This is a genomic window from Nonlabens sp. Ci31 (assembly GCF_012974865.1).
GTDB lineage: Bacteria > Bacteroidota > Bacteroidia > Flavobacteriales > Flavobacteriaceae > Nonlabens.
Genome location: NZ_CP043633.1, coordinates 807,401 through 865,071, shown reverse-complemented (window position 1 = coordinate 865,071; position 57,671 = coordinate 807,401). Strand labels below are relative to the sequence as shown.

The window sequence follows — 57,671 nt, the reverse complement described above, 5'->3', positions numbered from 1 at the left end:
CACCCCAAGAATCAAAAACTTGAACAGCATTCACCCCGTGATTTACTTTTTCTTTTAGATAAGCAATCGTGGTATCTGTTATTCTTTGCAATAAGATATGTGCCGCTTCAGGCTGTGTAAAACAAAATTCTTTTGCCTTATCAAAGTTCTTACTTCCTTGACCTTGTACGCAATAACATAGAATAGTCCATGGAGACCCGGCAAAGCCTATTAAAGGCACACGGTTATCCAGTACTTTTTTAGTCATATCTATAGCTTCATACACATAACTTAAGGAGTCTTTTACATCGGGAACGATTACTCGATCCAGATCTTTAACCGTTCTAATAGGGTCAGGTAACCAGGGACCTACACCATTCTTCATTTCTACTTCAATATTCATCGCTTGCGGTATCACAAGAATGTCAGAGAAAAGTATGGCTGCATCTGGACCTATCTGATCTATAGGCATCACGGTGATTTCTGTAGCTAGTTCTGGAGTCTGACACCTCGTAAAGAAGTCATATTTTGCCTTGAGCTTCATGAAATCTGGTAAATACCTTCCTGCCTGTCTCATCATCCATACTGGTGGACGTGCTACTTCTTCACCTCTTAAGGCTCTTAAAAAAAGATCATTTTTAATCATTGCGTAACGCTTTTATTGCGGTTATCAGTGTGTTTTCTACGGTTTGCTTTGTTGCTATTTTTACGTTTTTGTAGTAGGAAGTAGCAGTGCTAGCGGTGGTCTTTCCTATACAAATTGCGGTAAGAGGTTTGTTGTGGGGATTCGCTTTCGCGAAAGCGTGCACACCTCTAGGACTATAGAAAATTACCGCAGCAAAAATACGATCAAAGCTTTTCATGACGGCAATAGATCGGTAAACAAAAAGTTCTTTTAAAGGTATTTTTTCCTTGAGAAATAACGCTGGAAGTTCATCTCTACGTTGCTCACTACATAAATATAGAAAGTTTTCTCCTGGATAGTTATTGATTAATATTTTTGCAAGACCTCTAGCGTTAGGAGCAATGTGTATAGGTTGGACACCATTTTTTTTTAAAGAAGCTGCAGTAACTTCACCTACACAATAAACATTTTTAATGAAGTTATGATGGGCTAATAACGCTGGGATGGCATTCTGGCTCGTAATAATAACTTGGTTCCAATTTTCAGTAGAATCAATGTTAATAGGTTGAATTTTTAGTAAATCATAATGCGTAAGGCTTATTCCAGTGTTTAGAACGAGTTCTACTTGTGACTCTGTTAAAGTCTTTGTGGAAAGAATGCTGTCCTTCATAAGAAGAGCAAGATATTATTTTGGAGTTTAAAAGAAGGTGTTTGCCGTATTAAATTGATGTGAAACTCTTTTTTCACGTCAGGACCAACCATGTTAGATAGGAGCACTTAAGTTCTATTTTCAAAGGCTACTATTTATGAATGAAGTTGCCTTTTATGGAGGCTATATGGTGCTATATGAATCGTATATCTATGATAATAAGTGTTAAAGGCATTTGAGGTTTAAAAAATATTTGTAAGTATACTGCTTATTTGGGGTTAGATTTATGATAAATGCTTATACTTAGTTCAATAAGGCAATTTTTTGTTTAAATTTGTTTAAAAGTTCTGGGAAAAATTTATTTAGAGAAAGAGATCAGTAATTAAATTTAATCTTATGGAGTTACCATCGTTTTTACATGATTTAACAGGAGAAGGAGATAAACCATCACTAGAGTATGCTAATGAGATTTTTAGTATGCTAGAGGTTACAAAGGTGCGTAAAAAACAGGTTTTGTTACATATAGGTGATGTGGCTGATAATATTTATATTGTTAAATCAGGAATACTGAAAGGCAGTATAATGGATGAAAACGGAAAAATGCACACCGTACGATTTGTTGCAGATGGTAGTGTAATGACGGCGATGTATAGCTTTATAGATCAAAAACCTTCAGACTTACAAATAGAATGTATTGAAACAGGTGAGGTTTTATGTTTCAGACATCAAGATTTTGAATACATGAGTAAATTATATTCTGGGCTTTCTCCTGCATTTCATAAACTCATGTTGAAGCGCTATCACAACATGCTCGACGAGAAATCTCGCATGATAAGTCATGATGCTACCACTCGTTATATTAAATTTATCGAGCGTTACGCGCGCGTATTGTAGATCGACTCCCACTCAAAGAGATAGCCTCTTTTTTAGGGATCAGACAACAATCTCTAAGCAGATTACGTGGTAAAATGGATGAGATAAAGAGTTGATCAAATCTGCTAACTATTCTTAATCATTATCTTTGCACTAAAAGTGTAGAGAATGATTACTTCTATGACGGGTTACGGTAAAGCCGTCCACCAATTATCAGATAAAAAAATAACTGTTGAGATAAGAACGCTCAACAGTAAAAACCTAGATCTTAATATAAGACTCTCGTCGCTATACAGGCAGGAAGAGTTGCCTTTGAGACAACTTGTCGCAAAATCTTTATTGCGCGGTAAAGTAGACTTTTCTGTCCATATAGAACAAACAGGCGTCACAGCAAATTCTCAGTTAAATTTGGAATTGGTAGAAGACTATATGAAACAAATGGCACAACTAGAGGGAGTGCTATTTGAAAATTCCGGGCACAAAATGAAATTATTAGAAATGGCCACTCGATTTCCAGATGTCTTTTCGCAAGAAAGTACTGAGGTTCCAAAAGAGGATATTGCAGCTATTCAAAAAACTGCTGAGAAGGCCCTACTTGCCGTTCAGGAATATAGAGACGAAGAAGGTAATGTTCTTGAGTTAGAGTTCAATAAACGCATTACCAATATCAAAAAACTTCTAGAAAAAGTTATCGAAGAAGATAAGGGGAGACTTGCAGGGGTAAGAACCAGGCTGGAAAAGGCTGTGTCTGATTTAAAGGAAAAAGTAGATCAAAATAGATTTGAGCAAGAGCTTATCTATTATCTAGAAAAATATGATATCACTGAAGAAAAAGTGCGTTTAGAAAATCATTTGAATTATTTTAATGAGACTATGGCTATTCCAGAATCTCAAGGTAAAAAACTTGCTTTTATATCTCAGGAAATAGGACGTGAAGTAAATACCATAGGAAGCAAAGCAAATCACGCTAGCATGCAACAAATGGTCGTACAGATGAAGGACGAATTAGAGAAAATTAAAGAACAGCTACTTAACGTATTGTAATGGAAGTATTGCCTAAACTGATTGTTTTTAGCGCGCCTTCAGGTGCAGGAAAAACCACTTTAGTAAGACACTTATTAACTAAAGAAGAATTAAACCTAGCCTTTTCCATAAGTGCTGCCTCTAGAGAAGCACGCGAAGGTGAAGTGGAGGGAAAAGATTATTATTTCTTAGGGACTAAGGAATTCAAGAATCGTATTAGAGCAAATGAGTTCTTAGAATTTGAAGAAGTATATCAAGATCAATTTTACGGTACTTTGACAGAAGAAGTTGAAAGACTCTGGAGGCAAGGTAAAAATGTCATTTTTGATATAGACGTAGTAGGTGGATTGCGTTTGAAGAAAAAATTCCCTAATCGGACAATTTCTATTTTTGTAAAACCGCCTTCCATAAATGAGCTACAAATACGGTTAAAAAAGCGCAAGACAGAAACGGCCGAAAAGATTGCTATGCGCGTAGCAAAAGCCAGTACAGAAATGGCAACAGCACCTCAATTTGATGTCATCATTAAAAATGGCGACTTATCTGCAGCAAAAGCTTTGGCATATCAGACGGTTTATGAATTTATAAATAAAAAAGTCAGTGATAACGAAGAGAAATAACATAGGTTTATACTTCGGCACCTTTAATCCAGTGCATATAGGTCATCTTGCGATTGCAAATTATTTAGTGGAGTGCAGTAATCTAGACGAAATCTGGATGGTCGTCACACCACACAATCCTCATAAGAAGAAAAAGACGCTCTTAGATGATTACCAAAGGCTTCATATGGTACATTTAGCTACTGATAATTATGACAAAATTAAAGCTAGTAATATTGAATTCGGCCTTCCACAGCCCAATTATACCGTAAATACCCTAGCGCACCTTTCTGAAAAATATCCAGAAAAGGAATTTACCCTTATTATGGGAGCAGATAATCTGAAAAGTCTCCATAAATGGAAGAATTACGAAGTGATTTTGGAAGATTATAACATTATTGCCTACCCAAGAGTTTCAACAGGGGATATTCCTAAAGAATTTGAAAATCACACCAAGATAAAAACCATTATGGCTCCTATCATGGAAATATCTTCAACCATGATACGCAACGCCATTGCAGACGGGAAGGACCTGCGATACTTTATGCATCATCAAGTGCAGGAATACGTAGAAGAAATGCATTTCTATAAATAAACAGGTTAAAAAATAAGTTACAGTTATTTTCTTAGGTTTATTTTTTTAGACACAACTAAAAATTAGTTTACCTTTGTATAATAAATTATTTACCTTCACCAAATGCATTCGATTTCCGAAGAAAATTATATCAAAGCTATTTACCACCTTCAAGAAGGTCAAGCGCTGGTTTCTACAAATGATATTGCTGGACGTATGCATACCAAAGCATCGTCGGTTACGGATATGCTTAAAAAGCTTGCCGATAAAAACCTTGCAGAATATATTCCCTATAAAGGTGCGAGGTTAACAGAAAATGGTGTTCAATGTGCAAATCAGATTATTAGAAAACACCGTCTTTGGGAAGTTTTTCTAGTAGAGAAACTAGATTTTTCTTGGGATGAGGTTCATGAAATCGCTGAGCAATTAGAGCATATTCAGTCCCCTAAATTAACTAATGAGCTAGATAAATTTTTGAATTACCCTAAGCATGACCCACATGGAGATCCCATTCCAGATTCCAACGGTAATTATGTGAAACATACTCAAGTTGAGCTTTCTAATGTAGAGTTAGGTCAAGAGGGTATTCTATCAGGAGTGGTGAACACTTCAAGAGGTTTTTTACAATATCTAGACAAACACGAGATCAAACTAGGTTCTAAAATTAAGTTGTTAGAAATAGAAGAATTCGACGGTTCGTGCCGCATTAAGTCAGATACTCGAGAATTATATATATCAAAGCTAACAGCAGATAGTTTATTTGTTAAAATTAAATAGTAAAATGGATTTAAATATGAAGAAGATTTTTTTTATGGTGCTTTGTTTACCATTCATAATGTACAGTCAAGAAAACCAGTCTCAAAAAACACCTGAAACCTTTGTAATTGAAGGTATTGTCAAGAGTGCTCTGGAGACCGTACCCTTTGCTAATGTATACGCGCCAGAATTAAGAAAAGGAATTTCTGCCGATAAAAATGGGGTTTTTAAATTAGAAAATTTACCGAAAGGGCTTATCAAAATTAGTGTGAGTGCCGTTGGTTATAAAAGCGCTGTGGTAGAGGTGAATTTAACAGACGACAAAAATCCATATGTGCTTCAAATAAATTTAAAAGAAGACTTAGGCGCTTTAGATCAAATAGTTATTACGGGTACTCTCAAGCCAGTTAGTAAGTTAGAGAGTCCTGTGCCAGTTGAGGTGTATACTCAAAGTTTTTTTAAGAAAAACCCAACACCTTCCATTTTTGAATCTTTACAAAATGTAAACGGTGTACGGCCACAACTTAATTGTAGTGTTTGTAATACGGGAGATATACACATAAATGGTCTAGAAGGTCCTTATACCATGGTGTTGATTGATGGATTACCTATAGTAAGTGGTCTATCTACCGTATATGGTCTTACCGGTATTCCCCAAGCACTTATAGAAAGAGTGGAGATTGTAAAAGGGCCAGCATCTACATTATACGGTTCTGAAGCAGTAGGCGGAGTGATCAATGTAATAACTAAAAAACCAACAGGAGCAAATAAGCTAAGCTTTGATAATTTCACTACATCATGGGGTGAAGTAAGTACAGATGTTGGAACAGGTTATCAATTGTCAGATAAGACCTCTGGTATTTTAGGGGTTAGTTATTTTAATTATCAAAACCCCATTGATAATAACGGTGACGGATTTACAGACATGACTTTGCAGAATAGAATTTCTATTTTTAATAAAATAAACTTTGATAGAGAAGACGGTAAGGTATTCTCCATTGCAGGAAGGTATGTTTATGAAGATAGATGGGGCGGCGAGATGGATTGGACGAGTGCAGACCGTGGTGGAGATGAGGTTTATGGGGAAAGTATTTATACCAGTAGATGGGAAGCCTTTGGAAGATATGATTTGCCTACTGATGAGGATTTGAGCTTTCAATTTAGTGGGAATGGACATTCACAAGATTCATTTTATGGAACCACTTCTTATGATGCAGATCAATACATAGGATTTGGTCAGCTTACTTGGAGTAAGAAGTTAGGTTCTTCACATGATTTACTTGCAGGTGCAGCTTATAGGTATACCTATTATAACGACAATACCTTTGCGACCTCAACCGCTGATGGTTTGGGAGACCTACCATCTGTAATTCATTTACCAGGAGTATTTGTACAAGATGAAATAGCTATTACAGATCGTAAAAAGTTATTGTTAGGTGTGCGATATGATTACAATAGTATTCATGGAAATGTGTTTTCACCACGTGTAAATTACAAGTGGTCTTCTAGAGATAAATCTAACGTCCTAAGGCTAAGTGTTGGTAACGGGTTTAGAGTGGCAAATGTATTTACAGAAGATCATGCGGCACTCACTGGTGCTAGAGAAGTAGTTTTTGAAGGAGAACTAGAGCCAGAAACTTCATGGAATGCAAATGTGAATTATGTAAAAACCTTTAGAACTAAAAATAATACATTTTTTAATCTAGATGCTAGTGCATTTTATACCTATTTCACCAATAGAATACTGCCAGATTACGAGACTGATTTTAACAGGATTATCTATAGCAATCTTGATGGATTTGCTGTATCACAAGGAGTATCAATCAACGCAGATGTTGTTTTTAGAAACGGTTTAAAAATTCTTGCTGGCGCAACCTTAATGGATGTATCTATAACAGAAGATGGCGAGCGCACGAGACAACTATTAACCGAAGGATATAGTGGTGTATGGAGCATCAGTTACAAGATAAAAGCTTGGGATTTAAATATTGATTATACAGGAAACGTTTATGGACCTATGAGATTACCTCTTATAAGTGATACCGATCCTAGAGATGAATTTTCACCAGTATTTAGCGTTCAAAACATCCAGCTCTCTAAAACTTTTGGGACCCAATGGGAAGTTTATGGCGGTGTTAAAAACCTTTTGAACTTTACGCCGGCATCTAATAGTATTGCAAGAGCATTTGACCCATTTGATGAAGGTGTACAATTTGATCAAAGTGGACAGGCTGTTGCCACACCTGATAACCCAAATGCACTTACCTTTGATCCTAGTTATGTATATGCCAGTAATCAAGGAATAAGAGGTTTCTTAGGGTTTAGATACAGTATTTTTTAAAACGAAGTTTATGAAAACTGTTTTACTTATTTTATTAGTTTGGTTGCTACCATTACTTGCAGTTGCCCAAAAAGACAGTGATTTGAAAAACTACAGTTTTGAAGAGTTGGACATAGCATTGGAGCAAGAAGATAAACCAGTTATCGTTTTTTTATACACGCAGTGGTGTAAATATTGTAAAGCGATGGACGAAGATACTTTTAGCGATAAGCCACTCGTAGAATTAATAAATAAGGATTTCTATTTTGTACCGTTTGATGCAGAAAGTAAGAAAGATGTCATTTTTAGAAATGTAAAATTTAGTTTTAAAGCTACTGGACACCATACTGGAATTCATCAATTAGCTCAAGAGTTGTTAAGGCAAAGTGAAGATAAATCTTATCCTGTATTATTAATTATAAATAAAGATCTTGAGATACTTTATCAGTATTCTGGATTTTTGGATGAGGTAGAAGTGACTAAAATATTGACTCCATTTAATTAATGGTAGTTTCGGAAAAAGCTTATAACGCTTAGTTGATCTAGATATGGAATTCTAGGTTATTACAAAAAACTATGATTTTAAAATGCTCCGCTTTCGCGAAAGCGGAATTATAACAAACATATAATTATGAAAAGAATCTTATTTCTCTTAATAGCCATATTTTTAATAAGCTGCGGCGATAAAAAAGAAGAAAATGGCAAGCTGCGAGTAGTCACTACCACCACGATGATTACAGATCTCGTGGAGAATATAGGTGGCGATTTGATTGAAGTAAATGGCCTGATGGGCAGCGGTATAGATCCACATTTGTACAAAGCCAGTCAGGGCGATTTTAGAAAGTTAGATCGCGCTGATGTGATTTTTTACAATGGTTTGCACTTAGAAGGCAAGCTGGTCGAGGTTTTTGAAAAGATGAACGAACTAGCAAAAACTACGATTGCGATAAGCGATGGTGTAGAGGAGAACACACTAATAGGCAGTGAGTATTTTGCAAGCAATTACGACCCACATATATGGTTTGACTTATCTTACTGGAATGATATTACTATTTATATAACTAAAAGACTTTCAGAATTAGATCCAGAAAATGCAGCAGCTTTTGAAGTAAATCGGGATGTGTATTTAAAGAAATTGAAGGAGCTCAAAATAGGTCTTGATAAGAAGGTGGAAGAGTTGCCTAAAGAGAAAAGAATTCTCGTTACAGCTCATGATGCTTTTAATTATTACGGGAGAACTTTTGACTTTGAAGTAGTAGGTCTCCAAGGAATTTCTACAGCAACAGAAGCTGGAGTAAAAGATGTTCAGCGCATTACCCAGTTCATTATAGACAATAAAATAAAAGCTATTTTTATAGAAAGCAGTGTTCCGAGACGTACGGTAGAAGCCTTGCAAGCCGCTGTGAACGCACAAGACCATGATGTTATTATAGGCGGCGAGTTATTCAGCGATGCATTAGGAAGTGCAGGAACAGAAGAAGGAACCTATATAGGAATGTATAAGCACAACGTGAACACGATTGTAAACGCACTTAAATAATGGAACAAAAAATAGCTGTTGCAGTAGATGACCTTACCGTAGCCTATAATTACAAACCGGTGCTTTGGGATATAGACCTTTCTATTCCAGAAGGTGTATTGATGGCTATTGTAGGACCTAACGGTGCAGGAAAATCGACTTTAATCAAGGCTATTCTTGGGATTATTAGTCCGATAGCTGGATCTGTTTCTATCTATGGAAAACCTTATAAAAAACAACGGGATAAGGTGGCGTATGTACCTCAAAAAGGAAGTGTAGATTGGGATTTTCCCACGACAGCCCTAGATGTTGTGATGATGGGAACTTACGGAGCATTGGGATGGATTAAAAGACCGGGTGCTAAGCAAAAAAAACAAGCGCTAGAAGCATTAGAAAAGGTAGGGATGTTAGCCTTTAAAGGAAGGCAAATCTCACAACTTTCTGGTGGCCAGCAGCAACGTATTTTTCTCGCAAGAGCATTGGTGCAAAATGCAGCTATCTACTTTATGGATGAGCCCTTTCAAGGAGTAGACGCAACTACTGAAATTGCGATTATCAATATTTTAAAGGAATTACGTAAAGCTGGAAAAACGGTCATCGTTGTGCATCACGATTTACAAACGGTACCTGAATATTTTGATTGGGTCACTTTCTTAAATGTAAAACGCATCGCAACAGGCCCAGTAAAAGACATTTTTAATGATGATAACTTGACGAAAACCTATGGGATCAATTATAAGGTTGCGGTGCAAAAATAGAATGAACTTGAACTCAAACTCGAACTCGAATTTGAAACAGATGCCAATTCGTGCGAGAGTTGAGAACGTTTAGAAATTGAGATTTTTAAAAAGGTTTCGACTACCGCTCAACCAGACATTTTTAATAATCTCGCTTTTGCTCTGAATCAAGTTCGGCATAAACTTCTGTTTTCTTTAGAAAATATGAAGTGGAACTGATATAAATAATATAAATAAATGGAAAGCTAAACTTGATTTTAGTTTTTTTTGATTTTGAATTTAAAATGGAATTAACAGATTTCTTTACCGATTATACCTTACGCACCATAACACTGGGAACAGCTATCTTAGGGGCGATTTGTGGAATGTTGGGAAGTTTTGCGGTATTGAGAAAACAAAGTCTTCTAGGAGATGCTATTTCTCATGCAGCCTTACCTGGAATTGCGCTGGCATTTTTGTTTACGGGTCTTAAAGATTCTAACGTGTTGCTTTTAGGAGCACTTATCAGCGGATTAATAGGTACCGTTTGGATACACGGAATCGTCACTAAAACACATTTAAAAACGGATACGGCTTTGGGATTGATCTTGAGTTTGTTCTTTGGGTTTGGGGAGTTGGTATTGAGTTATTTAAAAAAACAGCCAGATGCAAATCAGGCAGGACTGGATAAATATTTGTTTGGTCAGGCAGCGACTTTAGTAGAAAGTGATGTGATGCTAATGGTCATTGTAACCGGAATTAGTCTTGCGGTTATGTTGTTGTTTTGGAAAGAATTTAAGTTGCTATTGTTTGATAAAAACTATGCGTCTACTTTGGGCTTTAACACCCGTTTTATAGATGGATTGATCAGCTTTTTTATTGTTCTTGCGATAGTGATAGGCTTACAAACGGTAGGTGTCGTATTGATGAGTGCCATGCTGCTCGCTCCTGCTGCCGCCGCAAGACAATGGACCAATAGCCTTGGTATGATGGTGCTACTAGCAGCTGTATTTGGTATGTTTTCAGGAGTTTTTGGAACAGCGATAAGTGCGTCTTATAACAACCTCTCTACAGGGCCTGTCATCGTTCTAGTCGCAGCGGTTTTTGTAGCTATTTCTTTTATTTTTTCTCCTGGTCGTGGAATTTTATTCAAACAGATTCGATTGATTAGAAATCGCAGAGACCTAGAATTAAAGAAAACATTGTATTTTATGTATGGAATTGTGGAAAAGCATGAAGATATTTCCAGACCTCATGCTATTAGAATCTTAAACGGTTTTCAAGGGTATACTAAAGGGACTTTAAGTGCTCTAGCAGATAAACATTGGATTACCATCCAGGGTCAGGACTGGTCCCTTACAGAAGAAGGTTTTGAAACAGCTCAAAACTTATATACTACTAATATTCCAGAATCATGAATTCAGAGGTAGCTATCATACTAATTGCTTGTCTTACATCAGTTGCTTGTGCGATACCAGGGGTGTTTTTGGTATTGCGTAAAATGGCATTAATTAGTGATGCGATCAGCCATTCTATTCTTCCCGGGATCGTCATTGGCTTTTTTATTACCGAAGACCTCGCTTCCCCTTGGTTGATTTTATTAGCTGCCTTTAGCGGCATTATAACCGTTGTTCTTGTAGAAGCCATTCAGAAAACAGGATTGGTAAAAGAAGATACCGCTATTGGGCTTGTTTTTCCAGCCTTGTTTAGTATTGGAGTGTTGTTGATCGCTATTTATGCAAGTGATATACATCTGGATGCAGACGCTGTTCTTGTAGGTAGGCTAGAATACGCTGCCTTTGATCAATTGATGATTGACAATGTGAGCTATGGACCCAAAAGCATGTGGACCATTTCTACTACTTTATTGATCACCTTAGCATTGCTTCTAGCTTTTTATAAAGAATTAAAACTAAGTACGTTTGATGTAGGATTATCCTCTGCTTTAGGTTTTTCTCCTGTTTTGATGCATTATGGATTGATGAGTATAGCTTCGGTAACTACCGTGGTTTCTTTTGATGCTGTAGGAGCTATTCTAGTAGTTGCTTTGATGATCGCGCCAGCTGCCACAGCATATTTGCTGACTACCGATTTAAATAAAATGATCCTACTGTCTGTACTGTTTGGAATTATGAGCGCTGTAGGTGGTTATTATTTTGCAGTATGGCTAGACGCCTCCATCAGCGGATCGATCACTACCGTTTTAGGATTGATATTTTTATTGGTCTATCTTTTTGCCCCTTCTAAAGGATTGATCGCAGTACTCTTCCGACAGAAGAGGCAGCGTATTGAAGTTTCCCTGCTGACGTTTTTACTTCACTTGAATAATCATGATAGTGAAGAAGAAAGACGAGTAGGTCATTTACAAGAACATATCAATTGGGGAAAAGTACGTTCTAAAACTGTTCTGAACCTAGCTGAAAACAACAACATGATTACCATTCAGAATCAGGCAGTGTCTCTAACTAAAAAAGGATTAGAATTCACAGAAAAAGCACTGGATTACATCATTACCAATAAGGATGAAAAAATCGAAGATATGAAAAATGATTTCTTTTTGTTTAGAGGATAGTTATAGAGATAGATAAATGGAGATGGTTCCCACAAGTTTTGATCATCACAAATGGTGGAATTAATTCCACCATTTTTGATAGATAACTTATCTTTAAAATATGTCTCGCAATAACATACATGCTTATTTTCATATTGTTTTTGGTACTAAGAATCGAGAACTATTACTTTCAGTTCATTTACAACCAGAATTATATACAATGATTTGGTATAAATGTGAAGAAATAGGTTGTGATCCAATTATGATTAATGGTATGGAAGATCATGTTCATATATTATTACATGCAAATCCGCAACTCGATATTTCAAAGATGTTGAAAGATATCAAAGGCTCAAGCTCAAGATGGCTCAATGAAAATCACAAATTTTTAGATAGTTTTAGTTGGCAGCGTGGTTATGGTTTATTTACTGTAAGTCCTAAAGACGTTAAAATGATAGCCAGATATATTCAAAATCAGAAAGAGCATCACAAAGCAGGTTCTGTAAATGTAGATTTTGAGATTTGATCATCACAAAGGGTGGAATTAATTCCACCCTTTGTGAAATATGCATACTATAAATCTAACTCAACAATTAAATTTACTATTTGATCTTCAATTATATAGGGACTTTTCATCCTAAAATAGACTCCATTTTCTATTTCATATAGCCTACTTAAGTATAACGCAAAGAAGTTAGCATTTAAGTGACCTAGATCATGAACAACTTTAAATTCCGGATAGAATTCTCTTTTTATCCCTTCATTATTGGAATGATGAACAACTAGGGCTGGTGTTCTGCTTATACTATCTCCATAAGTTTTTTTTGTCTGGATATTCATAATCGTCTAGATACCATGCTATTTTATCCATATTTACATCATCTATGGAATCCATTCTATGAAACATAGCTCATTGTTTTGCTTCGTCAGCTTGCTTCAAATCTAAATCATTACTTTCTTTTCTAATAGCCTGATCAGTATCAAATACTTCTTTAAAAAATATTTTTTTTTCTTCCTTAGTTGTAAGCTCTTTAAAATCTAAATTAGCTATAGTTTTGTCAGAATCAGATAGTCTTTGTCGACAAGCCACCATAAAAATCAAAAAGCAGAATAAGGATCGTTTCATATTATGTAGCTGTACATCACGTATCATAAAGGGTGGAATTAATTCCGCCCTTTATGATAACAAGATATACATTGTATTACTAAAACTCCGCCTTGCGTTTTTCTAAAAATGCTGTTGTTCCCTCTACTTAGTTGTAAGCTCTTTAAAATCTAAATTAGCTATAGTTTTGTCAGAATCAGATGGTCTTTGTTGACAAGCCACCATAAAAATCAAAAAGCAGAATAAGGATCGTTTCATATTATGTAGCTGTACATCACGTATCATAAAGGGTGGAATTAATTCCACCTTTTATGATAACAAGATATATATTGTATTACTAAAACCCCGCCTTGCGTTTTTCTAAAAAGGCCTTTGTTCCCTCTACTTAGTTGTAAGCTCTTTAAAATCTAAATTAGCTATAGTTTTGTCAGAATCAGATGGTCTTTGTCGACAAGAAACCATAAAAATCAAAAAGCAGAATAAGGATCGTTTCATATTATGTAGCTGTACATCACGTATCATAAAGGGTGGAATTAATTCCACCTTTTATGATAACAAGATATATATTGTATTACTAAAACCCCGCCTTGCGTTTTTCTAAAAAGGCCTTTGTTCCCTCTACTTAGTTGTAAGCTCTTTAAAATCTAAATTAGCTATAGTTTTGTCAGAATCAGATGGTCTTTGTCGACAAGAAACCATAAAAATCAAAAAGCAGAATAAGGATCGTTTCATATTATGTAGCTGTACATCACGTATCATAAAGGGTGGAATTAATTCCACCTTTTATGATAACAAGATATATATTGTATTACTAAAACTCCGCCTTGCGTTTTTCTAAAAATGCTGTTGTTCCCTCTACTTAGTTGTAAGCTCTTTAAAATCTAAATTAGCTATAGTTTTGTCAGAATCAGATAGTCTTTGTCGACAAGCCACCATAAAAATCAAAAAGCAGAATAAGGATCGTTTCATATTATGTAGCTGTACATCACGTATCATAAAGGGTGGAATTAATTCCACCTTTTATGAAAACAAGATATATATTGTATTACTAAAACTCCGCCTTGCGTTTTTCTAAAAATGCTGTTGTTCCCTCTACTTAGTTGTAAGCTCTTTAAAATCTAAATTAGCTATAGTTTTGTCAGAATCAGATAGTCTTTGTCGACAAGAAACCATAAAAATCAAAAAGCAGAATAAGGATCGTTTCATATTATGTAGCTGTACATCACGTATCATAAAGGGTGGAATTAATTCCACCTTTTATGATAACAAGATATATATTGTATTACTAAAACTCCGCCTTGCGTTTTTCTAAAAAGGCCGTTGTTCCTTCCACAAATTGATCGGTACCAAAACAAGAGCCAAAGTTATCGATCTCTACTTGATAGCCATCTGTTCCATCTATAAATCCAGCGTTTACCGCATCTATTGCTGCACTTATGGCCATTGGACTATTTCTCATGATCTTAGAGGCTAATTTTTCACAAGTTGGTATCAGCTCTTCTAGCGTTACCACATGATTCACGAGTCCGTAAGAATGTGCCGTTGCAGCATCTATCATTCCTGCGGTCATGATCATTTCCATAGCGCGACCTTTGCCCACCAGTTGCGGTAAACGTTGTGTACCACCATAACCAGGAATCACACCTAAAGAAACTTCAGGAAGTCCTAGTTTTGCATTGTCGCTTGCCACTCTAAAATGTGCTGCCATAGCAAGCTCAAGACCACCGCCTAATGCAAAACCATTAATGGCTGCAATCACCGGAGTAGAGCAATTTTCTATTGCATCAAAAAGCGATTCTTGTCCTTTTCCAGCCAGTCTTTTTCCTTCTTCTGGAGAGAAATCAGCAAATTCTGAGATGTCTGCTCCAGCTACAAATGCTTTTTCTCCACTTCCTGTTAGAATAATCACTCTGGTATCTGCATCTTCTTCGGCAGTAGATATCGCCTCGCTCAATTCCTCAATCGTCGCTTTGTTGAGTGCGTTGAGCTTATTAGGGCGGTTGATAGTGATGGTAGTGATGTTATTTTCGGTAGTAACTAGAATAGTATTCATGAATTGATTTTTGTAGTTGACACTTACAAAAATAGAGCAAAATTAATCGGCTAGCCAATAGTTGAGTTGAAACAGGATTAAAAATCATAAGTAAAGCCAAGAGGAAAGAAAATCAGAAGCTTCAAGTTATATCATCTACAGAGACTGCTTACTGGATTCCAGATAAATTTAGCACTTACATTTGGCTTTTTTTGGGAACTTTGAAGCCAAGTTTTCTGGAATGACAAATTAAAACTTCACATCGTTAATCTTTAACCGTTACTTAAATAGCTGTATTTTAAATCTCTGCTTTAAACAGATATCGCCATGGTGGCAATGGATAGTTGAATACCTGGGTTTTTGTGCAACTCTTTAGCGCAAAGTGCGAGAGTCGTCCCAGTAGTAATTACATCATCCACGAGAAGAATGTGCGTTCCTCGAGGGATTTGTTCCATGAGTTCATAAGGCGATTGGGTTTCATCACTGCGTTTTACTTGTCCCAATTGAGCTTGATTAATGGTGTTGCGGCTTTTGATGAGCACGCTTTCGCGAAAGCGAGCCCCCAGAGCAACTGCCAGTTCTTTTCCAAAACCATCTACCTGGTTATAGCCTCTTTTTGCACGTCGTTTAGGATGAACGGGCACAGGAATTACCAAGTCGATGTCTTGAAAAGCAGGATCGTTTTGAAGTGCCGCAGCTAGCCATTTACCTAAAAAGGGGCTGACTTCTTCCCGGCCTTGGTATTTTAATTGATGGATCAATTGCTGTACGACACCTATTTTTTCATAATAAAACAAGCTGGTGGCCGTTTGTACATCAGCGCGAGCAAAGAAGAGTTCTTTCACTTTATCGTCTTTTTCCAAATGATTAAGAGCTATGGGGATTTCAGACCTGCAAACAGTGCATATCACTTGCTCTCCTGTTGTTAAGCTACGAGTGCAACCCATGCAAACTACAGGAAAGAATAAGTTAATAAAGTCAGAAAACCACGTCAGAACAAATTATTTTTTAGATTCGTACGTTATAAAGATAAACAACCCCACATGGCACAGCAAAAAGACAACCGTATTCTTAAGGTTTTATTAGGAATTTTTATTCTATCTCTTTTAGGATTAGGAGTGTGGTCGTACAACACTTACAAAGAAAACGAAGGTATTAAGATCGCATTAAACGATGAGAAAGCACAGATTCAAGAGGAATTGGACAACATCTCATCAGAATACAGCATCGAGATTGAAAAAGGAAATGCACTAAGTGCCGACCTTACCGATGCGAGGGATCGCATTACACGATTGGTTGATAGTGTAAGTAAATTAAAAACTGATGTCAAAGTACTTTCTTTATTACGCAAGGAACTGAGCAATATTAAAAGAGACCGCGATTTACTTCAAGACCGTATCAATACCCTAGAAGTAGTGAATCAAAACCTTGCTTTAGAAAATGAAAACACCTTAGCGGCTTTAAACACCGAGATCCTTAAAGGTCAAGATCAAAATTCGACTATTGCTAATTTGAATTCGAACATGGCTCGAGCATCGGCATTGATTCCTGTTAATTTCACTCCGGTAGGGGTTATTCTTAGAAGTTCTGGTAAGCAAATAGAAAATGACCGCGCACGTCGTGTGGACGACATCAAAGTTTGTTTTACGCTTCCAGAAAATCCAATAGCTACTATGGGTGTGACTACCTATTATCTTCAGGTGATCAATCCAGACAACAATGTGTTGGGAGAAAATAAAACGAAAGAGTTTGATGGGCAAAAGTTGACCTATTCCAAAGTCATCCAGTTCAATTATAAAGGAAAAGAATTAGATCTCTGCGAACTCGTTAATGCAAATGAGGATGCCATCATTAAAGGTCGTTATAGAATCAATTTATATAATGGACCTATACGCGTGAGCAGTAATGAGATGACATTGAGATAGTTTTTCAATATTATAATTTTAAAGCACGCTTTTAAGCGTGCTTTTTTGTTGCTTTAAAAAAGGAGGGCTCCTATAAAAGTAGTAGTATTGTTTTTATTAAAATTAGGAGTTGTGAAAAATAAAGAAGCATTCAGGAACTTTTGGTATCAGTTGTCTCCTGATAGCCGATTCTTACTGCGTAAAATATTTTTTTTACCTCTCGATATAATAGAGAAAATAAAAGGTAGAAACAAATATGTACCTTCTAGAGGTGCTGTTTTTACTGGAGGAACCGCTGGACCTAAAAAATTTCTTGAAGAAGGAAAACTGCAATTACAGTTGTTAAGAAAATATACTGATGTGCAACCAGATCATAAACTCTTAGATATAGGATGTGGAATGGGCAGAACGGCTATTGCGTTTACTCCATATCTAAAAAGCAATAGTACTTATCACGGTTTTGATCCAGTAAAAAAAGGAATAGATTGGTGCAAGAGAGGGATAGGAGCAGATTTTTCAAACTTTCATTTTACTTATGTTGATCTTTTTAATGATCTCTATAAATCAAAAGGTGGTGATGCAGCTATGTTTAAGTTTCCATATTCTGATAATCAGTTCAATGTTTGTTTCACCTTTTCAGTTTTTACACATATGGCGATAAGTGAAATACAGAATTACCTAAATGAAATGTATAGAGTTTCTCATAAAGATGCCTGTTGTCTTTCGACTTTTTTCTTGTATAACTCACATAATGAGACCTATATTTCTACCAGAAGTGGATTTAGCTTCCCAATCGCGCATGACGGATATCGATTAATGCATGCTGATGTTACTGCTGGTAATATAGCAATACAAGAGGATGTTTTGCGATCGATGATTTCAACAGCTGGATTTAGAGAGATTGAAATTATAGATGGTTTCTGGAAGGATGAGAGGTATACAGGCGACAAACTGGAATATCAAGACATCGTCATCTTTAAGAAGTAAAACGAGCTGGATATAGTTATCGCATTCTATTTCTTAAAGAAAATAAAAGTTTCTGTTGAACGTGATTCCCTAGGACAACGAAATACACAAATTCACAAGGTGATCAACCTCCTTTTTTTTTACATTTGCAGCTATGGCAAACAACAACGACGATCAGTTTAAAAAAGTACTCTCTCATGCAAAAGAGTACGGATATGTATTTCAATCTAGTGAAATTTATGACGGTTTAAGTGCTGTTTATGATTACGGACAGAATGGAGTCGAATTAAAGAAAAATATCAGAGAATACTGGTGGCAAGCAATGACTCAGCTCAACCAAGATATAGTAGGAATAGATACGGCTATTTTTATGCATCCTACGGTATGGAAAGCTTCGGGTCACGTAGATGCATTTAACGATCCATTGATAGATAATAAGGATTCTAAAAAACGCTACCGTGCTGATGTTCTTGTAGAAGATTATTGCGAGAAAAACCTACAAAAAGCCAATAAAGAAATAGAGAAAGCAGCAAAACGCTTCGGTGAAGACTTTGATGCAAAAATGTATGCAGAGACCAATCCGCGTGTGATGGGTTACATGAAGAAGGCTACCGAACCTACAGCAAGACTTGCTGAGTTGCTGCAGGTGGAAGATCTTGCTGGTGTAAAAGCTCTAATAGAAGAACTAGAAATAGCAGATCCTGATACAGGTTCTAAAAACTGGACCGATGTACGTCAGTTCAACTTAATGTTCGGTACTAAAATAGGCGCCAGTGCAGATACGGCAACCGATTTATTCTTAAGGCCAGAAACGGCTCAAGGGATTTTTGTCAATTTTGCAAACGTTCAAAAATCAGGTCGTATGAAGATTCCTTTTGGAATCGCTCAGACAGGTAAAGCCTTTAGAAATGAGATTGTGGCGCGTCAGTTTATTTTCCGCCAGAGGGAATTTGAACAAATGGAGATGCAATATTTTGTAAAGCCAGGAACAGAATTAGAATGGTTTGAAATATGGAAAGAAAGGCGCATGGCATGGCACAGATCTTTAGGAATGGGCGATGAGAACTACCGTTTTCACGATCATGAGAAAATGGCTCATTATGCAAACGCAGCGACCGATATTGAATTTGACTTCCCATTTGGTTTTAAAGAACTCGAAGGAATTCATTCCCGTACAGATTTTGACTTGAAAGCACACGAAGAACACAGTGGTAAGAAATTACAGTTCTTTGATCATGAGGAGAATAAAAACTATGTTCCTTATGTATTAGAAACATCTATAGGCTTAGATAGAATGTTTTTGGCCGTTTTTTCTAATTCGTTGGTAGATGAAACTCTAGAAGATGGAAGTGAACGTACAGTGCTTAAATTACCAGCAGTTCTTGCTCCTGTAAAAGCAGCGATTCTACCTTTATTAAAAAAAGACGGACTTCCAGAAATTGCAAACGAAATCATAGACGAATTAAAATGGTCTATAAAAGTGCAGTACGATGAAAAAGACGCGATAGGAAGACGTTACAGAAGACAAGATGCTAACGGAACTCCTTATTGTGTGACGATAGATCACGAAACCAAAGAAGATCATGCAGTAACGGTAAGAGATCGCGACACGATGACACAAGAACGTATAGCGATTAAAGACTTGAAGAACTATTTAGAATCTCGTGTAAGCATGAGTACTTGGTTGAGAAAGATTTAGGAACTCGAACTCGAATTTGAACTCGAACTCGAATTTAAAAAGCGGACTACCGACTGATAGATAATAAATTACATACCGAACCTCACGAGTTTTATACTTGTGGGGTTTTATTTTTTTTATCGACCTTTTGTTTCCGCACTCTTTAGGCGATGTACTGATTTGATCGAAGTAGTTGGGGAATGGAAACGAACTTGAACTTGAATTCGAATTGGAACTTGAAAACCTTTCCCTAACCTTAAAGGGTAGGTTTTCTAAGTGGAGTTTTTTGTTTCCGCACTCTTTAGGCGATGTACTGATTTGATCGAAGTAGCTTGGTGACGGAGTCTATGCAAGCAACAGATCTGAAATAACTAAAAAGCCTCGCAAGTATATACTTGTGAGGCTTTTGTTTTTATAAATTATTTTCAAAACACCCTTGTTGTTTTAATACTAAGGTTTGATTATGGTACAACTGCATCAATAACCACGCATAATTCACCTTCAAAACCGCCAGACACGGTAACGATATCAAATCTAAATTCATCACCAACTGCAGTTCCTGCGCGCTGGCAAGTAACTGTCACTGGATAATTAGTTCCGTTTATACCAAGGTTTCCAGGTCCTATAGCGTTTAAGGTCACAGCTCCAGTAGTTAAATAGATGTTTCCTGGATTAGTTGTTTCATATACTTCTACAGCAGCAACGCCAGGGCCATTATTATTGGGAAAGAGTTCTGTTTGCAACTGTGCTTCTGCTAATAGTGTTTGTGTAGTGCCATCAAAAAAGGTGAGGCCTTGATAAGTACAAAGATTTTGATTGTCAGCCATTCCATCGTCATTATCACAACTAAATAAAAGAACAGAAAGAAAAAAGTAGACGGGTAGTTTAAATAGGTATTTCATTTGTTTGATGATTAAATTTAACTGCTGATTGAGAAGGGAATTTAATTATAATTTAAAATATAATCTAAGATCAATGCTCGTACTGGCGTTTTCACTCCATGAAACTAGGAGTTCATTATTTTAACAAGATGAGATTTGATTTTATCACCTCTTCTCTAACCAGCATTTTTCCCTAACTTAGCCCGATGAATTGGTTGGACATAATTATTTGTATTGTTTTATTAATAGGCCTTTATAAAGGATACTTGAATGGTTTTTTTGTTGAGTTGACTTCGCTAATTGCTCTTATAGCCGCTATTTACGGCTCTATTTATTTTTCAAATTTTGCAGGTGATTGGTTGCGAGTACAGGTAGCGTGGGAGGATGTTTATATTACTATCGCCAGCTTTATAGTTACTTTTTTGGTGATTATTTTTGTCATTACCTATGTGGGTAAGCTGATTACCAAAGTGATAAAAACCGTTAACCTTAGCTTTATCAATAAAATTGCAGGAGCAGCTTTTGGCCTTGTTAAAATGGGCTTTTTAGCTAGTGTGATATTGATGTTTATCAATTCGGCCAGTGGAGAGTTTCATATTATCGGAAAAGACATTAAGGAGAACAGCATTGTTTATGGGCACATAGCGCCTTTAGCTCCGTTCTTACTTCCTAAAATCCTAGAAGAGGCAGATCGGGTGGACAGACAGTTGCGCGGTGATGGTCTTGAAGATATAGATGGAGATCAAGAAGACCTCGAGCAACCTCAGGACTCTACAGGTTTTAGCTTTTTCTAGATTTCTAACTTTTAGGAACTTATTTTTATTATTCCGCTTTCGCGAAAGCGGAAGTTCAAAACACGCTCAATTATTGGTTTAAAAACGGGTACTATTTTTGAAATCTCGCTGGTAACTTTTCAATACAACTATTAGGAAAGCAATGACTACTTTTTTAGTAGCTGCACTTCTTGTTTTAACTTCAACGAGTTGTCACACAGAAATGCAGATAGGAGATGGATATAATGCTCCTACATCGAATGAGGTACTTGTTTCTAACGAAGTGTGGTGCGTAGAATTAAATAGCAAACAAGAGAATCCTAATCTGCCTTTTATGACCCGAGCGTTCACTTTAAGTTTTGACTTGGGTACGCTGTATGCAAATAAAAGTCTTGAAGGTATATATAGCGCTGTAGCTGGACTAGGAATCGATGTTGGTTCTTACCAAACGATATATAACCAACTAGCTATCGATCGCGATATTGATGGGTTACACGATTTTGAAGTGAGGGTGGGGGAATTGGACCGACTGAATTAAGAGATCTATATGCGCATAACAGATGCTCTCTCGATGGTTATAGCAGAAATACGTTCGATTATGATCAGTTGTTTTGCGGTAATATCCGGTACTTCTATCAATAATATCAAGCTTGGGAAAAAGTACATACAAGTCAAGTCGGAGCTGTCGATTATTTTGATCAAACCAACTGCTTGAGATTTTTACAAGAAAATAACGCCCCTATTTTTGAAAGGTCTAAAGATATAAACGGACTGAATATATAGTTCTGTTTTGGGATTTCACGGGAGTTTATTCTACACAAGATCAGATATATGGAAGTATTAACAAGCAATTAACGTTGGATTATGATTTTATAGGGAATGATTTTTTAGATCTTTACATTACCGATAAAAACAGCATAGAACTGCATCAATTATAAGGTGGAACTACCTACATATTTAAAGGTCGCGGATTCATACAATTAAAGAACAGTAGCGACGTTGATAGTACAAAGAATAGAATGCTCGATTTTAATAGAGTTAAGAAAAATAAAAAATAATGCGGTTGATACCGCACAAGAATTTGGTTGGTTGGAAACCGTCTGTGGAGCGTCTTAGCTTGCAGGCGGTTTTTTTGTTGAATTGGTTTTCGTTCCCAATCCTAAAGGGTGCAAAAACATAAGATATATGTAATAGTTCTGATAATGGAGAGATCTTAAACCTAAGATCATTTGAGAATTTTATTTTTCTAATTCTAATTCTAATTCTAATTCTAATTCAAGTTCAAATTCATACCTACTTCCCAGAAATATACTTTTTAGGAGTTGTTCCATATTTCTTTTTAAAGGCACTTATAAAATGACTTCCAGTGCTGTAGCCTACTTTTAAACCTACCTCGTTGACATTGTGCTGGCCGCCGTCGAGCAACTGGCGCGCATAATCCATTTTATGATCTAAAGCAAAACCATAAACAGTGTCACCATACACTTCTTTAAAACCCTCTTTGAGTTTTTTAAGTGATAAACCTATTTCTCTCGAGAGGTCGTTGAGTGAAGGTGGGTCCGTCATGCGCTCGATGATAATTTCTTTAGCTCGTTTGATCTTGCGCATGTTTTCTTCGTCGGCTAGAAATGGGCAGGCATCTATATTTGCTTCTTCCTCGGTATTAAAATAGAGGGAGAGCAATTCATAAGACTTTCCTTTAAAGTACAATTGCTTGATGGTATCGTTGAGGTTGTAATTCATGAGTTGGTGCAATGCTACCGCCATGGAAGGTGATATTTTACCGTCGACATAGTATTTTTTATCCTTATTCTCAGGACTTAGAAAGCTAACATGCTGTGCGTCTGGAGAAAAAAGAGAGTGAAATTTCTTAATAGAAATTAGAACAGAAATAAACCAAGTTTGTGGACCGATATTCAGATTCATAGGTAAATCTCTTGAAGGATTGTATAGTAAATACGAGTTTTGCTCCTTTAAATCCAGTTGGTAGCTACCTTCATTAAAAGCAAGTTGTATATTTCCTTTAAGACAATAGTGAAATTGTAAAAAACTACTGTCTACATGATGTAAAAAGGAAGCTTTTTCATCACTGTCATTTTTTAATCTAATGATGTGAAACCCATCTTCTATAATTGTGATTTCAGCGGCACCTTTAGCGATATTTTCCATGCGTATTCTTATTTAAAACGACTCTAAATAGCGGTTATTTTGCTTTCGTAAAAGCGAGTCATACACCACCAATAGGCTATCATACAGTTTAATAATGCAAATGTAACTCATAGCGACGAAAAAGGAACCTATAGCGTTATTTTTATACTAAAAGCTCGACTAATTTTGTCGACTACTACTAAAAGTAATTTATGGCCGCGGCAGCAGCAATTTATCATACATTTTACGCAATAGGAATCAGTTACCGTAAGGCAGATGCTGAGATGCGCGGTGCGTTCTCTTTAAGCGCAGAAGCGATAGATAATTTGTTGGTACAAGCCAAAGCAGAAGGGATTCCATCGCTTGCTGTGATCTCTACTTGCAACCGTACAGAGTTGTACGGATTTGCCCAGCATCCATTTCAGTTGATTAAATTGTTGTGTGAGCATTCTAATGGAACGGTTGAGGAATTTGAAAAGGTCGCTTATGTTCATAAAAATGAAAAAGCAAACGATCATCTTTTTAATGTTGGTACTGGATTGGATAGTCAGATCTTAGGAGATTTTGAAATTATTGGCCAGTTGAAATTGGCTTTTAGGAAATCAAAAGCCCAGCAACTGATCAATCCGTATATGGAGCGATTGATTAATGCAGTGATTCAAGCCAGCAAACGTATCAAAACGGAGACTGATTTAAGCAGTGGAGCAACCTCAGTGAGTTTTGCTAGTGTGCAATATATCTTAGAAAATTTTGAAAGAAATTCGAGTCAGCGCATCACCTTGTTTGGTACTGGTAAAATAGGCCGCAATACTTGTGAAAATCTCATCAAGCATACGGATAATAAAGAAATTACGTTGATCAACCGTACCAAGAATAAAGCAGAGCTTATTGCTGGTAAATTTGACCTCGTTGTAAAAGATTACGCACAATTAGAAGAACAAATAGCCCAAAGTGATATCCTTATTGTTGCTACTGGAGCGCAGAACCCTACTGTTTCCAAAGATTTGATCTGCACGAATAAACCTTTATTAATTCTTGATCTCTCTATTCCGAAGAATGTAAAAGAAGACGTAAGGGAACTCGCTAATGTCACTCTCGTGCATCTAGACGAACTCTCTAAAGTAACTAATCGCACACTGGAAAATAGGGAGAATTTTATTCCAGAAGCAAATGCCATTATCTCTGAAATTCACGCAGAATTCAAGCTTTGGCAGGAATCACGACGTTTTGCTCCTACTATGAATGCTTTAAAGACCAAGCTCTCTACGCTCAAAGCGGCAGAGATTAAAAGTCACCGAACTAAAATTATCGATTTTAATCAAGAGCAAGCAGACTTTATTGCTGACCGAATCATACAAAAAATTGCCGGTCATTTTGCAAATCACCTGCGCGATGAAGAAGAAAGTACCGAAGAGGCTATTGATTTATTGAACAAGATTTTCAAGCTGGAACAGGTAATTTCATGATTATCGCAAAGCTTTTGCAATGTCCATACTTCTTCAAATCCAAGAATTTTTAAATGCTAATTTTGTAAGACTAGGATTTATAATAATAGTATTCATTTACTTCTTATCATTAGTGCCACAGTTGTCAGGAAGGATAGCCTTGAAAGTGATGAGGTGCTTTCTCCTTACCCATGTATTGCTTATTTGGACGATCACCTTAGTCCGATTTTTACAGGGGGAAGCACTACTTAATTTTGAAAGACCTATTGGGCCTTATGCTTCCATGTATGTAGCGGTGTTATTTTGTAGTATGGTATTGCCTCTAGTATTGTTCATTCCTAAGTTGGGTCATAAAGCTTGGGTTTTATTTTTAGTAAGTCTTTTGTCTTGTTGTGGTTTTTGGATGGAACGATATACTATTATGATATCCTCCTTACACAGAGATTATTTGCCAGCAAATTATTCTTCTGAGATAAGCTTTATTTCAAGTTTTTACCTGCTAACTATAGCTCAGTGCCTATTACTTGCCGTTATCTTTGTTCTTACTGGAACTTGGATAAGACGGTATAATGATAAGAGAATCATTAAAAACCACATTTTTAAACAGTAGTAAATTTATGTCTAGAATTATAAAAATAGGAACCAGAGATAGTGAGCTAGCGATGTGGCAAGCAAAAACAGTGCAGTCTCAGTTGGAGGCATTAGGACATCAAACAGTGCTGCATCCTGTAAAATCTCAAGGTGATCTCAATCTTACAGAGCCACTATACGAAATGGGTATCACTGGTATTTTTACCAAAACACTAGATGTGGCTTTGATCAAAGGAGAAATTGATATCGCAGTTCATAGTCTTAAAGATGTTCCTACGCAGTTGCCTAAAGGAATGGTGCAGGCTGCAGTAATGGAGCGCGCTTCTTTTAAAGATATTTTAGTGTACAAAAAAGGCTTTCATCCTGATAAAGAAATGACTATTGCTACTGGAAGTCTACGACGTAAGTCGCAATGGTTGAATATGTATAGTCATCACCAAGTGGTGGATCTACGAGGTAATGTAAACACAAGATTGGCAAAACTACATACCAACAAAGACTGGAGTGCAGCTATTTTTGCAAAAGCTGGATTAGATCGCATAGGTTTGCTGTCTAAATTGCGTGGCAATTACGGTTTTGAATATACAGATCTCGACAGTTTTATTTCTGCACCTGCTCAAGGCGCCATGATGATTGCGGTGATGAAAGTAAATGAAGAAGTGCTTCAAGCTGTTTCGGCTTTAAACGATCAGCAAACAGCGATTTGTGTAGATATGGAACGTGCATTTCTTCGCGACCTAGAAGGTGGTTGTACAGCCCCTATAGGTGCCATTGCGATAGTAAAGAATGGTCAGTTATCTTTTAAGGGAACCTTGATGAGTCTGGATGGAAAACAACGTTTAGATGTGAATGATTCCATGCCATGGTTTGATAATGTAGAGATGGAAGAATGTCTCGCTTTCGCGAAAGCGCAATCACAAAAAATTCTATCTCAGGGAGGAGCAGCATTGATGGCTGAGATCAAGCAGTCTCTAAAATAGTAATGGTTCATCATAAAAGCTTTAAGCTGCTGCGCTAACAGGTGTCAAGAACTTTTGATATTTCCCAGAACAATGCCTTACCTTTAAATTTCTAAAAAGCTATACAAATGCCTATTCAAGCACCTTTCAATCTCAATAAATGGATTGAAGAAAACCGAGATCTTTTAAAGCCGCCTGTAGGGAATAAAAACCTATATAAAGATGCTGGGGACTACATCGTCATGATTGTAGCTGGTCCTAACGCGCGTAAAGATTATCATTACAATGAAACAGAAGAGCTGTTTTATCAATTAGAAGGAGAAATCGAAGTACACATTCAAGAAGACGGAAAAAAGCGAACGATGAAATTAGGTCCCGGAGACATGTATTTACATCCTTCTAAGGTGCCACATTCTCCAGTAAGACATGAAAACTCTATTGGTCTTGTTATAGAGCGCAAACGTCTAGACATTGGAGCTATGGATGGTTTGTTATGGTATTGCGACAACTGTAATCACAAGCTTCACGAGACCTTTTTTGTTTTAGAAGATATAGAAAAAGACTTTTTACCGAGATTCAAAGAATATTACAGTTCTGAAGAAATGAGAACCTGCGATCAGTGTGGCACCGTTATGGAAACCGATAAAAGGTTTACGGAGTAATAAATTCATTAAAAAAACAAAACCCCAAGCTATTGCTTGGGGTTTCTCATTCTTAACATGTAAAATAGGATTTTACATTTTTGGAAGTAGTACCATATCAATGACGTGAATAACGCCATTAGATTGATTTACATCTGCAATAGTTACAGTTGCCATTCCGCCATTTGCATCGGTGATGATTACTTTTCCGTCTTGCAAGGATAACGTAATTTCTGACCCAGCTACTGTTTTTACTGTTGCTTTACCATCGTTCTTTCTGATAAGTTCGATGACGTCTGTTGCATTAAATTTTCCAGCGATGACATGATAAGTAAGTACTCCTGTAAGAGCTGCCTTGTTTTCTGGTTTTAATAAAGTTGGTACCGTTCCTTCTGGTAGCTTATCAAAAGCTCCATTGGTAGGAGCAAACACAGTAAATGGTCCTTCTCCAGATAGAACTTTCACTAAATCTGCAGCTTTTACTGCGGCAACTAGTGTAGTGTGATCTTTTGAATGAGCAGCATTTTCAATAATGTTTTTTGAAGGATACATTTCTGATCCACCTACCATTACTGTTTTCTCTTTTTTCATCATTTTGTCATTCTGTGCAAAAGATGAATGACCTACAAATAGTGCAACGGCTAGAAGCGCTAAACTTAAAACTCTTGACTTTTTCATAATTTATTTAATTTTAGTTATATAGAGCATATACTAGATTAGCGCAACAACGGTTTTTCAACTCAAGTGCTTTAACTTACTTTTAACCAAAATGAAGGTTTTTTAAGAGGTGCGTGAAAAAGTATAATTTTAGGCGTTTAGACGCTGCAGTGTATAGGATTGCCAGCAAAGGTTTATGGATAAATCAGAAAAAAACTATTTTATAGGCGTTGATGTCATTATAAAAGGAACTGAATTTGGACAAATAACAGACTGCGATGCTATGAAGAGGTGAGTTGGACAGGAGGGCTTAAATACTAAATGTATCATTAGGCGCAGGTATCTTTAAATGGTTAAAGCCAGATAAAAATAAAAATTTTCTATTCGTATCTTTCCATTTTTGGGAAGTCTATTTTAGGACGGGACAGAATTAAAAAACAAAACCCCAAGCTAAGCTTGGGGTTTTTTTCATAAAATGTAATTAGGGATTTACATTTTAGGAAGTAATACAGTATCTATAACGTGAATCACGCCATTAGTTTGGTTTAAGTCTGCTGCAATTACTGTTGCGCTGTTTCCATTTGCATCAGTTACCATCACTTTTCCGTCTTTTAAAGACAAGGTAAGTTCTGCTCCTGCTACAGTAGCTACGGTTGCTTTTCCATCGTTTTTATTGATAAGTCCTATAACATCTTTAGCATTAAATTTTCCAGCGATGACATGATAAGTAAGTACTCCTGTAAGAGCTGCTTTATTTTCAGGTTTCAACAATGTTGGTACAGTTCCTTCTGGTAATGCATCAAAAGCGGCATTAGTAGGAGCAAATACAGTAAACGGTCCTTCTCCGGTTAAAACACCTACTAAATCTGCAGCTTTTACAGCAGCAACTAGAGTTGTGTGATCTTCAGAGGCTGCGGCAGCTTCTACAATGTTAGTTGTTTGTGCATTTGCAAGAGATCCTGTTAAGAAAACCATTGCAACTAGAGCAAAGCTCATAAAGTTTAATTTTTTCATAATTTGAAATTCTGTTAATTAGTTAGTAATTTACTTGTGGCGACTTAGTATACAGACCTTCATATAACTAACTGCTTTTAACTTCGTATTAACGAGAAAGACCTTTTTTTATGAAAAATTGTGAATAATACGATAAATTGCTCTTTTAAAAATTGCCGTAACGCCAGTTTAAAGCAGGAAAAAACTCTAAATCAACAGAAGTAGAAAAAGCTATTTGAAACTGAGGGAGAACAAAAGAATAAGGAGTTGAGAACAGTATTATTTCAATAAAATACCATCCTGGTCCATTACGGGTAATTTTTTAAATGCCTCTTCAGAAATGCTAAATGGAGCAGCGGTATATACCTGGTCGTATAAGGTAGATCCTATAAAATAGGTAAGGACAAATTCGTTTTCAAAAGCAAATACCTCTTCCATGATCAGTTCTACTTTCATAGCTGTTTTTGCATCTATTAATTTAAAAGCATGTCTAAATGTAGAGGTTTTGCGACCATCTTTATGTTTGCCTCTACTCATAATCATTACCGATTCTAGTGGGTCAAGACTGTCATTAATTAGGTACACGAACCAATCATGGGAAGTGAAATCTTTATTCCATTCCTTAACGATAGCAATATAAACGTCTTTTACTACGGGTATAATGATGTCTTTTTTCATGCTTTCAATCTTTCTTGAATTGTTTTAATGAGCGCGTCTGTTTCTGTAATCAGACTCATTTCTTCAGCGCTTAAAAATATATCCATACCAGAATTAGTACCAAAACCATCATTGTAATCCTGTACCTCATCTCTCACGCTCAATAAGATGGGATAACTGTATTTAGGCAACCACTTGGACCAGTATTGTTTTTCAAACTCATCTCTATGTAGGAATTCTAATTTTAGATCTGGGTGGGTAGTTGTTAGGCTTTCGCGAAAGCGTGCCCATAATTCATTTTCTTTAAATACACCAAAAGTAAGATTACATAGTTGACATTCAGAGGTGCCAGGACTTATGATTTTATGAGCACTATCTAGAAGACTACTCAGCCTTCCTGAGTTGGCATTGTAAACAAATAGGAGTTTAGAAATCATCTTATGGATTTAATTTTAAAAGGCCGTGAAATTTAAAAGAGTCCTTTTTTAACTCGTACAAGTCAGAAAAAACTAATTTAGATGCGGCATTTTGATGCTAAATAGAAAAAGCTATAGTGTGTTAGAGAACTGCTTCAAAAAGCGCACATCATTTTCAAAAAACATACGAATGTCGCCTATTTGATATAACAACATAGCGATACGTTCCACACCCATACCAAATGCAAAACCACTGTATTCTTCAGGGTCTATACCGCAATTAGTCAGTACGGCAGGATCCACCATGCCGCAGCCACCTATTTCGAGCCAGCCAGTTCCTTTAGTAATTCTATAGTCAGTTTCTGTCTCCAGACCCCAATAAATATCAATCTCTGCACTAGGTTCTGTAAAAGGGAAATAAGAAGGTCGCAAGCGTATTTTAGATTTACCAAACATCTCTTGAGTGAAATACAACAAAGTCTGTTTCATGTCAGCAAAACTCACATCCTTATCAATGTATAGACCTTCTACTTGATGAAAAATACAATGTGCACGGGCACTTATCGCCTCATTACGAAAAACACGACCCGGAGAAATAGTTCTGATAGGCGGTTTGTTATCTTCCATATAACGCACTTGTACGCTGGACGTATGGGTTCTTAAAAGCACGTCTGGATTTGTCTGTATAAAGAAAGTGTCTTGCATATCTCGTGCTGGATGGTGCGCTGGCAAGTTGAGAGCGGTAAAGTTATGCCAGTCGTCTTCGATTTCTGGACCTTCACTGACGTTAAAACCTATACGGGAGAATACATCTATAATTTGGTTTTTTACAATAGAAATGGGGTGTCTAGCACCTATTTCCATAGGATAACCCGTACGAGTAAGGTCGCCATAAATTCCAGCTTCTTCTTGTTGAGATTCTATATTCTCTTTAAGAGTGCTTACTTTTTCTTTAGTAAGTTCCTTAAGCTCATTGATGGCCAGACCGAAGGCTTTCTTTTGCTCATTAGGCACTTCCTTAAAGGCGTCAAAAAAGTCCTTTAACAAACCTTTTTTACCTAAATATTGTATTCTGAAAGCCTCAATTGCCTCTTTAGAATCGCCTTTGAAGGCTTGCACTTTCTCAATTTGTTCTTTTACTTTGTCCAGCATGGTCTCCCGTTATAAGATGGCAAATTTAATCATTTTTAAGGTTCTTTCTAATCATAAACCGTTCTGAATTCTCGTTGTCCAGATAAATGTACCTCATTAAGAAAAACACAGCAAAACCCCCAAAGCTATGCCATAGCCAGTGTGTTCCCATATATAGAAATTCGACATCAAACTTTTTATCGATCGTTCTAAAAGACACGGCCGTAATAAAAGCCAGCAGGGTAAAAACTACATATTTGAAATGCTTCCACTTATGGCGGTAAGCATACAAGAAAACAGGAAGTAAAACAGCAACTGCCGTTGCTATGTATACTATAGAGTTGCGGTAATCCTTTGAGATAGGTAGTATTCTAGGAATGGTATTCAGTCCGATAATAGCAAGTCCTAACAGGGCTTTTTCCCAAGAGGCTACCGGAGATCTGAAAATAAAATAAAGCGAGCAAGAAAGGCACAAGATAACAATTGGCACCCAATCTAACAGCAACCAAAATTCATGACTGCGACTAGCGTGATATACAGTGCCGCCTACAAAACCAGCAAAAAAAACAGGCATACAAAAAGCTAGAAACCAGTGTTTTTTCTTTGATTTAGAAATTAAAAGACTAAAATAAATAATAGAAGCAAGGAAAATAAGGTTGCTAGCGGTATTAAAAGGCTCCACTGGAAATCTTCCCATGACGGTTTCTTTGTAAATGGGGCCACTATCGTTTACTTGTTGCAGCAAGCTAATGATCATAAAAGTTATTTTGCTATATCAGTAAATAACAGAAATTTGCTTTATCTTTTGGGTTAAATGATTGTGAAAATTTAGCCTTTGCACCTAATGGAATGATGCAGAAACCATTATTTTTCAAATAAATATAAGTAGTAGGATTTCTAACTTACAAGGAATTACATAAAAACTCTTGAGATTCTTAATAACTAGTTAGTCAAAGTGGCTGATCGTTTTATTTAAATTTTTATGTTTGTTATATGCAAATGTCAACCTATATATCAGATTTATTGTACCGACAGGAATGTGTCGTCATTCCAGATTTTGGTGCGTTTATCTCGCGACGAGTTTCTGCTCAGCATTTTGCAAGTAGTCATACCATATATCCTCCTAAAAAGGGTTTGAGTTTTAATGCTCAAATCAAACAAAATGATGGGCTGTTAGCTAATTATGTAGCTAGCGCTGCAGATCTTTCTTATGAAGAGGCTGTTCAAGAAATCCGCAATTATGTGCGATTTTTAGATCAGGAAATAGATGATAACGGCTCTGTTACCATTCATAAGGTAGGAAGATTTTCTCGTAATGAAGAAAAGGCATTGCAGTTTACTCCTATGTACTTGGTTAATTATTTACCAGAGGCTTTTGGCCTTACTTCTCATGAAACTTTTGCGATAGATCGCATTCCAGTTGCTCCAAAGGTAGCGTCTGATAACGGGCGGATTGATGATGTTCCTGTTGCTGTGTTAGAAACTCCCCAAACTAATTCTGGTTCTTGGGTACGCTATGCTGCGGTAGGTGCAGTTCTTTTAGGGCTGAGTTATGCAGGTTTTAGCGGTTATGTAGAACAAGTAGAAAAAGATGCTATAGCTGTAGATCAAATGTCAGACGAGTTGATAGATGCTAAAATAGAAAGCGCTAGTTTTCTTATCAGTGATCCATTACCCAGCATTAATATAAATGTAGCTCCCTTAGAAAGAAATTACCATGTAGTTGCCGGTGCTTTTCGTATTTCTGAAAATGCAGATAAACGTGTCGCTCAATTAAAGCGTAAAGGTTTTGATGCGAAACGAATAGGAGTTAATAAGTACGGTCTTCACAATGTTGCTTTTTCCAGTTTTGTAGAACGCAATGACGCGATTAACGAGCTCCATACATTAAGAGCACTTGGTTTTGATAAAGCTTGGTTATTTACAGGAAAGCTGTCTAAATAAAATAGTTCACTTTACATTTTACCATCATGAGCTAACTACTTAAAGTAGAGAAAACCTTACGCACTACATTTAGACTTTTAGAGAAGAATGATTTCGTTACATGGTTCCCTATTTTTAAAGAAAAAGATGGCGCTAGGTTTCTAGGGATGAAAGTGGATTAACAACAGAGCAAAAATGTAATAAATGGTTTGAAAAGGCTTTTTGGAGGTATGAGAATCGTAGCAGTGGAATGAACGTCATGATTCATCAAGAATCCAAAGAATTTATCGGGCAAACAGGCTTACTTATTCAAACTGTAAACGGGTTGCGACGACTTGAAGTAGGCTATTCTATTTTGCCAGAATTCTGGAATCAAGGATATGCAAAAGAAGCTGCGGTAAGATGGAGAGACACTGCTTTTGAAAAAGTTTATAATAAGGATTTTGGAAACAGCCTTATTTCTGTCATTCACGAGCAGAATATAGGGTCTATAAAGGTAGCTCTACACAATGGTATGACGCTAGAGGCTCCTTATAAAGAGGATTCCAATACAGAACAATTTTTTATTTATTCCATTACTAGAGAAGAATGGGAACGCATAAAGAAAAACAGATAAGTAAGGTCTTAGCAACAAATTAATAATCAAAGAAATAGAATAGTCTATTTTTACAAGAACAAATTAATTAATTATGGGATTACTTATTACCTACGTAGTCATTTCAATTTTTTTTTCTTTTTTATGCTCCATTTTGGAGGCTGTGCTTTTGAGCGTTACTTCTACTTTTATAAAGGTTAATGAACAAGAAGGTTCTTCTTATATAGGGTCTCTTAAATTATTAAAAGAGGATGTAGATAAGCCATTGATTGCAATTCTTACCTTAAACACCTTAGCACACACGGTAGGGGCTATTTTGGTAGGAGTGCAAGCTGAAAATATGGTGAGCGGTAGTGGCTACAACAGTAGTTATTTAGGGATTCCTTTTGTGGGAATAGTATCTGGTATAATGACCATTTTAATTCTCGTAGTGTCTGAGATTATTCCTAAAACTATAGGGGCTACCTACTGGAAAAGCCTTGCTGGCTTCACCACTGCCGCTTTGAATGTGATGATTTTTCCTTTAAAATGGTCAGGTATTTTATGGATTTTACAGCTGACTACTAAGGCCATAGGAAAAAGTGCTCACATGAATACGATGACTCGAGAAGATTTTGTTGCTATAACAGAAACCGCAGAGCAGGAAGGGGTTTTTGCTCCTAGCGAAGGTCAGTATATTAAAAGTTTGATGAATTTTAATAAGATTGAGGTAAAGGATATCATGACGCCGCGATCGGTTATGTTTATGGCTCCTCAAAGCATGAAGATAAAAGATTTCTTTGAGCAAAATCAAGATTTGAGATTCTCCCGTATTCCTGTCTTTGGTGCCAATCGAGATGATATTAAAGGTTATGTCTTAAAAGACCATATTTTAGCAGACATCATTTATGACAAACCAGCAGATACTTTAGAAGATTTAAGGAGAGAAATAGCTATGGTCCCAGCAAACTTACCTATACCTAAATTATTTGAAACCATGATTGCCAGTAAAGAACACATGGCTCTTGTCGTGGATGATTATGGAAGTGTTCAAGGGGTTGCTACTATGGAAGATGTTATTGAAACCATGCTGGGTCTTGAAATTATGGATGAAAGTGATAACGTAGAAGATATGCAGCTGCTGGCTCGTAAGAACTGGGAAAAGCGTAGCGGACGTTTTATAAAATAATCAATTATCTAGAGCAGAATCACTAATGATATATTATTACCTCACCGTTGCATTACAAGTTTATTGTTGTTATGATGCCTATACCAATAAAAGAGAAATTTATTGGTATGCCATTATCCTTTTTCTTCCAGTAATTGGTTCGTTCATTTATTTATTTATGAATGTCTTTAATAATAAAGACACTCAAGGAATAAATAACGAGATCTCCACTGCCATTAATCCCTCTAAAAGGATAAAGGAGCTCACTGAAAAAGTGGAGTTTTCAGACACTTTTGCAAACCGAGTAACGCTTGCTGATGCCTATTTTAAGAGAGAAGAGTATCAAAACGCTCTTCTTAATTACCAAACGGTTCTAGACGGTCCTCATAAAAATGACGTGTATGTTCAAGAACAATTAATAATGACTAATTACTATTTGAATAATTATGAAAAGGTTGTTGCAGTAGCGCAGTCTCTTAAAGCCAATTCAGAATTCAGAGCGTCTAAAATCTTATTCTATTTAGGTTTGTCATATAAGGCTTTAGGTAAATTTAATAATGCCGAGAAAAACCTCAGAGCACTGGATGTACGGTATTCTAATTATCAAGAGCGATTGGTATTAGCTCAATTTTTATTAGAACGAGAAAAACCAAAAGAAGCAAAAGAGCTGGTAGAAGAATTGCTCACCGAATTTAATTACATGAGTAGTCCAAATATGAAATTGCACAAAACTACTTTTGCAGAAGTAAAAAAATTAAGTGACGCTATTCTATTGAATCACACATAAAGCTTATTTTTAAGTCTTTATAATTATCGATAGGAATTAAAACAGCATTATTTAATGTAAAGCTGGAATTAGAAAGTTTGATTAGGTTTTATAATGATCGCTCAAAAGAATTCCTTTTTTAGATTTTACCTAGTAAAAGAAACCTTCTTCAGATGATTAAAGGACCAAAGGAGATTTAAAAAGGAAAAGCAGCAATAGGATAAAAATACACTTGATGTAAACCATAAATTTACTTTATGATATTACATCAATCTATTAAAAATTTGGATTTAGAATCTAGCTCAGACCTTCACCTACGCCTACTTAATTTGTTGTCAAAACAGCTTTACTTCTTCAAAGATTCTAAAATCTCTTGATAGGTTTTTGTACTCTCTGGATGCGTCTCTAAATATTCAAATACTTGTGAGATCACATTTTTTGAAGCTCCTAATTCCTGGAAAATCTTAATGTCTTGATTCCAGTTTTCTATATCTCCTTTGCGAGTAGCAAGGGTTTCGGATAATAAGGTCATTTTTTTTACTTGTTGAAAACCACTAGTCGCTTTTATTTTCTCTACTTCAGTAAATAGATCTTCAAACCTCAGTTGCTCCAGTTGTTTTTCCTTGGTCATCTTGCGTAACATGGCTGACATGGATTCCATACGGCCAAAAAACTTCACATCAAAATCATCTAGGCCACATTCTTTTAACCTCGCGATTTCTTTCTTTAAAGAAGATTCATCTTGAAAACTTCCATCTATTAGAAAATCTAATTTCTTACCTAATAAGCTTTTACACTGATCAGTTAATGGTGTTGCTGCGCTAGCAACTTGTACTTGTGCACTACTTAAAAAAGCAGCACTTATAAACAGTAATAGAAGAGGTAATCTTAATTTCATAGTATAGTAACGGTGCTTATGCAAAGTTCGCATAAATTAAACTTAATGAATCTCAAAACAACTGAATAAATTAGATTCTATTTCCTTTTTATTTCAATTTAAAATAGAACCTTAGCTATTGCTATGGTTAAATTTCCTGTCATATATAAAGAATCCGCTGCGGCGGACATATTTATGATCAATCATTTTGAAATTTATTAAGCATGGGCAAATAAAGTGCCAAAAATAAACAATAAAAAGCCAGAAGATAATTTCATCTTCTGGCTTTCTTTTATGTTAAAAGTTTAAATGAGTTATACTAATTCTTTTTGAGCAACAACAACTTGATCTAATGCTTGAGAAACATCCCATATCAAATCTTCATAATTTTCTACGCCTATAGATAATCTTACCAGTGCGTCAGTTACTCCTATGTTTTCTAAATGCTGTTCGTCTACACCCGCGTGAGTCATGCTCTTAGGATGCTCTGCGAGGCTTTCTGTTCCACCTAGACTTACGGCAAGTTTTACAAGTTTTAAAGAGTTGAGGAATTTAAAGGCTTCCTTTTCACCACCTTTAATACAAAAACTAACCATTGCTCCTGGGCCAGAACATTGTTGTTTGTAAATCTTGTAATTGCGAGTCCCTTCTTGGATAAGTCCTAAGTATTTAATTTGAGCTACTTTCTTGTGGTCCTTTAGAAAATTGGCTACCTGAATAGCATTAGCTTGCATAGCTTCCATTCTTATTTTCAAGGTTTCGAGACTACGCAACAACATCCAGCCAGTGTGGGGTGACGCCATATTTCCTAAAAAGGTACGAAGTGTTTTCACACGCAGCATCAATTCGGCATTTCCTAAAACTGCTCCAGCGATCAAATCACTGTGGCCGCCTATGTATTTAGTAGCGCTGTACATCACCAAGTCAGCTCCGTGTTTTAATGGATGCTGCCATAGGGGTCCCATGTAAGTATTATCTACAGCAACAGTTACTTTTTCTTCTGTCTTAAAGCGGTCTACCACGCGGCGCACCATTTCTATATCGATAAGTGCATTGGTAGGGTTTGCAGGTGTTTCTAGATGAACATGAGTCAACCGGTCTGCATGATCTGAATTTGCAATAGTTTCATATAAGTCGTCTTCAGTCATTTCAGACGTAAAGCCCAAAGTATGAACTCCTATTTTAGGCAGGAAATGATTGATAAAATGATCGGTACCACCGTAAGTAGGAGAGCTAAATAATAGCAAGTCTCCAGGCTTCAAAAATTCTAAAAGAACAGTAGAAATAGCACTCATTCCACTTTCAAATACAGCGCAATCATCTGCATTGTCCCAAAGGCGTAACCTCTTTTCAAGAATCTCCAGATTTGGATTGTTGATGCGACTGTAAATCAGTCCCATTTCTTCTTCGGGAAGTGGCTCTCTTTTTCCATAGGCCAGTTCAAAAAAGGCTTTTCCTTCTTCGGCGGTTTTAAATACAAAGGTAGAAGTTAAAAATACAGGGCATTTTATAGCTCCTTCAGAAAGTTCTGGTTGATAACCATGAGACATCATTAGGCTTTCTGGTTTCATAGATCGGTTGTTCATTGTTTTGGCTGCTTTTGTACGCGCAAGTTAATTTTTTTTGAGAACTCAAACGATTTCGCAAGCTAATTTTATCAACACTTATTTTGAATAGGACTAAAATCAAAACAGACATTTGTTCAATTTTTAGTAACTTTAATCTCTAATTTATAAAACATTATTTTATGGCTTATTCTACTCGACCGCAAATATGGTTCTGGACTGTTGCGATTATTTTTCTGTTGTGGAATCTTATCGGGTTAGGTTTTCTAACTACAGAAATACTTGCCCCAGAGCTGTTAATTGATACTTTGAATCAAGAACAGCTAGAATTTTATAACAATAGACCTTCTTGGTACCTTTTTAATTATGGAATAGCGGTTCTTACAGCTCTTTTTGCTGCTATAGCAGTACTGTTTAAGCGTAAAATGGCCGTTCTCCTTTCCTTGATTTCGTTACTAACGATTTTTATTTCTACGGCTTATAATTTGAATGCTGGTGTGTGGGATATGATGAATAGATCAGATCAGTTCTTTTTTATCCTGGTTCCTTTATTGGGATTGTTATTATGGGTTTTTGCCCGCAACGTGAACTCTAAAGGCTGGCTGTCGTAGAAGTGATATAACTAAAAAACCCAACTTGTTTTTTAAATCTAGCTTTTTAGGTAAAAATAGATCGAGCCATTCTAAACGTATTGGCATGAGCTTCAATGATGGTTTTTATTTCTGGAGAATAGCCGCCGCCCATACTGCATTGAATAGGTATGAAAGAGTTGTTTTTTGATCTCGCTTTCGCGAAAGCGGATAAAGCAAAAAGATCTCGTTCTTTACAGCCATTAAGGGTCATGCTCAGTTTCCCTAGCTTGTCACTTTTCAAAACGTCCACACCACACAAATAGAAAATAAAGTCTGGTTTTTCTTGGGCGATCAAATCGGGCAGAGTGGCTTTAAGTAGCCTGAGATAATCATCATCTCCTGAACCATCAGGAACCGCTATATCTAAATCTGAAAGTTCTTTTTTAAACGGATAATTACCAGCGCCGTGCATAGAAAAGGTAAAAACACTAGCGTCGTTTTGGAAAATCTCAGCGGTACCATTTCCTTGGTGTACGTCCAGATCTACTATCAGAATCTTCTCTGCAAGACCGTGATGTTGTAAGTATCTCGCCGCAATCGCTTGATCGTTGAGTAAACAAAACGCCTCGCCGTGATCGGTGTAGGCATGATGAGTGCCACCAGCAATATTCATAGCGACACGATGGTCATAAGCTTTTAAACAGCCTTCAATGGTTCCTTGTGCAATGTGTAGCTCGCGTTCCAGCAGTTGTTCACTTAAGGGGAACCCCAGCTTTCTAGCCGCCCGTTTATCTAGGGAAAGATCTTTTAACTCTTGAAGGTACGCAGCCGTATGTACCCTTAAAACATCTTGATCATCACAGGATTTACTGGGTTCAAAGAAGTCCGTTTGGATAGCGGTACCTTCATGCAATAATTGTTGCGGTAGCAATTCATATTTGAGCATCGGGAAACGATGTCCTTCAGGTAGAGGATGCTGGTAAATAGGATGGAAGGCAATGGGAAACAATAGGATTAGGCTTTAAAATATAGAGATGAAAAATAGACTCTCAAAAATAAGTCTTAGAATGGTCTATCTAATTACAATAGAATGGAACTTATCTTTGATAAATGAATAGGCATTTCTTTCTGTCCATTATCTTTGTCATTAAATCCGAATTATGAAAAATACGTTATACTTCATCGCAATAGCTTTATTCTCTTTAACGGCTTGTAAAAATGAGCCTACTCCAGAAGAAACCGCTTTACAAGCACAAATAGAATCTTATGAAAGGCTGAAAAGTGAAGCCGAAGAAATTCATGATATTGTCATGGTTAAAGGAAGTGAGATGATGGAGCTGGTTAGTGAGATAGAAGCAAAAACAGAATCTGGAGAATTAGCCGAATACAACCCAGAAAAAATAGTGGGTGTCGTTAGGTATATAAAAAAAGCCGATAAAGACATGATGTCCTGGATGCAGGATTATTCTTCAAAGTTCCCTTATGGCGATCCTTCTCCAGAAACTAAAGAAGCACTTGAAGAAAAACTGCCGATTCTAGAACAAGAGGTAAAAGAAATAGTTCAACTTAAAGAAAGAACTATGGAGGCTATTGAAAAGGCTCAGGAGCTTTTGAAGAAATAGAACTTCTTTTTAGTTTTTAGAAACGGCGGTGCATTTTAGGTGCTGCGGTTTTTGGTTTCCCCTACCTATAACAACTGTTTATCTTGCAGCATAGCGTTCTTGATTTTTTTCTCTTGTTGCTCCTTTTCACAACCTCTTACTAAATACCACGTTGCTTTAAGGGAAACAATTATCTTTGTTAGACTCTATAAATTTTTATGTTAGAATTAGAAAATCACGAATACGAAAAAGCAATTCTTGTAGGTGTTATTACCCAACAGCAAAACGAGGAAAAGCTTAATGAATATATGGATGAGCTGGAGTTTCTAGCTTATACCGCTGGTGCAACCGTTAGCAAACGTTTCCATCAAAAAATGCAAAAACCGAATCCCAAAACTTTTATAGGTAAAGGTAAAATGGAAGAAGTTGCTGCATATGTGCGATCGCACAACATAGGAACCATCATTTTTGATGACGAGCTTTCCCCCGCACAGCAAAAGAACATTGAAAAAATACTCGAGGCAAAAATTATTGATAGAACCTATCTGATTCTTGATATTTTTGCGCAAAGAGCTCAAACCAGTTATGCAAGAACTCAAGTAGAACTGGCACAATACCAATATTTATTACCTCGATTAGTAGGTTTATGGACTCACTTGGAGAGACAAAAAGGGGGTATAGGAATGCGTGGTCCTGGAGAAACAGAAATCGAGACCGATAGACGTATCGTACGCGATCGCATCACATTACTCAAGAAAAAACTACTTACCATAGATAAGCAAATGTCTACTCAACGCGGGAATCGCGGTCAGTTGGTGCGCGTCTCTTTAGTAGGTTATACCAACGTAGGGAAAAGTACGTTGATGAATGTTGTCTCTAAAAGTGAGGTGTTTGCTGAAAACAAACTCTTTGCAACATTAGACACTACAGTTAGAAAAGTGGTGATAGGAAACTTACCTTTCTTGTTAACAGATACCGTAGGTTTTATTAGAAAATTACCAACTCAACTAGTAGAATCATTTAAGTCTACACTTGATGAGGTTCGTGAGTCTGATTTGTTGCTTCACATCGTAGATATATCTCATGAGTCTTTTGAAGATCACATTGCTTCGGTAAATCGGATTTTAGGAGAAATAGACGCTGTAGATAAGCCTACCATAATGGTTTTTAATAAGATCGATGCTTATCAAGCACAAGATTATGACGAGACTGATTTAATGGAAGAACGTACCTCTGCTCATTATTCTTTAGAAGAATGGCGCGAGACTTGGATGGCAAAATTAGGCGAAAACGTCATTTTTATTTCTGCTACTGAGAAAGAGAATATGGAAGATTTTCGTAAAAAAGTTTATGATAAAGTACGGGAGATCCATATAAAGCGTTTTCCTTATAACTCGTTTTTATATCCAGATTATATAGAAGAAGAGGAAGAGGAATAGGTATTCTTCAATTTTGATGTCTATTTAAAATACAAAGCCAAACTAGAAGTTTGGCTTTGCTTTTATAAAGTTATCTTATAATGGGTCTTCTGACCATTTCCAACTGTCAAAGCTCCATTTTTTAATCTTGCTATAGTCATCTGTATTTAATCCTCCGCCGTTTGAAGCTTTACCCACTCCAACAAAACCAATATTTACGTCTTTCCTTCTTGTTTTTCCATTACTCCAAGAACTAACAACATTATAAACCTTTACATAAACATATTCATCTCTTTTGTTGATTGCTCTAAAAGTGACACCATATTCACTTTGTTTGTAATAAAGTGAAACTCCGTTACTTGTTTCATGAAAGGTGTATCCATCCACACTTTGGGAAAGAGATGTAGTAACTCCGCCAATGGTTAAGAGTAGAAATAATAATAATTTAGATTTCATAATAAATTGGTTTTAAGATTTATTAAATATCTAATTTATTTATTATCAACACAATACCCCTTAAAGGGTATATTTCTCAAATCATATAGAGAATAGTCAAAAGTTTTTAGAGAGAATGGGCTTTTTAGGTCGATCCAGGTGGCAGTAATTTGGCAAGATCCGTGCAGTGCTGTTGCTTTAACAAGCATTGTGATTTGTTTTTGCCCTGGAAGCTGTCCATTCCTCATGACGTTCATTCCGTTCAAAGCTATACCAAACAGTTTGATTTCTTTTCAAGTTCCACTTTATTCCCATTTCAATTGCATTCTTTTAATGCGATCGGCTAGTTTTTCACTACTCAGTTTTTCTCTTAAGCGGTCCGTTATAATCGGGAAAGAGAAGGGAGTAGGTCGCTCACAGGCCTTCCAGACTAGAGTTTGATTTTCTATACGTTCAAAAGCTTCTCGCAATCGGTATTCTTCTATTTCTTGCTCGTAGGTTTCTGTATAGGCTTGACGGAAGAGTAAATTGTCTGGTTCATTATCTCTAAAGACCTCAAAAAGCAATTGGCTACTGCTTTGCAGGTGTTTCACTTTTACGGCCTTATTGGGGTAACCCGTAAAAACAAGTCCAGCGATGACGGCGATGTCTCTAAATTTTCTTTTGGCGAGCTCTGTGGCATTGACACTTGCTTCTAGATCTTCCCATATCATTTCTGAAGTGATTAAATTATTATCCAATACATTTTGCATATCAAATTCTTGATCGCTTAAGATTTCAAAGCCGTAATCATTATAGGCCAGTGAAAAACTAATGGGCTGCAACAAACTGATGCGGTAAGCAATCAGCCCAGCCATAGCCATGTGGACCAATCTTCCTTCAAATGGATAAAATACCGCATGGTATCCTTCTCGGGTTTTGAAAGTCTCTATTAAAAATTCATGATTTTGAGGTACGATACTTTCTTGCTGTTGCCTTGCGATGATGTCCTTTAAGGCTTTGACTTCAGGCGTTTGTTTTTTACCAGACTGGAAGTTTTGCATTTCTTCCCGTAGTAACTCGCCTAATTGAGAGCTAAGCGGCATGCGGCTTCCCATCCAGCTGGTTACTTTGCCTTTTTTTTTGGAAGAGTTGCGTACTTGGGCGATCATTCCTTTAAGACGTACAAATTCTAAGGTGCGACCGGCAAAAACAAACACATCGCCGCGCGACAGCTGACTGATAAAATATTCTTCAATAGAACCTATATAGCCGCCAGTGGCATATTTTACCGTGATGTCAGTTCCAGTAACTATAGTCCCCATTTGCAAACGGTGTCGCATCGCAATACCGCGGTCCTCTATAAAATACCGGCCATCTTTATCTATAGAAACCTTTTTATACTCGTCATAAGAGGTTAAGGAAGAACTTCCATAAACGATGAATTTTAAACACCAGTCAAATTCTTCATAAGTCAATTCTTGATAACAAAAAGTTGCTTTTACCTCGGGATAAATTTCTTTGGGATAAAAACCGCCAGAAACCGCTAGCGTACACAGGTGCTGAATGAGTACATCATAGCAGTTCAGATAAGGCAAACGATCTTCCACCGCTTGAGTTGTCACCGCTTTTTGTAATGCGCTGGCTTCAATTAATTCTAGTGCATGAGTAGGCAAGAAGTAAATTACAGAAGTCTCTCCAGGTTGATGACCCGACCTTCCTGCACGTTGTAAAAATCTGGCAACACCTTTGGGACTGCCTATTTGAATAATGGTTTCTACAGGAGCAAAATCTACTCCTAGATCAAGTGACGAGGTACAAACGCAAGCTCTTAAAGACTCGTTTCTAATCGCATTCTCTACCCAAATACGTGTTTCTTTATTAATGGAACCATGATGCATGGCGACTTCACCAGCAAATTCGGGATGTTGGTGCATCAGTGCTTGAAACCATAATTCACATTGCGCTCTGGTATTGGTAAAAATCAGGGTCGATCTACTGCCATTTATAATCTTGACCACATCTTTTAATAAATGCAAACCTAAATGTCCCCGCCATGGGAATTTATCCATGCTTTCTGGTATAATAGATCGCACTTCTATCTTCTTTTTCAGATTTGCTTTGATGAGTACGCTTTCGCGAAAGCGGTTAGAATCAACACCTAATAAAACCTGTCTGGCTTGCTCGAGATTGCCGATGGTGGCGCTGATTCCCCAAATGCGCAAGTGTTTATTTATTCCCGCTAATCGGGAAAGTCCCAATTCCATTTGAACACCTCGTTTTGTTCCCAACAGTTCATGCCATTCATCAATAATGATGGCGTTGCAATTTTGAAATAATTTTGCATGCTCTTTAGTTGCGAGTAATAAATGCAAGCTCTCTGGCGTGGTGATTAGAAGGTCTGGCATGCATTTTTTTTGCGCGGCTCGTTCTTTTGTGCTGGTATCCCCAGATCGTATTCCTACGGTAAACGGCAATCCTATTCCGTCCACAAATTTTTGCGATGTTTGCGCAATTTCTTGCGAAAGCGATCGCAAAGGCGTGATCCAGATGGCTTTTAAGCCTTTTTTGTTTTTTGTTTTATAATCTGGATTTGATTTGATGTATTGTAGAACTATCGCCACCCAAAGTGCATAGGTTTTTCCACTACCTGTAGGTGCGTTGAGCAAACCGTTTTTTCCAGCGATAAATGCGTCCCAAGTCTGTTTTTGGAATGGAAACGCGGTCCAACCTTGTTGTTGAAAATAATCTTCGGCTATATGAAACAGTTCTTTTTTAGTCATGCACCAATTTCCGCGTAGGCGGAAATCTTTTTATTAATTTCTCGATCAATTTTCTCTCTTTACCGCCTTTTGAGCTGTCCTGCCGACAATTCCTTCCAACGGAAACAGGGTCGTAAAAGAAACTTTAATAGTTGCCATTTTGAACAAGACCCGACTCTTTTGAGTCCCTCCACCTGTTTTCGTTCCCCAACCCTAAAGGGTGCGAAAACTACAAACGAATAAATGAACTGTAAGAATACATCATAAAACTGCCGACTTGTGTAAACAAACTTTTAAATTTGAACTTTTAAAGTCCACTTATGTCTGAAAAGCTTACCATTATACAAGATAAACTAGAAGATAGACATCATGTTTTTATGGTGTTTAAAAGCCAAGTCAATAAAGATTTGGAAAGATCTGGATTTGATGCGATAGAGGATGCTAATCCCAAAGAGTTTATTGATTCTCTAGCCTATTTATTAAATGAAGCGATAGAAGAAAGCGATCCTAAATTACAACAACTCTATTATCTGGCAGACGTGCAGGAGAAAAACCTTGAAAACGGAATTATACTCGGTTTTATAATGCGGGAATGGAGTAAAATTCAGTTTAGGTTAAGGCAGTGACATAAGCAAGGTCTATACAATTGTTTCTTGCCTGTTGCTATAAAGTTTTCGCCCTGAGCTGCCTCAGGATACCTATCTAATTCTAAAATAAAATTATAAATCTAAATCACGATTAAAACAACACCCTAATAAAAGGCTGAATCCCGTTTTGATAAACACTGCGTCTCTCATTAAAGAGTACATCATATCTCGCGCCTATCACAAAATTCCCTTGTTGATAACCAGCTCCTAAGAAAAAGGCAGGAACCCAGTAATTATCATCAAAACTAGAGTCGGCAAAGTTCCTGTTTACATGGAGGTATTCAAAGTCTGCGCTGACTTGAAGGAAGTCTATAGGTTGTGCAAGAGCAATTAAGCTACCACCTGCAATAGTAGATTTAAAGTCGTCAAATCTATTGAGGTCTCTTTCTGAATAGCTGTAATTTAAACCAACGCCTAGACCTATGTATTTGTTCACTTGATAAATGGCTTGTGGAGCAATAAGAACCGAACTAAAGTTATTACCAAAGTTAGCCCCTATGTTACCTCCAAATAGAACGCGGTCCCAAAATTTAGACTCTTCTAGTTGCTGACTAAAAGAAATGCAACAAAACAATCCAAATACAGATAGTATACTGATGTTTCTTAAGGAATAGGTTTTCATAACGTATGGATTAATAATTGGTTCGGAATTTCTTAAACTTTCTTACTTCCAAGGGAAAAATAGATCATTTAAAATTAAATAAAGGTTTTTTATTCTTTTACAGCATCGTTACTTTGGCGACAAATGACAATATTTAACTTTAAAACCAAAATATAGGGGTTTATAGAAAGGGTTTTAACGAGTTCACTGTTATAAAAGTACAAAAGCTTATGACATGACGGCACATTTCTTTATTTTTGCAATTACAATTGATAATAAGGATAAATTTCCTTCCATATATGGACAAGTTTTCATTTCTAAATGCAGCACATACTGCATACTTCGCACAACTTTATGATGAATATCTAATTAATCCAGACCAGGTAGAGCCTTCATGGCGGGCCTTTTTTCAAGGTTTTGATTTTGGAATGGAGAGCGCTCACGAGGGCGACCTCGTAGTAGAGCACGCAGGAACTTCTGCAGTTGTTCCAGAAAATCTACAGAAAGAATTTCAAGTTGTAAAATTAATCGACGCATACAGGTCAAGAGGTCATTTGTTTACTAAAACAAATCCAGTAAGAGAACGCCGTAATTACGAGCCTAAGTTAGACTTGGTGAACTTTGGTCTTTCTGATGCAGATTTAGATACTCCTTTTGATTCAGGAGAATTAATAGATCTAGGAAAAACGAGCCTCAGGAATATCATCGCTCACCTTAATAAGGTGTATTGTGAGAGTATAGGTGTGGAGTATATGTATATACGCAAACCAGATGAAATTAAATGGATCCAAAACTGGCTGCATAAAAACGACAACCATCCTACCTTTAATAAGGATCAAAAAATACAGATTCTTAAGAAGCTGAATGAAGCGGTTTCTTTTGAAACTTTTCTTCATAGCAAGTATGTAGGTCAGAAGCGTTTTTCTCTAGAAGGAAATGAATCATTGATTCCTGCACTTGATGCATTAATAGAAAATGCTGCAGATAAAGGAGTGGATCAATTTGTACTGGGAATGGCGCATCGAGGTCGCTTAAATGTATTGACTAATATTTTTGGAAAGCCTGTAAAGGATATTTTCTCCGAATTTGACGGTAAAGATTACGAACAAGATATTTTTGATGGTGATGTCAAGTACCACCTAGGATATACCAGTAAAAGAAAAACAGATAACGGCAACGATATCAATATAAATATAGTACCTAACCCTTCTCACTTAGAGGCGGTAGGTGCCGTAGTAGAAGGGATTACACGCGCTAAACAAGACAGGCACACTCCTGAGGATTTCTCTAAAGTACTTCCTATTGTTGTACACGGTGACGCAGCTATTGCTGGTCAAGGAATCGTTTATGAAGTGGTGCAAATGGCGCAATTAGACGCTTATAAAACTGCAGGAACCATTCACTTAGTGGTCAACAACCAAGTAGGTTTTACAACTAACTATTTGGATGCAAGATCTAGTACTTACTGTACAGATGTTGCCAAGGTAACTTTATCACCGGTACTTCACGTAAATGCAGATGATGCTGAGGCAGTGGTTCACGCCATGAATTTTGCGCTGGATTTCCGTATGGAATTCGGTCGGGATGTGTTTATTGATTTATTAGGCTATAGAAAATACGGTCATAATGAAGGAGATGAACCTCGTTTTACACAACCACAATTATATAAAGCGATTGCTAAGCAAAAGAATCCATGTGATATTTATGCGGATAGATTGCTTAAAGAAGGAGTGATTAATAACTCCAAGGTTAAAGAATTAGAAAGTCAATACAAAAACAGACTGGAAGAGGAATTAGTGACTTCTAGACAAATGGAGAATACCTTGATCACTCCATTTATGCAAGATGAATGGGAAGGTTTTGAGCAGGCTACAGAGGAAGAGATGATGAAGAAAGTAGCGACTGGTGTCGGTCGAGGTATATTAGAAAAAATTACCAAAGCTATCTCTAAGCTCCCAGAAACAGAGTCTTTCATGAGAAAAGTTAAGAAGATCATTGAATCCCGTCAGACCATGTTTGATGAAGATAAACTGGATTGGGCTATGGGAGAACACCTTGCCTACGGTAGTTTGATGATGGAAGGATTTGATGTACGTATGAGTGGTCAGGATATAGAAAGAGGTACTTTTTCTCACCGTCACGCTGTTGTAAAGTCAGAAAATAATGAGCGCGAATTCATTTTACACAATAATATCGATGGTGTAAAAGGAAATATGGATATTTACAATTCTCATCTGTCAGAGTATGCAGTGGTAGGTTTTGAATATGGTTATGCCTTAGCAAGACCTAATACACTGACTATTTGGGAAGCACAATTTGGTGATTTCTCTAACGGTGCTCAAATCATTATGGATCAGTACATCAGTGCTGGAGAAGATAAATGGAAGAATCAGAATGGTCTGGTACAATTATTACCACACGGTTATGAAGGTCAAGGAGCTGAGCACTCGAGTGCACGTATAGAACGTTATCTACAGATGTGTGCTAAGGATAATATGTTTATTGCCAACTGTACAACGCCAGCAAATTTATTTCACCTGTTGCGTCGTCAGATGTTGGTGAATTACCGCAAGCCTTTGGTGGTGTTTACTCCCAAATCTTTGTTGCGTTCTCCTAAAGCAGTAAGCAAGGTATCTGAACTAGAGAAAGGAAGTTTTCAAGAGGTTATTGATGTTGATGGTGACGCTTTCGCGAAAGCGGAAACATTAGTATTTGTATCAGGAAAACTCTATTACGATCTTTTAGAATACAGAGAAGAAAATAACAGAACAGACGTTGCCTTAGTGAGACTAGAACAATTGTTCCCACTTCCGATAGAGCAAATGCAAGAAGTAATAAAAAAATACGGTTCTAAAGATGTCGTTTGGGCACAAGAAGAACCTAGAAATATGGGAGCATATTCCCACTTGATGTTACACATGCCAGAAACAAGAACATGGCGCGTGTGCTCAAGAAGTATGTACGCAGCCCCTGCTTCAGGAAGTTCCACAAGATCTAAGAGAAGACAGGCAAGAATAATAGAAGATGTATTTAATACCAATAAATAAATTATGGCTCTAGAAATGAAAGTGCCTTCACCAGGCGAGTCGATTACAGAAGTAGAAATAGCAGAATGGCTAGTTGCCACAGGCGATTGGGTTGAAAAAGACCAAGCCATTGCTGAGGTTGATAGCGATAAAGCTACTCTTGAATTACCAGCAGAAGCTAGTGGTATCATTACCCTAATGGCTGAAGAAGGAGATGCTGTAGAAGTAGGAGCTGTAGTCTGTCTTATAGACACGGAAGCTGCAAATCCTAACGCCGGTTCTAAAGACGTTGACAACGCACCATCTAGTATGGGTGGCGGCGATGAAGGTGGAAACGATGGAGATGTTGCTAAGGAAATGCAAAAGGATAATGCAGGAAAAGATAAAACTGCCGATTCAAAAGCACCACAACCAGCTCAAGCAAAAGAAACTTATGCTAGCGGTACGCCAAGTCCTGCTGCAAAGAAAATTCTCGATGAAAAAGGAATGGACACTAAGTCTGTATCTGGAACCGGTCGCGATGGACGTATTACTAAGGAAGATGCGGTAAATGCAAAACCTTCTATGGGAACTCCAGGGCCTGGATCTCGTGGCGAGTCGCGCACTAAACTTTCTATGTTGCGTAGAAAAGTGGCGGAGCGTCTGGTCATGGTTAAGAATGAAACGGCGATGTTAACCACGTTTAACGAGGTGGACATGAAAGCTATTTTTGACTTGCGTGCAGCACACAAAGAGGCTTTTAAAACCAAGCACGGTGTTTCTCTAGGATTCATGTCGTTCTTTACTAAAGCAGTAACGAGAGCGCTGGATCTATACCCAGCAGTGAACTCTATGATCGACGGTAAGGAAATGCTTACGTATGATTATAAAGATATTTCTATTGCGGTGTCTGGTCCTAAAGGATTGATGGTTCCCGTAATTAGAAATGCAGAAAACCTTTCTTTTAGAGGAGTAGAACAAGAAGTGAAAAGGTTAGCCTTACGCGCTAGAGATGGAGATATCACTGTGGATGAAATGACCGGTGGTACGTTTACGATTACTAACGGTGGTGTTTTTGGAAGTATGATGAGTACGCCTATTATCAACCCACCTCAAAGCGCTATTTTAGGAATGCACAATATTATTGAGCGCCCAGTAGTAGTTGACGGTGAAATTGTTGCACGACCTATGATGTATCTGGCCGTTTCTTATGATCACCGTATCATCGATGGTAAAGAGTCTGTAGGTTTCTTAGTAGCCATTAAAGAAGCTCTAGAAAATCCTATCGAGATCTTGATGGATAATGATGTGAAGAAAGCTTTGGAATTGTAGATATCCATTATAGTATATAAATTTTAAAATGCCATGCGGTTGATCGCATGGCATTTTTTTATGGTTGGTTTTAAATACGGAGATTTAAAAAAGTTTGAGGACTGATGGTAATTTTAAATTAAATTTATATTTCAAGAACAATTATACTACTTATGAAAAAGCTTTTATTTATTATTCTAGTTTTCATGTGTAGCTACTCTAATTCACAAGAATCAGCAGATATTAAAAATTTTAGTATTGATGGTGTAGATATAGCGCAAATACAAAAAGACTCATTAAGTCAATTGTTTGGTCTTAACTCTATCTGTAAAAATGATAAAATATTTGAAACTAGTTATTCAGTCTTTTCTTTGAATAAAAATTCTTTTTGGTTTAGTTATTCAGACTCCTTATCTCGCATTGAAACAATAAATACTAAATCTTTAGTGTCAATTGATAACATTGAATTCTCTATCGGTGATTCTTTAAATATTCTAATTAATCAATTTAAAAATTCAATGAATATTACTGACGAAGGTATCAATTACCTGCTTTTTGATATTTTAAATTCAAGTATCATTTCAAATTCTGATCACTCAGACTCTTTTATTGAAATAGAATATACTGGAGCAAGTAATTTAGTTACATCTATTACTTACTATACTTTTTTATAATCTGTAGTTAGTGATTTTTAAACGCTGAGAACGATTCTAAAATTCATTCTCTATATTCTAAAAATCTTTAAGAAACACTCCCTTGACTCACTACAGCTTCACGATCAATTTTCTTAATCAATCCTTGCAATGCTTTTCCTGGGCCTACTTCAATAAACTCTGTTGCACCATCTTTGATCATTTGCTGGATGGATTGCGTCCATTTAACGGGAGCAGTAAGCTGATAGATCAAGTTGGTTTTGATATCATCTGTATTGTGCACCGCAAAAGTAGCTACGTTTTGATAAATAGGGCATAGGGGTTGTTTGAAGTCGGTGCTTTCTATGGCACTAGCCAATTCTTCTCTAGCCGGCTCCATTAATGGAGAGTGGAATGCACCACCTACAGGAAGCAGTAAAGCTCTTTTGGCTCCTTTTTCTTTAAGGATCTCACAAGCTTTTTCTACTGCAGGAATAGCTCCAGAAATAACAAGTTGGCCAGGACAATTGTAATTAGCTGCTACAACGACACCGTCTACAGATTTACACACCTTTTCAACCACATCATCTGCCATTCCTATGATGGCTGCCATCGTACTGGCTTGTCGCTCGCAAGCGGCTTGCATAGCGAGGGCACGTTTAGAAACTAGCTGTAAACCATCAGCAAAGGTCAAAGCGCCAACGGCTGTTAGTGCGCTCAATTCTCCTAAGGAATGTCCAGCTACCATTGCTGGAGCAAAATCAGCTCCCATCATTTTTGCGAGAATCACGGAGTGGATAAAAATGGCAGGTTGAGTTACTTTGGTTTCTCTTAATTGGTCAGCAGTTCCTTCAAACATGATTTTTGAAATCTCAAATCCGAGGATCTCGTCGGCTTGATGGAACAATTCTTTTGCTTCTGTATAGGTATCGTATAAGTCTTTACCCATTCCTGTGAATTGAGCTCCTTGACCTGGAAAAACGTATGCTTTCATTTGTATTGCGTTTTTTAAAAAGTAAAAATAATGTATTAGAAGTAAAATTTTTTAATAATTTCTTTCAAGTCACAGTTTTCAGTTGCAGTCACAGTTTTTAGTTTATAAGTAATAGCTTTCATATCAACTTTCCTTCAAGGAATTAATCCATTTGGACTCCAAATTTACCTGGATTGTTTATCATATAATTAATCAACTTTCCGACTGCTATAGTTTTATGTAATAGCGGTTGATGTTGGATTTATGTGATATAACTGCATGCTAGTGAGTAATTAAGTCATACGGAGTTTCTGAATTCTCACCATCAGCATCTGTAATTTTGCTAATAAAATGCTTAGGATACTTACGTTTTCTATAAGCTTCGGCAATATTTGGATTTACACTTCTAGAGGATCTTCTTATTTGATCTGCTAGTGAATAAGTTTCTTCTTTAGTAAATTGTTTGCTTAATTCAAAAATGTCCATGCCATTCCCAAAAGCTTTTTGGATACTAATAAATCTTCAAATTCAACATTTATTACATTCAGCTAATTACACCACTACTAATGTAAATTGGAACTGTAAACTGCTATTAAAACCTGCCCACTCACATTTCTCCTTTTGCAAAGCAAAAGGAGAAATCAACCTGCCTACTAGAAACTATTTCCTCACCCAGGTCTCATAATCAAAGCTGTATTTGTGTTTCTCATCTGCTGGATGGTGAAGAGAGGTTTTGATCTTCCACTTTGTTTCATCTATCTCAGGGAAGTAAGTGTCTACGTCAAAGGTGCCGTGAACTTTAGTCAGTTCGATTTCATCAGCCACGGCGAGTCCTAGTTTGTAAATCTCACCACCACCTATAATAAAAGGATTTTGATCTTCAGAAGCAGCTGCTAAAGCTGTTTGCATATCGTGAACCACTATACCGCCATCGGTCTTGTAGTTTTTATCTCTAGTTAAGATAACATGGGTGCGGTTGGGAAGTGGTTTCTTTAAACTTTCAAAGGTTTTACGTCCCATAATGATGTGATGTCCTGTGGTCAGCGACTTGAATCTTTTAAAATCGTCAGGAAGATGCCATACCAGCGTACCGTCTTTACCCAATTCATTATTCATTCCTGCGGCAGCTACCATGGTAACTTTACGATGAGATGTAGGCGTATCTATAGCAAGAGTTGCCTGTGGCGCTACATATTCTTTTTCTACTTTCTTTTCCAGTTGCGTGATGCGTTCCTTTTGTTTTCTTACCAGTTTGTCATACTGGTTTTTTTCCCATTCTGGACCTAGAAGTCTCTCGGTGATAAATACATTAAAGGCATGATAAGCGAGTAGTAGCAACCAAGCAAAAATGGCCCAAATCCACCATTGTAATCCTAATAATGTAGTAATTTCTTCTACGTTAGGACGGTTTGCGATGATAATTAAGCCTACCGAGCCTAATAGAAAAACCACAAAATGGGTAAAAAGGCCGCGCTTTTGTTTGATGCGTTTTTGTGCATTCTCGATCATTTCTTTTTGCTCTAAATCAATTCCTGGAGTATTTTTTTTCTTTGTACCGAACATTCTCGTTATTTTTATACCCAAATTTACGCTATTATACACATAGACATTCTTAGCAACAAGATAAAATGACAGATCAATTTCCAATTCTCAAAAAATACACCTACCTCAATACGGCAAATCACGGTTTAGTCTCTCAGGACCTTATCGATTACCGCAGGTCGCTCAATGAGAAGATGCGCGATGACGCTTCTATTTTTACAAATAAGCGCAATGTTTTTATTGATGAGGTACGTCATAGCATTGCCAACTTTATGGATGCTGATCCAGATTTTACTGCAGTGATTCCCAATTTCTCAACGGGTTTTAATACGTTGATCAATGGTATGGATCCCAAGGCTATTGTCTTACTGTTAAAAGGGGATTATCCTTCTGTCAACTGGCCGGTAGAGACCAGAGGTTTTCAAACGCATTATGTTGCTATTGACGAGCAGATGGAGGAGCATATCATTAGTGTTTGTGAAAAAGAACGACCTGATTTTTTCTGTTTTTCGATGGTGCAATATATTTCTGGTATTCAAATGGATCTGAGTTTCTTAAACGATTTAAAGAAACGCTTTCCTCATATGATTTTAATAGCAGATGCTACTCAGTATGTGGGTTCTGAAGAGTTCCGCTTTCGCGAAAGCGGAATAGACATCTTTCTCGCGTCCTGCTACAAATGGCTTCATGCTGGAGATGGAAACGGTTTTATATGTGTAAAAGAAGAAGTGCAGAAACATATTTTCCCTAAAGATATTGGTTTTAGAAGTGCTCGAAATGTCATGAATTCTAATGTGACATTTATAAGCCGTTTTGAACCTGGGCATCAAGATATGATAGCCTTTGGAACTTTGCAACAAGCTATTTTAAAGGTACATGAATTGGGCTGGAATAAGGTCTCAGCTCCAGTAAAAGAGTTGTCAAAAATAGCTAAAGTTGCTTTTGAAAAACGCGGTCTTCTTTCTTCTGTAGTTTGCTCTAGAAAAAATCATTCTTCTATTTTTAATATCAAAGGAGGTCAAGATTTATACGACAGATTAAAGGCGCATCACATCATTACTTCTTTGCGGGGGGATGGTATTAGACTTAGCTTCTCTTATTTTAATACTATAGAAGACCTAAATAAGCTGCTGGAAGTTTTAGATTCATAAAACTATGTTGGAACTTTTGCTTTGGATAGGAAGGATTTCTGTTTTGTTTTCGACTGCAATTAAAGTCGTTTCTGAACATAATTAAGACGAAAAATGATACCTTTAAAAGGCTATTTGTCATTTGTCTGATGGGTGTATGCTTCTGTTTTTAGAGGGTAGTTCAAATGTATTTTCTTAATTTTTAATTCAAAATGTCATCTCTAAGGGTCATAATAATTATATAAATGCATAAAAAAAATGTTATACAACGAAAAAAAATGGTTTTTAACGATTTAAGATGTCAAAGTTTAAGGAAAATTTAATTTCCAATGGCAAAGACGTAAATTTGTAACTATGTTTATGAATTTTAAAAATATCATCCCTGTTTTATTTCTTATTTTCCTGTTTAACATCAGTGGAGCTCAAGTAGGTATAGAAACAAGTGCCCCTAAGGCAGCTTTAGACATAGATGCACCTGATTCTGGTGTATTGTTGCCTAGAATAGATTTATTAACAGTTACTGATGCTACTTCTGTTATCAATCCTGATGGTGGTGCTTTAGTAGATGGAACGATGGTGTGGAACACTGCCGTAACAGGTATCCAACCTGCTGGGTATTATTTCTGGCAAGGAGGTAGATGGAATCAAGTACTTAGTAGCAATCAGAAGACGGTTCATTTTGGAAAAATGCTTATTGATGCTTCAGGTACTAAAATAATTACAGGAGTAGGCTTTCAGCCATCTTCCATAGAATTTATCGCGGTGAATAGAGCTCAAGGTTATAATGACGGTGCTTACAGGTCGGCAGGTAACAACAGTAACGATGTTCGTATGGCTGGTGGACAAATGACAGGTTATGCGACAAACCACGGTGGCACAACAAGCCAGCAAGTAATTTCTTTTGGTTCAAATGGTTCTAGTATTAATAACATAGGATCTTATGCTTCCCAAAACCATTGTATTGCTGCCTTTTTTGTGAATAACAATGGGGATCCGATACACGATAATGGTACTGCTTCCGGTGGTAGCGATTCTCAAGATGGTTTGATACGCGCCTCATTGACCACTTTTGATACAGATGGATTTACTTTAGACGTAGATCGCTTTCTTGCAGGTTCCGCTGCTAACAGTAGAACTAATCAAATTGTGGTTATGTTTAAGGCTTTTAGATAGGTTTCCTGTTTCCTCGTAAAAATGGACAAGCTATTTGGTATAGCTTAGAGTTATCTATGCATTATTGAGTGTTGTTTTCTTTATTTACGTATTAAATACTTATAACTTTTGTTAAAGTTTAATAGATCTTACGTGTATATGCCAGTTTATAAACTGAATTAAATCTGTTTCAACGAATTCTTATCTTGATATGTAAGTAAAGGCTGCTTTGGCTCGTCTTATTATTATGTTTGCAAAAATATTCCTATGTTTTTTAAAAGTATCATCCCTGTTTTACTTCTTGTTTTCCTTTTTAATACCAGTGAAGCTCAGGTAGGTCTACAAACTAACGAGCCCAAAGGTGCTTTAGATATAGATTCTTCTGATTCTGGTGTATTGTTGCCTAGAATTGCTTTAACCAGTTTAACTACTGCTGCGCCGGTCACTAATCCAAATGGAGGAGTTCTGGTAGACGGAACCATGATTTGGAATACAGGAACTGCCGGAGTTGCTAAAACTGGTTTTTACTTGTGGGAGAATAATCAATGGAATTTAGTGGTTAGTGAGAATAAGCCACAAATATTTATAGGTAGAATGCTGATTAGTGCGACTGACTTTTCTACCGGAACAAAAACGATTACTGGAATACCCTTCAGTCCTAGAACAGTTGAATTTACAGCTATAAGTAATACAGAAACCTTAAATGGTGGTTATACAAGAAGTGGGGCAGGTAATGACGCTAACAACAGTGTAAGTTATACGTTTGGTTATGCTAAGGTTATCGCAGCATCGCCATTTATAGAGCAAATTGCTATTGCAGGGGCTGGTAGCGGGGCGAGTATTAACAGAGTTGGGAATTATTCGTCGACCAGTAGATGTTTTGCCGCTCAATTTGTCGATCAGAATGCTAACAATCAAGGAAGAACGTCAGCAGCTATGAGTTCTTTTACTAGTGATGGGTTTATTCTAAATATTGCTGAATTTACTGACCCAATCGTTGTCTTGATTAAGGCTTATAGATAGATCTCATAAAAATGGCCTTATCTTGATGAAATCACACAAATCCAAAAGAAATCATACTTTTGTATAGTATTTGTAGCGTTATTTTATTTTATTCATAGGTAAAAGAGCAGTATTTTAGCAAAAAGATTATTTAATGTTTTATTTACGTTTCTTCTTACTGCTATTTTGTGCCAGTCAATTTGCGCAGGCGCAGCAGTTTCCCCTAGACTTTGAAAACAATCAATACCCCTTTACAGGTTTTTCTGGATCTTCATTTTCTTTTGTAAGCGATCCTGTTCAAACCACAAACAATGTAGGTGAGTTTTTTAATAATGGAACTCAGGCTACTCAGGGCTTTTATATAGATGTTAACAATCCGGTAGATCTTAGCGCTGATCCTATTTTAACACTTCGGTTTTATGCTTTTGACCCTAATACGCACACTGTCTTATTGAAATTAGAAAATGGAAATCAGCCAGATATAGAAATGACACAACAGATTGCAGGTGGTGCTAATAACTGGAATGATGTAAACTTTAATTTTTCAAATTCTACGGGACAATACAGTAGAGTAACTATTTTTATCGATTATGGAGCAGCCGCTGCAGGAACTTATTTAATAGATGATATCAATAATGGTGCAACGCCGCCTAATCCTATAGATGTGGTTTATACAGATTTAGTGTGGTCAGATGAGTTTGATACTACAGGAACTAATAATCCTATTGATGCGACCAAATGGTTTCATCAAACACAACTTCCGTCTGGCGGTAACTGGTTCAATGGAGAGCAACAACATTATACCGACAGACTGGATAATTCTTATGTAGAGAATGGTTTTTTAAACATCGTAGCAAAAAGAGAAAGCTTTACCG

55 protein-coding genes and 2 pseudogenes (2 of these 57 running past the window's edge) are annotated in these 57,671 nt (G+C 36.8%); 35 read left to right on the top strand and 22 right to left on the bottom strand.

Annotation, left to right across the window (positions count from 1 at the left end; translation table 11 throughout):
• Together hemE and F0365_RS03890 are read right to left on the bottom strand one after the other, a co-directional pair.
• A protein-coding gene (gene hemE / locus F0365_RS03895; protein ID WP_169932490.1) for a uroporphyrinogen decarboxylase crosses the window boundary here: on the bottom strand, positions 1-625 show its 5' portion. Its footprint begins 401 nt before the window's first position; the window shows 625 of its 1,026 coding nt (coding positions 1-625); its start codon is at positions 623-625; the stop codon falls past the left edge of the window.
• Positions 618-1,274, bottom strand: a complete 657-nt coding sequence (locus F0365_RS03890) for a uroporphyrinogen-III synthase (protein ID WP_169932489.1) — start codon at positions 1,272-1,274, stop codon at positions 618-620. Before F0365_RS03890 ends, hemE begins: the two co-directional genes overlap by 8 nt.
• Before the next feature lie 375 nt (positions 1,275-1,649).
• On the opposite strand from F0365_RS03890, the gene F0365_RS03885 reads away from it, so the two are divergent.
• The 12 genes from F0365_RS03885 (at position 1,650) to tnpA (ending at position 12,710) form a co-directional block, all read left to right on the top strand.
• On the top strand, positions 1,650-2,147 hold the full coding sequence (locus F0365_RS03885) for a Crp/Fnr family transcriptional regulator (protein ID WP_240961878.1): 498 nt from the start codon (positions 1,650-1,652) through the stop codon (positions 2,145-2,147).
• Between the two features lie 147 nt (positions 2,148-2,294).
• Entirely contained in the window at positions 2,295-3,170 is an 876-nt protein-coding gene (locus F0365_RS03880) for a YicC family protein (RefSeq protein WP_169932488.1), read from the top strand.
• On the top strand, positions 3,170-3,769 hold the full coding sequence (gene gmk / locus F0365_RS03875) for a guanylate kinase (protein WP_169932487.1): 600 nt from the start codon (positions 3,170-3,172) through the stop codon (positions 3,767-3,769). The genes F0365_RS03880 and gmk overlap by 1 nt, the downstream gene beginning before the upstream one ends.
• The gene (gene nadD / locus F0365_RS03870; RefSeq protein WP_169934746.1) at positions 3,753-4,343 is read left to right on the top strand and encodes a nicotinate (nicotinamide) nucleotide adenylyltransferase; all 591 of its coding nucleotides are present in this window, start codon (positions 3,753-3,755) and stop codon (positions 4,341-4,343) included. The genes gmk and nadD overlap by 17 nt, the downstream gene beginning before the upstream one ends.
• A 102-nt stretch (positions 4,344-4,445) precedes the next feature.
• Positions 4,446-5,099, top strand: a complete 654-nt coding sequence (locus F0365_RS03865) for a metal-dependent transcriptional regulator (protein WP_169932486.1) — start codon at positions 4,446-4,448, stop codon at positions 5,097-5,099.
• Positions 5,100-5,115: 16 nt separating this feature from the next.
• Positions 5,116-7,419 carry a TonB-dependent receptor gene (locus F0365_RS03860; RefSeq protein WP_169932485.1) on the top strand — a complete coding sequence of 768 codons (2,304 nt, stop codon included), beginning with the start codon at positions 5,116-5,118 and terminating at the stop codon, positions 7,417-7,419.
• A gap of 10 nt (positions 7,420-7,429) precedes the next feature.
• Complete coding sequence (locus tag F0365_RS03855; protein ID WP_169932484.1) at positions 7,430-7,903, top strand: thioredoxin family protein; 474 nt, start codon at positions 7,430-7,432, stop codon at positions 7,901-7,903.
• A 126-nt stretch (positions 7,904-8,029) separates the two neighbouring features.
• Complete coding sequence (locus F0365_RS03850; protein ID WP_169932483.1) at positions 8,030-8,938, top strand: metal ABC transporter solute-binding protein, Zn/Mn family; 909 nt, start codon at positions 8,030-8,032, stop codon at positions 8,936-8,938.
• Complete coding sequence (locus tag F0365_RS03845; RefSeq protein ID WP_169932482.1) at positions 8,938-9,675, top strand: metal ABC transporter ATP-binding protein; 738 nt, start codon at positions 8,938-8,940, stop codon at positions 9,673-9,675. Before F0365_RS03850 ends, F0365_RS03845 begins: the two co-directional genes overlap by 1 nt.
• Before the next feature lie 263 nt (positions 9,676-9,938).
• Entirely contained in the window at positions 9,939-11,051 is a 1,113-nt protein-coding gene (locus F0365_RS03840; RefSeq protein WP_169934745.1) for a metal ABC transporter permease, read from the top strand.
• Positions 11,048-12,205 carry a metal ABC transporter permease gene (locus tag F0365_RS03835; protein WP_169932481.1) on the top strand — a complete coding sequence of 386 codons (1,158 nt, stop codon included), beginning with the start codon at positions 11,048-11,050 and terminating at the stop codon, positions 12,203-12,205. The genes F0365_RS03840 and F0365_RS03835 overlap by 4 nt, the downstream gene beginning before the upstream one ends.
• Positions 12,206-12,305: 100 nt before the next feature.
• Positions 12,306-12,710 (top strand): IS200/IS605 family transposase, encoded by a 405-nt coding sequence (gene tnpA, locus F0365_RS03830; protein ID WP_169932480.1) that lies wholly within the window; start codon positions 12,306-12,308, stop codon positions 12,708-12,710.
• Positions 12,711-13,094: 384 nt separating this feature from the next.
• On the opposite strand, the gene F0365_RS03825 is transcribed toward tnpA, so the two are convergent.
• From F0365_RS03825 to F0365_RS03815, 3 genes are all read right to left on the bottom strand, one after another.
• Positions 13,095-13,310, bottom strand: a complete 216-nt coding sequence (locus tag F0365_RS03825; protein ID WP_169932479.1) for a hypothetical protein — start codon at positions 13,308-13,310, stop codon at positions 13,095-13,097.
• 1,264 nt (positions 13,311-14,574) lie between these two features.
• The gene (locus F0365_RS03820) at positions 14,575-15,342 is read right to left on the bottom strand and encodes an enoyl-CoA hydratase/isomerase family protein (protein WP_169932478.1); all 768 of its coding nucleotides are present in this window, start codon (positions 15,340-15,342) and stop codon (positions 14,575-14,577) included.
• Positions 15,343-15,632: 290 nt separating this feature from the next.
• Complete coding sequence (locus tag F0365_RS03815) at positions 15,633-16,166, bottom strand: ComF family protein (protein WP_240961873.1); 534 nt, start codon at positions 16,164-16,166, stop codon at positions 15,633-15,635.
• Between the two features lie 198 nt (positions 16,167-16,364).
• Between F0365_RS03815 and F0365_RS03810 the strand changes: the two genes are divergently transcribed.
• The 3 genes from F0365_RS03810 (at position 16,365) to F0365_RS03800 (ending at position 19,890) form a co-directional block, all read left to right on the top strand.
• Positions 16,365-17,246: a hypothetical protein gene (locus tag F0365_RS03810; RefSeq protein WP_169932477.1), complete on the top strand. Its 882-nt coding sequence runs from the start codon at positions 16,365-16,367 to the stop codon at positions 17,244-17,246.
• Between the two features lie 111 nt (positions 17,247-17,357).
• Entirely contained in the window at positions 17,358-18,212 is an 855-nt protein-coding gene (locus F0365_RS03805) for a class I SAM-dependent methyltransferase (protein ID WP_240961872.1), read from the top strand.
• Between the two features lie 133 nt (positions 18,213-18,345).
• Entirely contained in the window at positions 18,346-19,890 is a 1,545-nt protein-coding gene (locus F0365_RS03800; RefSeq protein ID WP_169932475.1) for a glycine--tRNA ligase, read from the top strand.
• Between the two features lie 440 nt (positions 19,891-20,330).
• On the opposite strand, the gene F0365_RS03795 is transcribed toward F0365_RS03800, so the two are convergent.
• Positions 20,331-20,771 (bottom strand): hypothetical protein, encoded by a 441-nt coding sequence (locus F0365_RS03795; RefSeq protein WP_169932474.1) that lies wholly within the window; start codon positions 20,769-20,771, stop codon positions 20,331-20,333.
• Between the two features lie 185 nt (positions 20,772-20,956).
• Between F0365_RS03795 and F0365_RS03790 the strand changes: the two genes are divergently transcribed.
• On the top strand, positions 20,957-21,544 hold the full coding sequence (locus F0365_RS03790; protein WP_169932473.1) for a CvpA family protein: 588 nt from the start codon (positions 20,957-20,959) through the stop codon (positions 21,542-21,544).
• Between the two features lie 142 nt (positions 21,545-21,686).
• Positions 21,687-22,061, top strand: coding sequence for a hypothetical protein (locus F0365_RS16425; RefSeq protein WP_206071300.1), 375 nt, complete (start codon positions 21,687-21,689; stop codon positions 22,059-22,061).
• Positions 22,062-22,816: 755 nt separating this feature from the next.
• Here the strand turns inward: F0365_RS16425 and F0365_RS03780 are convergent.
• Positions 22,817-23,692 (bottom strand): AraC family transcriptional regulator, encoded by an 876-nt coding sequence (locus F0365_RS03780; RefSeq protein ID WP_169932472.1) that lies wholly within the window; start codon positions 23,690-23,692, stop codon positions 22,817-22,819.
• 191 nt (positions 23,693-23,883) lie between these two features.
• Here F0365_RS03780 and hemA point away from each other — a divergent pair, with 191 nt between their 5' ends.
• From hemA to F0365_RS03765, 3 genes are all read left to right on the top strand, one after another.
• Positions 23,884-25,137, top strand: a complete 1,254-nt coding sequence (gene hemA / locus F0365_RS03775) for a glutamyl-tRNA reductase (RefSeq protein ID WP_169932471.1) — start codon at positions 23,884-23,886, stop codon at positions 25,135-25,137.
• A 596-nt stretch (positions 25,138-25,733) separates the two neighbouring features.
• On the top strand, positions 25,734-26,687 hold the full coding sequence (gene hemC, locus F0365_RS03770) for a hydroxymethylbilane synthase (protein ID WP_169932470.1): 954 nt from the start codon (positions 25,734-25,736) through the stop codon (positions 26,685-26,687).
• A gap of 107 nt (positions 26,688-26,794) precedes the next feature.
• Entirely contained in the window at positions 26,795-27,328 is a 534-nt protein-coding gene (locus F0365_RS03765; protein ID WP_169932469.1) for a 3-hydroxyanthranilate 3,4-dioxygenase, read from the top strand.
• 72 nt (positions 27,329-27,400) lie between these two features.
• Here the strand turns inward: F0365_RS03765 and F0365_RS03760 are convergent, their stop codons facing one another.
• The 6 genes from F0365_RS03760 to F0365_RS03735 all read right to left on the bottom strand — a co-directional run bounded on the left by F0365_RS03760 (position 27,401) and on the right by F0365_RS03735 (position 31,918).
• Positions 27,401-27,985, bottom strand: a complete 585-nt coding sequence (locus F0365_RS03760) for a fasciclin domain-containing protein (RefSeq protein WP_169932468.1) — start codon at positions 27,983-27,985, stop codon at positions 27,401-27,403.
• A gap of 468 nt (positions 27,986-28,453) precedes the next feature.
• Complete coding sequence (locus tag F0365_RS03755; RefSeq protein WP_169932467.1) at positions 28,454-28,978, bottom strand: fasciclin domain-containing protein; 525 nt, start codon at positions 28,976-28,978, stop codon at positions 28,454-28,456.
• Between the two features lie 258 nt (positions 28,979-29,236).
• Complete coding sequence (locus tag F0365_RS03750) at positions 29,237-29,635, bottom strand: hypothetical protein (protein ID WP_169932466.1); 399 nt, start codon at positions 29,633-29,635, stop codon at positions 29,237-29,239.
• Positions 29,632-30,051, bottom strand: a complete 420-nt coding sequence (locus F0365_RS03745) for a GTPase (protein ID WP_169932465.1) — start codon at positions 30,049-30,051, stop codon at positions 29,632-29,634. Before F0365_RS03745 ends, F0365_RS03750 begins: the two co-directional genes overlap by 4 nt.
• Before the next feature lie 111 nt (positions 30,052-30,162).
• On the bottom strand, positions 30,163-31,182 hold the full coding sequence (gene pheS, locus F0365_RS03740) for a phenylalanine--tRNA ligase subunit alpha (protein ID WP_169932464.1): 1,020 nt from the start codon (positions 31,180-31,182) through the stop codon (positions 30,163-30,165).
• 25 nt (positions 31,183-31,207) lie between these two features.
• Positions 31,208-31,918: a hypothetical protein gene (locus F0365_RS03735; RefSeq protein ID WP_169932463.1), complete on the bottom strand. Its 711-nt coding sequence runs from the start codon at positions 31,916-31,918 to the stop codon at positions 31,208-31,210.
• Between the two features lie 242 nt (positions 31,919-32,160).
• On the opposite strand from F0365_RS03735, the gene F0365_RS03730 reads away from it, so the two are divergent.
• The 4 genes and pseudogenes from F0365_RS03730 (at position 32,161) to F0365_RS03715 (ending at position 35,613) form a co-directional block, all read left to right on the top strand.
• Positions 32,161-33,105 (top strand): SPOR domain-containing protein, encoded by a 945-nt coding sequence (locus tag F0365_RS03730; protein WP_206071299.1) that lies wholly within the window; start codon positions 32,161-32,163, stop codon positions 33,103-33,105.
• Between the two features lie 172 nt (positions 33,106-33,277).
• Positions 33,278-33,700, top strand: a pseudogene (locus tag F0365_RS03725) (GNAT family N-acetyltransferase); the annotation flags it as partial.
• Between the two features lie 73 nt (positions 33,701-33,773).
• Complete coding sequence (locus F0365_RS03720) at positions 33,774-34,847, top strand: CNNM domain-containing protein (protein ID WP_169932461.1); 1,074 nt, start codon at positions 33,774-33,776, stop codon at positions 34,845-34,847.
• A 25-nt stretch (positions 34,848-34,872) separates the two neighbouring features.
• Entirely contained in the window at positions 34,873-35,613 is a 741-nt protein-coding gene (locus F0365_RS03715) for a hypothetical protein (RefSeq protein WP_169932460.1), read from the top strand.
• A 325-nt stretch (positions 35,614-35,938) separates the two neighbouring features.
• On the opposite strand, the gene F0365_RS03710 is transcribed toward F0365_RS03715, so the two are convergent.
• Positions 35,939-36,490: a hypothetical protein gene (locus tag F0365_RS03710; RefSeq protein ID WP_169932459.1), complete on the bottom strand. Its 552-nt coding sequence runs from the start codon at positions 36,488-36,490 to the stop codon at positions 35,939-35,941.
• 293 nt (positions 36,491-36,783) lie between these two features.
• Positions 36,784-38,058: pseudogene (locus tag F0365_RS03705) on the bottom strand (cystathionine gamma-synthase family protein); the annotation flags it as partial.
• Between the two features lie 158 nt (positions 38,059-38,216).
• Between F0365_RS03705 and F0365_RS03700 the strand changes: the two are divergent.
• Entirely contained in the window at positions 38,217-38,645 is a 429-nt protein-coding gene (locus tag F0365_RS03700; RefSeq protein WP_169932457.1) for a hypothetical protein, read from the top strand.
• 46 nt (positions 38,646-38,691) lie between these two features.
• Here the strand turns inward: F0365_RS03700 and F0365_RS03695 are convergent, their stop codons facing one another.
• Complete coding sequence (locus F0365_RS03695; protein WP_169932456.1) at positions 38,692-39,615, bottom strand: histone deacetylase; 924 nt, start codon at positions 39,613-39,615, stop codon at positions 38,692-38,694.
• Positions 39,616-39,766: 151 nt separating this feature from the next.
• On the opposite strand from F0365_RS03695, the gene F0365_RS03690 reads away from it, so the two are divergent.
• The gene (locus F0365_RS03690) at positions 39,767-40,228 is read left to right on the top strand and encodes a hypothetical protein (protein ID WP_169932455.1); all 462 of its coding nucleotides are present in this window, start codon (positions 39,767-39,769) and stop codon (positions 40,226-40,228) included.
• 197 nt (positions 40,229-40,425) lie between these two features.
• Positions 40,426-41,646 carry a GTPase HflX gene (gene hflX / locus F0365_RS03685; RefSeq protein WP_169932454.1) on the top strand — a complete coding sequence of 407 codons (1,221 nt, stop codon included), beginning with the start codon at positions 40,426-40,428 and terminating at the stop codon, positions 41,644-41,646.
• A gap of 75 nt (positions 41,647-41,721) precedes the next feature.
• On the opposite strand, the gene F0365_RS03680 is transcribed toward hflX, so the two are convergent.
• Both F0365_RS03680 and F0365_RS03675 read right to left on the bottom strand, forming a co-directional pair.
• A complete protein-coding gene (locus tag F0365_RS03680) occupies positions 41,722-42,081 on the bottom strand; it encodes a hypothetical protein (RefSeq protein WP_169932453.1) in 360 nt (119 codons plus the stop codon).
• A gap of 284 nt (positions 42,082-42,365) precedes the next feature.
• Positions 42,366-44,822: a ligase-associated DNA damage response DEXH box helicase gene (locus F0365_RS03675; protein WP_169932452.1), complete on the bottom strand. Its 2,457-nt coding sequence runs from the start codon at positions 44,820-44,822 to the stop codon at positions 42,366-42,368.
• Positions 44,823-45,121: 299 nt separating this feature from the next.
• On the opposite strand from F0365_RS03675, the gene F0365_RS03670 reads away from it, so the two are divergent.
• Entirely contained in the window at positions 45,122-45,427 is a 306-nt protein-coding gene (locus tag F0365_RS03670; protein WP_169932451.1) for a hypothetical protein, read from the top strand.
• A 112-nt stretch (positions 45,428-45,539) separates the two neighbouring features.
• On the opposite strand, the gene F0365_RS03665 is transcribed toward F0365_RS03670, so the two are convergent.
• The gene (locus F0365_RS03665) at positions 45,540-46,070 is read right to left on the bottom strand and encodes an alpha-ketoglutarate decarboxylase (protein WP_169932450.1); all 531 of its coding nucleotides are present in this window, start codon (positions 46,068-46,070) and stop codon (positions 45,540-45,542) included.
• A 278-nt stretch (positions 46,071-46,348) separates the two neighbouring features.
• Here F0365_RS03665 and F0365_RS03660 point away from each other — a divergent pair, with 278 nt between their 5' ends.
• The 3 genes from F0365_RS03660 (at position 46,349) to F0365_RS03650 (ending at position 51,039) form a co-directional block, all read left to right on the top strand.
• Complete coding sequence (locus F0365_RS03660; protein WP_169932449.1) at positions 46,349-49,096, top strand: 2-oxoglutarate dehydrogenase E1 component; 2,748 nt, start codon at positions 46,349-46,351, stop codon at positions 49,094-49,096.
• A gap of 3 nt (positions 49,097-49,099) precedes the next feature.
• Positions 49,100-50,386 (top strand): 2-oxoglutarate dehydrogenase complex dihydrolipoyllysine-residue succinyltransferase, encoded by a 1,287-nt coding sequence (odhB, locus tag F0365_RS03655; RefSeq protein ID WP_169932448.1) that lies wholly within the window; start codon positions 49,100-49,102, stop codon positions 50,384-50,386.
• 152 nt (positions 50,387-50,538) lie between these two features.
• Complete coding sequence (locus tag F0365_RS03650; RefSeq protein WP_169932447.1) at positions 50,539-51,039, top strand: hypothetical protein; 501 nt, start codon at positions 50,539-50,541, stop codon at positions 51,037-51,039.
• Between the two features lie 67 nt (positions 51,040-51,106).
• Here the strand turns inward: F0365_RS03650 and fabD are convergent, their stop codons facing one another.
• From fabD to F0365_RS03635, 3 genes are all read right to left on the bottom strand, one after another.
• A complete protein-coding gene (gene fabD / locus F0365_RS03645) occupies positions 51,107-51,991 on the bottom strand; it encodes an ACP S-malonyltransferase (RefSeq protein WP_169932446.1) in 885 nt (294 codons plus the stop codon).
• Between the two features lie 261 nt (positions 51,992-52,252).
• Positions 52,253-52,456 carry a four helix bundle protein gene (locus F0365_RS16730; RefSeq protein WP_317169838.1) on the bottom strand — a complete coding sequence of 68 codons (204 nt, stop codon included), beginning with the start codon at positions 52,454-52,456 and terminating at the stop codon, positions 52,253-52,255.
• 174 nt (positions 52,457-52,630) lie between these two features.
• Complete coding sequence (locus F0365_RS03635; RefSeq protein ID WP_169932445.1) at positions 52,631-53,533, bottom strand: dihydrofolate reductase; 903 nt, start codon at positions 53,531-53,533, stop codon at positions 52,631-52,633.
• A gap of 65 nt (positions 53,534-53,598) precedes the next feature.
• On the opposite strand from F0365_RS03635, the gene F0365_RS03630 reads away from it, so the two are divergent.
• From F0365_RS03630 to F0365_RS03615, 4 genes are all read left to right on the top strand, one after another.
• Positions 53,599-54,663, top strand: a complete 1,065-nt coding sequence (locus tag F0365_RS03630) for an aminotransferase class V-fold PLP-dependent enzyme (RefSeq protein ID WP_169932444.1) — start codon at positions 53,599-53,601, stop codon at positions 54,661-54,663.
• Between the two features lie 339 nt (positions 54,664-55,002).
• Positions 55,003-55,815: a hypothetical protein gene (locus F0365_RS03625; protein ID WP_169932443.1), complete on the top strand. Its 813-nt coding sequence runs from the start codon at positions 55,003-55,005 to the stop codon at positions 55,813-55,815.
• Positions 55,816-56,061: 246 nt separating this feature from the next.
• On the top strand, positions 56,062-56,817 hold the full coding sequence (locus F0365_RS03620) for a hypothetical protein (protein WP_169932442.1): 756 nt from the start codon (positions 56,062-56,064) through the stop codon (positions 56,815-56,817).
• A gap of 133 nt (positions 56,818-56,950) precedes the next feature.
• Positions 56,951-57,671, top strand: the 5' portion of a protein-coding gene (locus tag F0365_RS03615) for a family 16 glycosylhydrolase (RefSeq protein WP_169932441.1). The gene runs 812 nt beyond the window's last position; 721 of the gene's 1,533 nt are visible here — the first part of the coding sequence; the start codon lies at positions 56,951-56,953; its stop codon lies beyond the right edge, outside the window.

Bases quoted from the DNA above. Each gene is read 5' to 3' on its own strand.
- F0365_RS03755 (WP_169932467.1), bottom strand. From the start codon at position 28,978: ATGAAAAAATTAAACTTTATGAGCTTTGCTCTAGTTGCAATGGTTTTC.
- F0365_RS03625 (WP_169932443.1), top strand. From the start codon at position 55,003: ATGAATTTTAAAAATATCATCCCTGTTTTATTTCTTATTTTCCTGTTT.
- F0365_RS03720 (WP_169932461.1), top strand. From the start codon at position 33,774: ATGGGATTACTTATTACCTACGTAGTCATTTCAATTTTTTTTTCTTTT.
- F0365_RS03880 (WP_169932488.1), top strand. From the start codon at position 2,295: ATGATTACTTCTATGACGGGTTACGGTAAAGCCGTCCACCAATTATCA.
- F0365_RS03690 (WP_169932455.1), top strand. From the start codon at position 39,767: ATGAAAAATACGTTATACTTCATCGCAATAGCTTTATTCTCTTTAACG.
- tnpA (WP_169932480.1), top strand. From the start codon at position 12,306: ATGTCTCGCAATAACATACATGCTTATTTTCATATTGTTTTTGGTACT.
- F0365_RS03675 (WP_169932452.1), bottom strand. From the start codon at position 44,822: ATGACTAAAAAAGAACTGTTTCATATAGCCGAAGATTATTTTCAACAA.
- F0365_RS03865 (WP_169932486.1), top strand. From the start codon at position 4,446: ATGCATTCGATTTCCGAAGAAAATTATATCAAAGCTATTTACCACCTT.
- F0365_RS03620 (WP_169932442.1), top strand. From the start codon at position 56,062: ATGTTTTTTAAAAGTATCATCCCTGTTTTACTTCTTGTTTTCCTTTTT.
- F0365_RS03710 (WP_169932459.1), bottom strand. From the start codon at position 36,490: ATGAAATTAAGATTACCTCTTCTATTACTGTTTATAAGTGCTGCTTTT.
- hemA (WP_169932471.1), top strand. From the start codon at position 23,884: ATGGCCGCGGCAGCAGCAATTTATCATACATTTTACGCAATAGGAATC.
- F0365_RS03760 (WP_169932468.1), bottom strand. From the start codon at position 27,985: ATGAAAAAGTCAAGAGTTTTAAGTTTAGCGCTTCTAGCCGTTGCACTA.
- F0365_RS03680 (WP_169932453.1), bottom strand. From the start codon at position 42,081: ATGAAATCTAAATTATTATTATTTCTACTCTTAACCATTGGCGGAGTT.
- F0365_RS03800 (WP_169932475.1), top strand. From the start codon at position 18,346: ATGGCAAACAACAACGACGATCAGTTTAAAAAAGTACTCTCTCATGCA.
- F0365_RS03860 (WP_169932485.1), top strand. From the start codon at position 5,116: ATGAAGAAGATTTTTTTTATGGTGCTTTGTTTACCATTCATAATGTAC.
- F0365_RS03795 (WP_169932474.1), bottom strand. From the start codon at position 20,771: ATGAAATACCTATTTAAACTACCCGTCTACTTTTTTCTTTCTGTTCTT.
- F0365_RS03890 (WP_169932489.1), bottom strand. From the start codon at position 1,274: ATGAAGGACAGCATTCTTTCCACAAAGACTTTAACAGAGTCACAAGTA.
- F0365_RS03780 (WP_169932472.1), bottom strand. From the start codon at position 23,692: ATGGAAAATATCGCTAAAGGTGCCGCTGAAATCACAATTATAGAAGAT.
- gmk (WP_169932487.1), top strand. From the start codon at position 3,170: ATGGAAGTATTGCCTAAACTGATTGTTTTTAGCGCGCCTTCAGGTGCA.
- F0365_RS03825 (WP_169932479.1), bottom strand. From the start codon at position 13,310: ATGAAACGATCCTTATTCTGCTTTTTGATTTTTATGGTGGCTTGTCGA.
- fabD (WP_169932446.1), bottom strand. From the start codon at position 51,991: ATGAAAGCATACGTTTTTCCAGGTCAAGGAGCTCAATTCACAGGAATG.
- F0365_RS03745 (WP_169932465.1), bottom strand. From the start codon at position 30,051: ATGATTTCTAAACTCCTATTTGTTTACAATGCCAACTCAGGAAGGCTG.
- pheS (WP_169932464.1), bottom strand. From the start codon at position 31,182: ATGCTGGACAAAGTAAAAGAACAAATTGAGAAAGTGCAAGCCTTCAAA.
- F0365_RS03835 (WP_169932481.1), top strand. From the start codon at position 11,048: ATGAATTCAGAGGTAGCTATCATACTAATTGCTTGTCTTACATCAGTT.
- F0365_RS16425 (WP_206071300.1), top strand. From the start codon at position 21,687: ATGACTACTTTTTTAGTAGCTGCACTTCTTGTTTTAACTTCAACGAGT.
- F0365_RS03635 (WP_169932445.1), bottom strand. From the start codon at position 53,533: ATGTTCGGTACAAAGAAAAAAAATACTCCAGGAATTGATTTAGAGCAA.
- F0365_RS03730 (WP_206071299.1), top strand. From the start codon at position 32,161: ATGTCAACCTATATATCAGATTTATTGTACCGACAGGAATGTGTCGTC.
- F0365_RS03810 (WP_169932477.1), top strand. From the start codon at position 16,365: ATGGCACAGCAAAAAGACAACCGTATTCTTAAGGTTTTATTAGGAATT.
- F0365_RS03840 (WP_169934745.1), top strand. From the start codon at position 9,939: ATGGAATTAACAGATTTCTTTACCGATTATACCTTACGCACCATAACA.
- F0365_RS03700 (WP_169932457.1), top strand. From the start codon at position 38,217: ATGGCTTATTCTACTCGACCGCAAATATGGTTCTGGACTGTTGCGATT.
- F0365_RS03735 (WP_169932463.1), bottom strand. From the start codon at position 31,918: ATGATCATTAGCTTGCTGCAACAAGTAAACGATAGTGGCCCCATTTAC.
- F0365_RS03855 (WP_169932484.1), top strand. From the start codon at position 7,430: ATGAAAACTGTTTTACTTATTTTATTAGTTTGGTTGCTACCATTACTT.
- odhB (WP_169932448.1), top strand. From the start codon at position 49,100: ATGGCTCTAGAAATGAAAGTGCCTTCACCAGGCGAGTCGATTACAGAA.
- F0365_RS03650 (WP_169932447.1), top strand. From the start codon at position 50,539: ATGAAAAAGCTTTTATTTATTATTCTAGTTTTCATGTGTAGCTACTCT.
- F0365_RS03885 (WP_240961878.1), top strand. From the start codon at position 1,650: ATGGAGTTACCATCGTTTTTACATGATTTAACAGGAGAAGGAGATAAA.
- F0365_RS03715 (WP_169932460.1), top strand. From the start codon at position 34,873: ATGATATATTATTACCTCACCGTTGCATTACAAGTTTATTGTTGTTAT.
- F0365_RS03845 (WP_169932482.1), top strand. From the start codon at position 8,938: ATGGAACAAAAAATAGCTGTTGCAGTAGATGACCTTACCGTAGCCTAT.
- F0365_RS03660 (WP_169932449.1), top strand. From the start codon at position 46,349: ATGGACAAGTTTTCATTTCTAAATGCAGCACATACTGCATACTTCGCA.
- F0365_RS03630 (WP_169932444.1), top strand. From the start codon at position 53,599: ATGACAGATCAATTTCCAATTCTCAAAAAATACACCTACCTCAATACG.
- F0365_RS03765 (WP_169932469.1), top strand. From the start codon at position 26,795: ATGCCTATTCAAGCACCTTTCAATCTCAATAAATGGATTGAAGAAAAC.
- F0365_RS03850 (WP_169932483.1), top strand. From the start codon at position 8,030: ATGAAAAGAATCTTATTTCTCTTAATAGCCATATTTTTAATAAGCTGC.
- hflX (WP_169932454.1), top strand. From the start codon at position 40,426: ATGTTAGAATTAGAAAATCACGAATACGAAAAAGCAATTCTTGTAGGT.
- hemC (WP_169932470.1), top strand. From the start codon at position 25,734: ATGTCTAGAATTATAAAAATAGGAACCAGAGATAGTGAGCTAGCGATG.
- F0365_RS03670 (WP_169932451.1), top strand. From the start codon at position 45,122: ATGTCTGAAAAGCTTACCATTATACAAGATAAACTAGAAGATAGACAT.
- F0365_RS03820 (WP_169932478.1), bottom strand. From the start codon at position 15,342: ATGAATACTATTCTAGTTACTACCGAAAATAACATCACTACCATCACT.
- F0365_RS03790 (WP_169932473.1), top strand. From the start codon at position 20,957: ATGAATTGGTTGGACATAATTATTTGTATTGTTTTATTAATAGGCCTT.
- F0365_RS03750 (WP_169932466.1), bottom strand. From the start codon at position 29,635: ATGAAAAAAGACATCATTATACCCGTAGTAAAAGACGTTTATATTGCT.
- F0365_RS03665 (WP_169932450.1), bottom strand. From the start codon at position 46,070: ATGAAAACCTATTCCTTAAGAAACATCAGTATACTATCTGTATTTGGA.
- F0365_RS16730 (WP_317169838.1), bottom strand. From the start codon at position 52,456: ATGGACATTTTTGAATTAAGCAAACAATTTACTAAAGAAGAAACTTAT.